Annotated in this window: 56 protein-coding genes, 1 pseudogene and 1 riboswitch (1 of these 58 cut by a window edge); of the genes and pseudogenes, 52 read left to right on the top strand and 5 right to left on the bottom strand. The window is 70.8% G+C overall.

Features of this window, described 5'->3' with window-relative positions; translation table 11 throughout:
* The first annotated feature begins 392 nt into the window (after nt 1–392).
* The 41 genes from AAH979_RS12995 (at nt 393) to truA (ending at nt 33,570) form a co-directional block, all read left to right on the top strand.
* Nucleotides 393–3,824 (top strand): DNA-directed RNA polymerase subunit beta, encoded by a 3,432-nt coding sequence (locus AAH979_RS12995; RefSeq protein ID WP_346258316.1) that lies wholly within the window; start codon nt 393–395, stop codon nt 3,822–3,824.
* A gap of 127 nt (nt 3,825–3,951) precedes the next feature.
* The gene (locus AAH979_RS12990) at nt 3,952–7,839 is read left to right on the top strand and encodes a DNA-directed RNA polymerase subunit beta' (protein WP_346258315.1); all 3,888 of its coding nucleotides are present in this window, start codon (nt 3,952–3,954) and stop codon (nt 7,837–7,839) included.
* Nucleotides 7,840–7,937: 98 nt separating this feature from the next.
* The gene (locus AAH979_RS12985; protein WP_346258363.1) at nt 7,938–8,285 is read left to right on the top strand and encodes a hypothetical protein; all 348 of its coding nucleotides are present in this window, start codon (nt 7,938–7,940) and stop codon (nt 8,283–8,285) included.
* 180 nt (nt 8,286–8,465) lie between these two features.
* Nucleotides 8,466–9,470 (top strand): hypothetical protein, encoded by a 1,005-nt coding sequence (locus AAH979_RS12980; RefSeq protein ID WP_346258314.1) that lies wholly within the window; start codon nt 8,466–8,468, stop codon nt 9,468–9,470.
* Nucleotides 9,471–9,960: 490 nt separating this feature from the next.
* Nucleotides 9,961–10,335, top strand: coding sequence for a 30S ribosomal protein S12 (rpsL, locus tag AAH979_RS12975; RefSeq protein WP_101368150.1), 375 nt, complete (start codon nt 9,961–9,963; stop codon nt 10,333–10,335).
* Between the two features lies 1 nt (nt 10,336).
* Entirely contained in the window at nt 10,337–10,807 is a 471-nt protein-coding gene (rpsG, locus tag AAH979_RS12970; protein ID WP_101368149.1) for a 30S ribosomal protein S7, read from the top strand.
* A gap of 96 nt (nt 10,808–10,903) precedes the next feature.
* Nucleotides 10,904–13,000, top strand: coding sequence for an elongation factor G (gene fusA, locus AAH979_RS12965; protein ID WP_346258313.1), 2,097 nt, complete (start codon nt 10,904–10,906; stop codon nt 12,998–13,000).
* A gap of 235 nt (nt 13,001–13,235) precedes the next feature.
* A complete protein-coding gene (gene tuf, locus AAH979_RS12960) occupies nt 13,236–14,429 on the top strand; it encodes an elongation factor Tu (protein ID WP_318395954.1) in 1,194 nt (397 codons plus the stop codon).
* 357 nt (nt 14,430–14,786) lie between these two features.
* Entirely contained in the window at nt 14,787–15,095 is a 309-nt protein-coding gene (rpsJ, locus tag AAH979_RS12955; protein WP_007073037.1) for a 30S ribosomal protein S10, read from the top strand.
* Between the two features lie 11 nt (nt 15,096–15,106).
* A complete protein-coding gene (gene rplC / locus AAH979_RS12950; protein WP_346258312.1) occupies nt 15,107–15,769 on the top strand; it encodes a 50S ribosomal protein L3 in 663 nt (220 codons plus the stop codon).
* A complete protein-coding gene (rplD, locus tag AAH979_RS12945; RefSeq protein ID WP_318395952.1) occupies nt 15,766–16,419 on the top strand; it encodes a 50S ribosomal protein L4 in 654 nt (217 codons plus the stop codon). Before rplC ends, rplD begins: the two co-directional genes overlap by 4 nt.
* Nucleotides 16,416–16,718, top strand: coding sequence for a 50S ribosomal protein L23 (gene rplW / locus AAH979_RS12940; RefSeq protein WP_101368144.1), 303 nt, complete (start codon nt 16,416–16,418; stop codon nt 16,716–16,718). Before rplD ends, rplW begins: the two co-directional genes overlap by 4 nt.
* Before the next feature lie 12 nt (nt 16,719–16,730).
* Nucleotides 16,731–17,570, top strand: coding sequence for a 50S ribosomal protein L2 (gene rplB, locus AAH979_RS12935; RefSeq protein ID WP_346258311.1), 840 nt, complete (start codon nt 16,731–16,733; stop codon nt 17,568–17,570).
* A gap of 15 nt (nt 17,571–17,585) precedes the next feature.
* Nucleotides 17,586–17,867 (top strand): 30S ribosomal protein S19, encoded by a 282-nt coding sequence (gene rpsS, locus AAH979_RS12930; protein WP_101368142.1) that lies wholly within the window; start codon nt 17,586–17,588, stop codon nt 17,865–17,867.
* 37 nt (nt 17,868–17,904) lie between these two features.
* Nucleotides 17,905–18,393 carry a 50S ribosomal protein L22 gene (gene rplV, locus AAH979_RS12925; RefSeq protein WP_318395951.1) on the top strand — a complete coding sequence of 163 codons (489 nt, stop codon included), beginning with the start codon at nt 17,905–17,907 and terminating at the stop codon, nt 18,391–18,393.
* Nucleotides 18,393–19,271: a 30S ribosomal protein S3 gene (gene rpsC / locus AAH979_RS12920; RefSeq protein WP_346258310.1), complete on the top strand. Its 879-nt coding sequence runs from the start codon at nt 18,393–18,395 to the stop codon at nt 19,269–19,271. Before rplV ends, rpsC begins: the two co-directional genes overlap by 1 nt.
* Before the next feature lie 3 nt (nt 19,272–19,274).
* Nucleotides 19,275–19,700: a 50S ribosomal protein L16 gene (gene rplP / locus AAH979_RS12915; RefSeq protein ID WP_346258309.1), complete on the top strand. Its 426-nt coding sequence runs from the start codon at nt 19,275–19,277 to the stop codon at nt 19,698–19,700.
* The gene (gene rpmC / locus AAH979_RS12910) at nt 19,700–19,936 is read left to right on the top strand and encodes a 50S ribosomal protein L29 (protein WP_107260894.1); all 237 of its coding nucleotides are present in this window, start codon (nt 19,700–19,702) and stop codon (nt 19,934–19,936) included. The genes rplP and rpmC overlap by 1 nt, the downstream gene beginning before the upstream one ends.
* Entirely contained in the window at nt 19,933–20,214 is a 282-nt protein-coding gene (gene rpsQ, locus AAH979_RS12905) for a 30S ribosomal protein S17 (protein ID WP_346258308.1), read from the top strand. The genes rpmC and rpsQ overlap by 4 nt, the downstream gene beginning before the upstream one ends.
* A 113-nt stretch (nt 20,215–20,327) precedes the next feature.
* Nucleotides 20,328–20,696, top strand: a complete 369-nt coding sequence (rplN, locus tag AAH979_RS12900) for a 50S ribosomal protein L14 (protein WP_007073026.1) — start codon at nt 20,328–20,330, stop codon at nt 20,694–20,696.
* A gap of 82 nt (nt 20,697–20,778) precedes the next feature.
* Nucleotides 20,779–21,093: a 50S ribosomal protein L24 gene (gene rplX, locus AAH979_RS12895; protein WP_278064264.1), complete on the top strand. Its 315-nt coding sequence runs from the start codon at nt 20,779–20,781 to the stop codon at nt 21,091–21,093.
* Entirely contained in the window at nt 21,093–21,659 is a 567-nt protein-coding gene (gene rplE, locus AAH979_RS12890; protein ID WP_318395948.1) for a 50S ribosomal protein L5, read from the top strand. The genes rplX and rplE overlap by 1 nt, the downstream gene beginning before the upstream one ends.
* A 1-nt stretch (nt 21,660) precedes the next feature.
* A complete protein-coding gene (locus AAH979_RS12885) occupies nt 21,661–21,846 on the top strand; it encodes a type Z 30S ribosomal protein S14 (protein WP_007073023.1) in 186 nt (61 codons plus the stop codon).
* A 154-nt stretch (nt 21,847–22,000) separates the two neighbouring features.
* Nucleotides 22,001–22,408, top strand: coding sequence for a 30S ribosomal protein S8 (gene rpsH / locus AAH979_RS12880; RefSeq protein ID WP_093403619.1), 408 nt, complete (start codon nt 22,001–22,003; stop codon nt 22,406–22,408).
* 16 nt (nt 22,409–22,424) lie between these two features.
* Nucleotides 22,425–22,967 carry a 50S ribosomal protein L6 gene (gene rplF / locus AAH979_RS12875; protein WP_346258307.1) on the top strand — a complete coding sequence of 181 codons (543 nt, stop codon included), beginning with the start codon at nt 22,425–22,427 and terminating at the stop codon, nt 22,965–22,967.
* A gap of 73 nt (nt 22,968–23,040) precedes the next feature.
* Entirely contained in the window at nt 23,041–23,418 is a 378-nt protein-coding gene (rplR, locus tag AAH979_RS12870; protein ID WP_346258362.1) for a 50S ribosomal protein L18, read from the top strand.
* A gap of 29 nt (nt 23,419–23,447) precedes the next feature.
* Nucleotides 23,448–24,062, top strand: a complete 615-nt coding sequence (gene rpsE / locus AAH979_RS12865; protein ID WP_101368132.1) for a 30S ribosomal protein S5 — start codon at nt 23,448–23,450, stop codon at nt 24,060–24,062.
* Nucleotides 24,062–24,244, top strand: coding sequence for a 50S ribosomal protein L30 (gene rpmD / locus AAH979_RS12860; RefSeq protein WP_013735939.1), 183 nt, complete (start codon nt 24,062–24,064; stop codon nt 24,242–24,244). Before rpsE ends, rpmD begins: the two co-directional genes overlap by 1 nt.
* On the top strand, nt 24,244–24,687 hold the full coding sequence (rplO, locus tag AAH979_RS12855; protein ID WP_101368131.1) for a 50S ribosomal protein L15: 444 nt from the start codon (nt 24,244–24,246) through the stop codon (nt 24,685–24,687). Before rpmD ends, rplO begins: the two co-directional genes overlap by 1 nt.
* A gap of 234 nt (nt 24,688–24,921) precedes the next feature.
* Nucleotides 24,922–26,253 (top strand): preprotein translocase subunit SecY, encoded by a 1,332-nt coding sequence (gene secY / locus AAH979_RS12850; protein ID WP_346258306.1) that lies wholly within the window; start codon nt 24,922–24,924, stop codon nt 26,251–26,253.
* A complete protein-coding gene (locus AAH979_RS12845) occupies nt 26,254–26,907 on the top strand; it encodes an adenylate kinase (RefSeq protein ID WP_318395945.1) in 654 nt (217 codons plus the stop codon).
* 10 nt (nt 26,908–26,917) lie between these two features.
* Nucleotides 26,918–27,769 (top strand): type I methionyl aminopeptidase, encoded by an 852-nt coding sequence (gene map, locus AAH979_RS12840; RefSeq protein ID WP_346258305.1) that lies wholly within the window; start codon nt 26,918–26,920, stop codon nt 27,767–27,769.
* 61 nt (nt 27,770–27,830) lie between these two features.
* A complete protein-coding gene (locus AAH979_RS12835) occupies nt 27,831–28,418 on the top strand; it encodes a DUF1707 domain-containing protein (RefSeq protein ID WP_346258304.1) in 588 nt (195 codons plus the stop codon).
* Between the two features lie 214 nt (nt 28,419–28,632).
* Nucleotides 28,633–28,854, top strand: coding sequence for a translation initiation factor IF-1 (infA, locus tag AAH979_RS12830; protein WP_007073013.1), 222 nt, complete (start codon nt 28,633–28,635; stop codon nt 28,852–28,854).
* A gap of 127 nt (nt 28,855–28,981) precedes the next feature.
* Complete coding sequence (gene rpmJ, locus AAH979_RS12825) at nt 28,982–29,095, top strand: 50S ribosomal protein L36 (RefSeq protein ID WP_012184307.1); 114 nt, start codon at nt 28,982–28,984, stop codon at nt 29,093–29,095.
* Between the two features lie 223 nt (nt 29,096–29,318).
* The gene (rpsM, locus tag AAH979_RS12820; RefSeq protein ID WP_130461971.1) at nt 29,319–29,699 is read left to right on the top strand and encodes a 30S ribosomal protein S13; all 381 of its coding nucleotides are present in this window, start codon (nt 29,319–29,321) and stop codon (nt 29,697–29,699) included.
* A gap of 141 nt (nt 29,700–29,840) precedes the next feature.
* The gene (gene rpsK, locus AAH979_RS12815; RefSeq protein WP_030329919.1) at nt 29,841–30,248 is read left to right on the top strand and encodes a 30S ribosomal protein S11; all 408 of its coding nucleotides are present in this window, start codon (nt 29,841–29,843) and stop codon (nt 30,246–30,248) included.
* A gap of 16 nt (nt 30,249–30,264) precedes the next feature.
* Nucleotides 30,265–30,891, top strand: coding sequence for a 30S ribosomal protein S4 (rpsD, locus tag AAH979_RS12810; protein ID WP_203868102.1), 627 nt, complete (start codon nt 30,265–30,267; stop codon nt 30,889–30,891).
* 115 nt (nt 30,892–31,006) lie between these two features.
* Entirely contained in the window at nt 31,007–32,029 is a 1,023-nt protein-coding gene (locus AAH979_RS12805) for a DNA-directed RNA polymerase subunit alpha (RefSeq protein WP_346258303.1), read from the top strand.
* Between the two features lie 68 nt (nt 32,030–32,097).
* Entirely contained in the window at nt 32,098–32,655 is a 558-nt protein-coding gene (gene rplQ / locus AAH979_RS12800) for a 50S ribosomal protein L17 (protein WP_346258302.1), read from the top strand.
* Nucleotides 32,656–32,736: 81 nt separating this feature from the next.
* Complete coding sequence (truA, locus tag AAH979_RS12795; protein WP_346258301.1) at nt 32,737–33,570, top strand: tRNA pseudouridine(38-40) synthase TruA; 834 nt, start codon at nt 32,737–32,739, stop codon at nt 33,568–33,570.
* Between the two features lie 61 nt (nt 33,571–33,631).
* Here truA and AAH979_RS12790 read toward each other — a convergent pair whose 3' ends face one another.
* Nucleotides 33,632–34,492 carry a hypothetical protein gene (locus AAH979_RS12790; protein WP_346258300.1) on the bottom strand — a complete coding sequence of 287 codons (861 nt, stop codon included), beginning with the start codon at nt 34,490–34,492 and terminating at the stop codon, nt 33,632–33,634.
* Between the two features lie 2,159 nt (nt 34,493–36,651).
* Here AAH979_RS12790 and AAH979_RS12785 point away from each other — a divergent pair.
* From AAH979_RS12785 to AAH979_RS12765, 5 genes are all read left to right on the top strand, one after another.
* The gene (locus AAH979_RS12785) at nt 36,652–37,257 is read left to right on the top strand and encodes a methyltransferase (protein WP_346258299.1); all 606 of its coding nucleotides are present in this window, start codon (nt 36,652–36,654) and stop codon (nt 37,255–37,257) included.
* 187 nt (nt 37,258–37,444) lie between these two features.
* Complete coding sequence (locus tag AAH979_RS12780) at nt 37,445–39,124, top strand: ATP-binding cassette domain-containing protein (protein WP_346258298.1); 1,680 nt, start codon at nt 37,445–37,447, stop codon at nt 39,122–39,124.
* 245 nt (nt 39,125–39,369) lie between these two features.
* Nucleotides 39,370–40,455: a lysylphosphatidylglycerol synthase domain-containing protein gene (locus tag AAH979_RS12775; protein ID WP_346258297.1), complete on the top strand. Its 1,086-nt coding sequence runs from the start codon at nt 39,370–39,372 to the stop codon at nt 40,453–40,455.
* 15 nt (nt 40,456–40,470) lie between these two features.
* Nucleotides 40,471–41,748 carry a glycosyltransferase gene (locus AAH979_RS12770; protein ID WP_346258296.1) on the top strand — a complete coding sequence of 426 codons (1,278 nt, stop codon included), beginning with the start codon at nt 40,471–40,473 and terminating at the stop codon, nt 41,746–41,748.
* The gene (locus AAH979_RS12765; protein ID WP_346258295.1) at nt 41,745–42,518 is read left to right on the top strand and encodes a class I SAM-dependent methyltransferase; all 774 of its coding nucleotides are present in this window, start codon (nt 41,745–41,747) and stop codon (nt 42,516–42,518) included. The genes AAH979_RS12770 and AAH979_RS12765 overlap by 4 nt, the downstream gene beginning before the upstream one ends.
* A gap of 81 nt (nt 42,519–42,599) precedes the next feature.
* Here AAH979_RS12765 and AAH979_RS12760 read toward each other — a convergent pair whose 3' ends face one another.
* On the bottom strand, nt 42,600–44,366 hold the full coding sequence (locus AAH979_RS12760; RefSeq protein WP_346258294.1) for a hypothetical protein: 1,767 nt from the start codon (nt 44,364–44,366) through the stop codon (nt 42,600–42,602).
* Entirely contained in the window at nt 44,363–45,310 is a 948-nt protein-coding gene (locus AAH979_RS12755) for a glycosyltransferase family 2 protein (RefSeq protein WP_346258293.1), read from the bottom strand. The genes AAH979_RS12760 and AAH979_RS12755 overlap by 4 nt, the downstream gene beginning before the upstream one ends.
* Nucleotides 45,311–45,603: 293 nt before the next feature.
* Between AAH979_RS12755 and AAH979_RS12750 the strand changes: the two genes are divergently transcribed.
* Complete coding sequence (locus AAH979_RS12750; protein WP_346258361.1) at nt 45,604–46,551, top strand: aldo/keto reductase; 948 nt, start codon at nt 45,604–45,606, stop codon at nt 46,549–46,551.
* Nucleotides 46,552–46,677: 126 nt separating this feature from the next.
* On the opposite strand, the gene AAH979_RS12745 is transcribed toward AAH979_RS12750, so the two are convergent.
* Together AAH979_RS12745 and AAH979_RS12740 are read right to left on the bottom strand one after the other, a co-directional pair.
* Nucleotides 46,678–47,220, bottom strand: a complete 543-nt coding sequence (locus AAH979_RS12745; RefSeq protein WP_346258292.1) for a hypothetical protein — start codon at nt 47,218–47,220, stop codon at nt 46,678–46,680.
* Nucleotides 47,221–47,322: 102 nt separating this feature from the next.
* The gene (locus AAH979_RS12740) at nt 47,323–53,199 is read right to left on the bottom strand and encodes a ThuA domain-containing protein (protein ID WP_346258291.1); all 5,877 of its coding nucleotides are present in this window, start codon (nt 53,197–53,199) and stop codon (nt 47,323–47,325) included.
* Between the two features lie 340 nt (nt 53,200–53,539).
* Nucleotides 53,540–53,650, top strand: a riboswitch (TPP riboswitch).
* On the opposite strand from AAH979_RS12740, the pseudogene thiE reads away from it, so the two are divergent.
* The 5 genes and pseudogenes from thiE to AAH979_RS12715 all read left to right on the top strand — a co-directional run.
* Nucleotides 53,645–54,262, top strand: a pseudogene (gene thiE / locus AAH979_RS12735) (thiamine phosphate synthase); the annotation flags it as partial. It overlaps the preceding riboswitch by 6 nt.
* 179 nt (nt 54,263–54,441) lie before the next feature.
* Nucleotides 54,442–55,725 carry a glycine oxidase ThiO gene (gene thiO / locus AAH979_RS12730; RefSeq protein WP_346258360.1) on the top strand — a complete coding sequence of 428 codons (1,284 nt, stop codon included), beginning with the start codon at nt 54,442–54,444 and terminating at the stop codon, nt 55,723–55,725.
* A gap of 10 nt (nt 55,726–55,735) precedes the next feature.
* On the top strand, nt 55,736–55,936 hold the full coding sequence (gene thiS / locus AAH979_RS12725; RefSeq protein WP_346258290.1) for a sulfur carrier protein ThiS: 201 nt from the start codon (nt 55,736–55,738) through the stop codon (nt 55,934–55,936).
* A 7-nt stretch (nt 55,937–55,943) separates the two neighbouring features.
* On the top strand, nt 55,944–56,759 hold the full coding sequence (locus tag AAH979_RS12720) for a thiazole synthase (protein ID WP_346258289.1): 816 nt from the start codon (nt 55,944–55,946) through the stop codon (nt 56,757–56,759).
* On the top strand, nt 56,756–57,201 hold the 5' portion of the coding sequence (locus tag AAH979_RS12715; RefSeq protein WP_346258288.1) for a thiamine phosphate synthase. It continues 268 nt past the right edge of the window; only the first 446 of its 714 coding nucleotides appear in the window; its start codon is at nt 56,756–56,758; the stop codon falls past the right edge of the window. The genes AAH979_RS12720 and AAH979_RS12715 overlap by 4 nt, the downstream gene beginning before the upstream one ends.

Genomic DNA, 57,201 nt, shown 5'->3' with positions numbered 1-57,201 from the left:
AAGACGTCGCCCGACCCGGGCATCAGCCCTTGACGCGGCAGGAACCGGCAGGCACGCTGACATCAGCAAGACCTTCCGCGCTTGCGACGGCCGACACCTGGGTAAGGGCCACGGAGCACCACGAGCCGCTGGTCCCTACGAGGCCTAGCGGGATGCGTGCGGGACGTGTGAGCGCGCTCGGCGCGCGCCAGCCGGCGGCTGGCGACACGTTCTGCAACGCCCTGCCGTGGTGGGCTGGACAGCGGTTAGCCGCTCGGCTACACTGCTAGTTTGCGCTGCCTTCCGACTTGACCCCTGCTCGGAATGTCCAGTTTTGGGCGTTTGGAGTGGGGCCATTGGAGTGCACGCGTGACAGCCGCATCTAGCAGCACCGGTCCTCGGAAGGACGCATCTTGGCAGCTTCCCGCCCTGCGAAGACCAGTCGTACGTCGAGCGCTTTCGCGCCCCGCCGAATCTCCTTCGGCAGGATTACCGAACACCTCGAGGTCCCCAACCTCCTCGCCATCCAGAACGAGTCGTTTGACTGGCTGGTCGGCAACGAGGCTTGGCAGGGCCGGTCGGCCGACGACCCGCACGCTCGATCGGGTCTCGCCGAGATCCTCGACGAGATCAGTCCCATTGAGGACTTTTCTGGCACTATGTCGCTTTCTTTCTCCGCGCCGCGCTTCGACGAGGTCAAGGCCTCGATCGAGGAGTGCAAGGAGAAGGACCTGACCTACTGCGCCCCGCTGTTCGTGACCGCGGAGTTCACCAACAACACCACCGGCGAGATCAAGAGCCAGACGGTGTTCATGGGTGACTTCCCGATGATGACGCCGAAGGGCACCTTCATCATCAACGGCACCGAGCGCGTGGTGGTCAGCCAGCTCGTCCGGTCCCCGGGCGTCTACTTCGACAAGCAGCCGGACAAGACCTCCGACCGCGATCTCTCCAGCGTCAAGGTCATCCCGAGTCGGGGTGCCTGGCTGGAGTTCGACATCGACAAGCGCGACACCGTGGGTGTCCGCATCGACCGTAAGCGCCGGCAGGCCGTCACCGTCCTGCTCAAGGCGATCGGCTGGACCAACGAGCAGATCCGCGAGCGGTTCGGCTGGTCCGAGCTGATGATGACCACCCTGGAGAAGGACCACATCGCCGGGGTGGACGAGGCGCTGCTCGACATCTACCGCAAGCTCCGGCCGGGCGAGCCTCCCACCCGGGAGAACGCCCAGACCCTGCTCGACAACCTCTTCTTCAACCCGAAGCGGTACGACGTCGCCAAGGTCGGCCGATACAAGTTCAACAAGAAGCTCGAGGTCGACGTCCCGATCAACAAGGGCACGCTGACCGAGGACGACATCGTCGCCACCGTGGAGTACCTCTGCCGGCTGCACGCCGGTGAGGAGGGCTACGAGGCCGACGACATCGACCACTTCGGCAACCGCCGGCTCCGTACCGTGGGCGAGCTGATCCAGAACCAGGTTCGGGTCGGCCTCTCCCGGATGGAGCGGGTGGTCCGCGAGCGGATGACCACCCAGGACGTCGAGGCGATCACCCCGCAGACCCTGATCAACATCCGCCCGGTGGTGGCGGCGATCAAGGAGTTCTTCGGTACGTCGCAGCTGTCCCAGTTCATGGACCAGACCAACCCGCTGGCGGGCCTGACCCACCGGCGCCGGCTGAGCGCGCTCGGCCCGGGTGGTCTGTCCCGGGAGCGGGCCGGCTTCGAGGTCCGGGACGTGCACCCGTCGCACTACGGCCGGATGTGCCCGATCGAGACGCCGGAAGGCCCGAACATCGGCCTGATCGGCGCCCTGTCGACCTTCGGCCGGGTCAACCCGTTCGGCTTCATCGAGACGCCGTACCGGAAGGTGGTCGAGGGTCGGGTCACCGACCAGATCGACTACCTGACCGCCGACGAGGAGGACCGGTTCGTCAAGGCGCAGGCCAACACCGCGCTGCGGGCGGACGGCACCTTCGCCGAGGACCGGGTCCTGGTCCGCCGGAAGGGCGGTGAGGTCGACTACGTCGCCCCCACCGCGGTCGACTACATGGACGTGTCGCCGCGCCAGATGGTGTCGGTCGCCACCGCCATGATCCCGTTCCTTGAGCACGACGACGCCAACCGGGCACTGATGGGCGCGAACATGCAGCGCCAGGCGGTGCCGCTGGTCAAGGCCGAGGCGCCGCTGGTCGGTACCGGTATGGAATACCGGGCCGCGGTGGACGCCGGTGACGTGGTCGTCGCCGAGGTCGGCGGCGTGGTCGAGGACCTGTGTGCCGACTACGTGACGGTGCACCAGGACGACGGCCACCGGCGTACCTACCTGCTGCACAAGTTCCGCCGTTCCAACGCGGGCTCCTGCGTCAACCAGAAGCCGATCGTCTTCGAGGGCGACCGGGTGGAGGCGGGCCAGGTCATCGCGGACGGTCCGTGCACCGACGACGGCGAGATGGCGCTCGGCCGCAACCTGCTGGTCGCGTTCATGCCGTGGGAGGGCCACAACTACGAGGACGCGATCATCCTGTCGCAGCGCCTCGTCCAGCAGGACGCCCTCACCTCGATCCACATCGAGGAGCACGAGGTCGACGCCCGGGACACCAAGCTCGGTCCGGAGGAGATCACCCGCGACATCCCGAACGTCAGCGAGGAGATGCTCGCCGACCTCGACGAGCGCGGAATCATCCGGATCGGCGCCGAGGTCGTCACCGGCGACATCCTGGTCGGCAAGGTCACGCCCAAGGGCGAGACCGAGCTGACCCCGGAGGAGCGGCTGCTCCGCGCGATCTTCGGCGAGAAGGCGCGCGAGGTCCGGGACACCTCGCTGAAGGTGCCGCACGGCGAGACCGGCACGGTCATCGGCGTACGGACCTTCTCCCGGGAGGACGGCGACGAGCTGCCGCCGGGCGTCAACGAGCTGGTCCGGGTCTACGTGGCGCAGAAGCGGAAGATCCAGGACGGTGACAAGCTCGCCGGCCGGCACGGCAACAAGGGCGTCATCTCCAAGATCCTGCCGGTCGAGGACATGCCGTTCCTGGAGGACGGCACCCCGGTCGACATCGTGCTCAACCCGCTCGGCGTGCCGAGCCGGATGAACATCGGCCAGGTGCTGGAGACCCACCTCGGGTGGGTCGCCAAGACCGGCTGGCAGGTACAGGGTGAGGACGCGGACTGGAAGCGTGCGCTGCGGTCGATCGACGCGCACGAGTCCGAGCCGGACACCAACGTGGCGACGCCGGTCTTCGACGGCGCCAAGGAGGAGGAGATCTCCGGTCTGCTCTCGTCGACCCTGCCCAACCGGGACGGCAAGCAGCTGATCGGCGCGAGCGGCAAGGCGCAGCTCTTCGACGGACGTTCCGGCGAGCCGCTGCCCGACCCGATCGCGGTCGGCTACATCTACATCCTCAAGCTGAACCACCTGGTCGACGACAAGATCCACGCTCGGTCGACCGGTCCGTACTCGATGATCACGCAGCAGCCGCTGGGTGGTAAGGCGCAGTTCGGTGGCCAGCGGTTCGGCGAGATGGAGTGCTGGGCGATGCAGGCGTACGGCGCCGCGTACGCCCTGCAGGAGCTGCTGACGATCAAGTCCGACGACGTCCTCGGCCGGGTCAAGGTGTACGAGGCGATCGTCAAGGGCGAGAACATTCCCGAACCGGGCATCCCGGAGTCCTTCAAGGTGCTGCTCAAGGAGCTGCAGTCGCTGTGCCTCAACGTAGAGGTGCTCTCCAGCGACGGTGTGGCCCTGGAGATGCGCGAGACCGACGACGAGGTCTTCCGGGCCGCGGAGGAACTCGGCATCGACCTGTCCCGGCGTGAGCCGAGCTCGGTCGAAGAGGTGTGAGGTTGTGTGGGGTCGGGGGCGGATGACCCGCTCCGGGCGGTCAGGCTTGATCCCTCCGCGGGTCACCCGCCCCCGACCCCCGCATGAGAGCTAGCGGTAAAACGACACGACACGAGGGACATATAACGTGCTCGACGTCAACTTCTTCGACGAGTTGCGGATTGGCCTGGCCACCGCTGACGACATCCGTCAGTGGTCGCACGGCGAGGTTAAGAAGCCTGAGACGATCAACTACCGCACCCTGAAGCCGGAAAAGGACGGGCTCTTCTGCGAGAAGATCTTCGGCCCGCAGCGGGACTGGGAGTGCTACTGCGGTAAGTACAAGCGGGTCCGGTTCAAGGGCATCATCTGTGAGCGCTGCGGTGTCGAGGTGACCCGTTCCAAGGTGCGGCGTGAGCGGATGGGCCACATCGAGCTGGCCGCGTCGGTCACGCACATCTGGTACTTCAAGGGTGTGCCGAGCCGGCTTGGCTACCTGCTCGACCTGGCGCCGAAGGACCTCGAAAAGATCATCTACTTCGCGTCGTACGTGGTGACCAGCGTCGACACGGAGGCGCGACACCGTGACCTCGCCACGGTGGAGAACGAGATCCTGGCCGAGAAGCGGCAGGCCGAGAACAGCCGTGACTCGGAGATCGAGAAGCGGGCCGCCAAGCTTGAGGCCGACCTGGCCGAGCTGGAGGCCGAGGGTGCCAAGGCCGACGTGCGGCGCAAGGTCAAGGAGGGCGGAGAGCGCGAGATGCGCCAGATCCGCGACCGGGCGCAGCGCGAGATCGACCGCCTCGACGAGGTGCTGGACACCTTCCGCAAGCTGGAGCCGAAGCAGCTGGTCACCGACGAGCTGCTCTACCGCGAGCTGCGGGACCGGTTCGGCGAGTACTTCACCGGTGGGATGGGTGCCGAGGCGATCAAGGCGCTGGTCCAGAACATGGACCTGGACGCCGAGGCGGAGAACCTCCGCGAGATCATCCGTACCGGTAAGGGCCAGCGGAAGATCCGGGCGCTCAAGCGGCTCAAGGTCGTGGCGGCGTTCCTGAACACCCGCAACTCGCCGCTCGGCATGGTGCTGGACTGCGTACCGGTGATCCCGCCGGACCTGCGCCCGATGGTGCAGCTCGACGGTGGCCGGTTCGCGACCTCGGACCTGAACGACCTCTACCGCCGCGTGATCAACCGGAACAACCGGCTCAAGCGACTGATCGACCTCGGCGCGCCCGAGATCATCGTCAACAACGAGAAGCGGATGCTCCAGGAGGCCGTGGACGCGCTGTTCGACAACGGACGGCGTGGTCGGCCGGTCACCGGCCCGGGTAACCGGCCGCTGAAGTCGCTGTCGGACATGCTCAAGGGCAAGCAGGGCCGGTTCCGGCAGAACCTGCTGGGCAAGCGGGTCGACTACTCCGGTCGTTCCGTGATCGTGGTCGGTCCGCAGCTCAAGCTGCACCAGTGCGGCCTGCCCAAGCAGATGGCGCTGGAGCTGTTCAAGCCGTTCGTGATGAAGCGGCTGGTCGACCTCAACCACGCACAGAACATCAAGTCCGCGAAGCGGATGGTCGAGCGGCAGCGGCCGGTCGTCTGGGACGTGCTGGAAGAGGTCATCGGCGAGCACCCGGTGCTGCTGAACCGGGCGCCGACCCTGCACCGGCTGGGCATCCAGGCGTTCGAGCCGCAGCTCGTCGAGGGCAAGGCGATCCAGATCCACCCGCTGGTCTGCACCGCGTTCAACGCGGACTTCGACGGCGACCAGATGGCGGTGCACGTACCGCTCTCCGCCGAGGCGCAGGCCGAGGCTCGGATCCTGATGCTCTCGTCCAACAACATCCTCAAGCCGGCGGACGGCAAGCCGGTCACCATGCCCACCCAGGACATGGTCATCGGCCTCTACCACCTGACCCACCTCACCCCGGGTGAGGTCGGCGAGGGCCGGGTGTTCAGCTCGGACGCCGAGGCGCGGATGGCCTTCGACAACGGTGAGCTGCACCTGCAGACCCCGGTGAAGATCCGGCTGCGCGGTGTGGTCGAGGTGGACAACGGCCCCGGTGCCTCCCGGTGGACCGCGCCGGAGGGCTGGGTCCCGGGTGAGCCGCTCACCGTGGAGACCACGCTGGGGCGGGTGCTCTTCAACGAGACCCTGCCGCAGGGCTACCGGTTCGTGAACTACGAGATCCGCAAGGGGCAGCTCTCCGCGATCGTCAACGATCTCGCCGAGCGGTTCCCGAAGGTGGCCCTGGCCGCGACGCTCGACGGGCTCAAGGAGGCCGGCTTCCACTGGGCCACCTGGTCCGGCGTGACGATCGGCATGGAGGACGTCATCGCGCCGCCGCGCAAGCGGGAGATCCTGGAGCGGTACGAGAAGGAAGCCGAGCGGATCGACAAGCAGTACCAGCGGGGTCTGATGACCGCCGAGGAACGTCGCGGCGAGCTCATCGAGATCTGGACCAAGGCGACCAACGAGGTCGCCAAGGAGATGGAGACCGCGCTGCCGCAGGAGAACCCGCTGTGGAAGATGATCAACTCGGGTGCCCGCGGTAACCTGCTCCAGCTCCGCCAGATCGCCGCGATCCGTGGTCTGGTGGCCAACCCGAAGGGCGAGATCATCCCGCGGCCGATCAAGGCCAGCTACCGGGAGGGTCTCTCCGTGCTGGAGTACTTCATCTCCACGCACGGTGCCCGGAAGGGTCTCGCCGACACGGCGCTGCGTACCGCCGACTCGGGTTACCTGACCCGTCGTCTGGTGGACGTCTCGCAGGACGTGATCATCCGCGAGGAGGACTGCGGCACCGACCGCGCCATCCCGATGCAGATCGCGACCCAGCTCGACGGCAGGCTGGTGGCGCACGAGCACGTGGAGACCAGCGTGCACGCCCGTACCCTGGCCGACGACATCAAGGGGCCCGACGGCAACCTGGTCGCCGAGCGGGGTGCGGACATCAACACCATCCTGGTCGACAGGATCGTGGCGGCCGGGGTGGACACCGTACGGGTCCGCAGCGTGCTCACCTGCGAGTCCAAGCTCGGCGTCTGCGGGGCGTGCTACGGCCGCTCGCTGCCGACGGGCAAGACCGTGGACGTCGGCGAGGCGGTCGGCATCATCGCCGCCCAGTCGATCGGTGAGCCGGGTACCCAGCTCACGATGCGTACCTTCCACACCGGTGGTGTCGCGGGTGAGGACATCACCCAGGGTCTGCCCCGGGTCCAGGAGATCTTCGAGGCCCGGGTCCCGAAGGGCAAGGCGCCGATCGCCGACACCCCGGGCCGGATCCGGATCGAGGACGGCGAGCGGTCGCGCAAGATCATCGTGGTGCCGGACGACGGCAGCGACGAGATCGTGTACGACAAGATCTCCAAGCGGGTGCCGCTCCAGGCGCACGACGGGGATCACGTCGACGTCGGCCAGAAGCTCACCAAGGGCACCATCGACCCGCACGAGCTGCTGCGGATCCTCGGCCCGCGGGCGGTCCAGGTCCACCTGACCCAGGAGGTCCAGGAGGTCTACCGGTCGCAGGGTGTGCTCATCCACGACAAGCACATCGAGATCATCATCCGCCAGATGCTCAAGCGGGTGACGGTGATCGACTCCGGCGCGACCGAGTTCCTGCCGGGTGTGCTGGTCGACCGGGCGCTGTTCGAGTCGGAGAACCGCCGGCTCGTCTCCGAGGGCGGCGAGCCCGCGGCGGGCCGGCCGGTGCTGATGGGTATCACCAAGGCGTCGCTGGCCACCGACTCGTGGCTGTCGGCGGCGTCCTTCCAGGAGACCACCCGGGTGCTCACGGACGCGGCGATCCACGCCCGGAGCGACTCGCTGATCGGTCTCAAGGAGAACGTCATCATCGGTAAGCTCATCCCGGCCGGTACGGGCATCAGCAAGTACCGCAATATCCGGGTCGAGCCGACCGAGGAGGCGAAGGCCAAGGTCTACTCGATGACCGGCTACCCCGAGACCGACTACGGGTTCGGGCCGGCCAGCGGCCAGGCGGTGCCGCTGGACGACTTCGACTTCGGGTCGTACCGCTAAGGCGACACCTGAGGCGCCCCGCTCGTCGGTTGACGGGCGGGGCGCCTCGCTTTTCCGGCCGTGCACGCCGGGTTGGGTAGGCTGGCGTGGTGACCACGATGCCGGCCGCCGGTCCGGCCACGCGCCATCCGCTCGACCCGGATCCGGTGCGCTCCACCAAGTCCCGGGCGGTCTTCGCCCTCGGCCTGGTGGCGCTGCTGACCGGCCCACTGGTCGGGGGCATCGTCCCGGCGACGCTGGCGATGCTGCTGGCCCGGCAGGCCCGCCGGGAGGCGTACGCGTCGGGGGGCTATCTGACGGGTGCCGCCTGGCTGCGTCGCGGTGAGCGGCTGGCCTGGGCCGGCGTCGCCCTCGCCGCGACCGCGCTGGTGGCGGCGACCGTGATCGGTGTGGTGAATCTGGCCGACGGCTCGGTCGGCCAGGACTTCGCGCCCGGGGTCGACTGACCAGGCCGCCAGCGGAGGGTGGTTCGGCGGCAGGGCTACCGGACGTAACCGGGCCGGTGGCGGCTGGCCGCACGGCGGTAACCTGACCTTGGCACGACGTGTCGGGCCCGGTCGACGGATTCTCCTCGGCCGGTCGGTTCCGCCGTGGTTGGCGGCTCGGTGGTGTGCAGGGGAGTTTTCGTGACGGAGGAGGCGCAGCCACCCGGGGTGGAGCGCGTGGCGGACGAGACGCCGGGGCAGCCCGCCGGGCACGAGCCTCGTTACCCCGAGCCCTCGTACACGCTGCCGCCGATTGCCGCGGCGTCGCCGACGAGCGCGCCGGGGGAGCCGGGCGGGCCGGCCAGCGAATGGTCCCGCCCCGCGCCGGCCGGGTCCGAGGCCGGGCCGGGGGTCTCCGGCGCGGGCTGGGCAGGCGCCTCCACCGCCCCGCTCCCGGCGAACCCGACCTGGGCGCCGAGCCCCGCCACACCGCCGGCCCCGGCGACCTCCGCCTGGGGACCCGGCCAGGGCTCCGGCCCTGTGCCGGCGGTTCCGACCTCCGGCCCGGCCTCGGCGGGCGCGCCGGGGGCGGCCGGCGTCGCCGGGTACCCGGTGGCGGAGCCGCTCCGGGCCGCGACGCCGGGCGGTGCGCCGACGGCGTACCCCGGCATGCCCGGGCTGGCCGGTGGAGCGGGCCCGGCCGGCGGTGCTGGACCGGCCGCGGTGCCGGCGCCGCCCCGTGAGTCGCTGCGGGCGCCCAGCCGGGTGGACGCGGTCCCGGGTACGCCGTTCGGCCTGGTGCATCTCGAGGTGGCTCCGGTCACCTCGGGGCCGGCGGTGGCCTCGCTGGTGACCGGGGTCGGATCCGTGCTGGTCGCCTTCACCGCCGGCTGCCTGGGCCTCGCCGGCAGCAGCCCGGAGGACTGGGGCGGCTGGGTCGCAGGCGCCTTCGCGGTGCTCGCCGGGCTGCTCGGCCTGGCCGGCGTGCTGCTGGGCGAGCTGGGCCGCCGGCAGACCTCGCCCACCGGTCGGGCGCGCTGGCCTGGTCGCCGCCGCATGACGCCCGCGGCCGCGCCGGGCTCCACGGCGCCGCCGGTCCGGTTCACCGGCCGGGGTCTGGCGATCGCCGGCATCAGCTGTGCCGGTGTGGGCCTCGCGCTGACGGTGCTCGCGCTGGCCGTGGCGGTGCTGCTGCAACTGGCCTGAGCGCCGTCGGCGGCCGGCCGGCCGGGGCGGGCGGCTGTCGGGTTACCGGGCCGACGGGCCGATCGCGGGATCAGCCGGTACACTTGAAAATCGGCAGTGCTTTTCGGGAGCGACGCGGAGATCCGGGCCTGGCCGGGGGTGCTCGACAACCTCCCGGAGTCCTGTTTTGACGTGCCCACTCACGGTAGGTACTCTTTCCTCTCGTGCCCGGGCATGCCCGGGCAACTCGTGCGTGTGCCCGAGTCCACGTGGTGGCAATCGAGCAACCCACGACAAAGTCGAAACGAGTCGGCTACGCCCCAGCGTGCCGACGAGCTGGAATCCGGCGTCGACAAACGACGGCGGAAACCGCGAGCGGGCGACACGCCCGACCGCGGGTGCCGGGACCGTCCCGAGACGGCCCTGGTTGGAAGGTAAGAGAGCCACCCGGACGGGTGGCTAAGACACACGGCGCGGTCGCAGAGGGCGGCCGAAGGGAGCGGAAAACCCGGTGCCCACGATCCAGCAGTTGGTCCGCAAGGGCCGCCAGGCGAAGACGAGTAAGACCAAGACGCCGGCGCTGAAGGGGAGTCCTCAGCGGCGCGGCGTGTGCACGCGCGTGTACACCACCACCCCCAAGAAGCCGAACTCCGCGCTGCGCAAGGTCGCTCGGGTGAAGCTCAGCAGCCAGATCGAGGTGACCGCCTACATTCCGGGCGTCGGGCACAACCTCCAGGAGCACTCCCTCGTGCTGGTCCGTGGCGGCCGTGTGAAGGACCTTCCGGGCGTGCGTTACAAGATCGTCCGCGGTTCGCTGGACACCCAGGGCGTCCGCAACCGCAAGCAGGCCCGTAGCCGCTACGGCGCGAAGAAGGAGAAGAGCTGACATGCCGCGTAAGGGCCCTGCTCCGCGCCGGCCGCTGGTCGCGGACCCGGTGTACAACTCCCCGCTGGTCACCCAGCTGGTGAACAAGATCCTGCTCCGTGGCAAGCGTCAGCTCGCCGAGCGCATCGTCTACGAGGCCCTGGAGGGCTGCCGGGAGAAGTCCGGCACCGACCCCGTGGTCACGCTCAAGCGGGCGATGGACAACGTGAAGCCGACCCTGGAGGTGCGCAGCCGCCGGGTCGGTGGCGCGACCTACCAGGTGCCGGTCGAGGTCAAGCCGCAGCGTGCCACCACGCTCGGCCTGCGCTGGCTGGTCACCTACTCCCGCGCCCGCCGGGAGAAGACGATGGTCGAGCGGCTGATGAACGAGCTGCTGGACGCGAGCAACGGTCTTGGCGCCGCCGTGAAGCGGCGTGAGGACACCCACAAGATGGCCGAGTCCAACAAGGCCTTCGCGCACTACCGCTGGTAACGGCCAGCCGGGTTCCGGCGCGGTCCGCCGCGCCGGAGCCCGGGCAACGGTCGCGATCACACCGACGAGACGACGAGACGATAAGTAGGGATTGAAGTGGCCGCCGCAGACGCGCTCGCCAACGTACGCAACATCGGCATCATGGCGCACATCGATGCCGGTAAGACCACTACCACCGAGCGGATCCTGTTCTACACCGGCATCACCTACAAGATCGGTGAGGTCCACGAAGGCGCCGCCGTCATGGACTGGATGGAGCAGGAGCAGGAGCGGGGGATCACCATCACCTCCGCCGCCACCAAGTGTGAGTGGAAGGGCCACACGATCCAGATCATCGACACGCCCGGCCACGTCGACTTCACGGTCGAGGTCGAGCGGTCGCTGCGGGTGCTCGACGGTGCGGTGGCCGTCTACGACGGTGTCGCGGGTGTGGAGCCGCAGACGGAGAACGTCTGGCGTCAGGCCGACAAGTACAACGTCCCCCGGATGTGCTTCGTCAACAAGCTCGACCGGACCGGGGCGGACTTCTTCCGCTGCGTGCAGATGATGATCGACCGGCTCAACGCCACCCCGCTGGTGCTGCAGGTGCCGATCGGCCTGGAGGGCGACCACATCGGCGTCGTCGACCTGATCGGGATGCGGGCGCTGACCTGGCGCGGTGAGACCCAGAAGGGCGAGGACTACGCGGTCGAGGAGATCCCGGCCGACCTCGCGGACCTGGCCGCCGAGTGGCGCGAGAAGCTCATCGAGACCCTCGCCGACGTCGACGACTCGGTGATGGAGAAGTACCTCGAGGGCGAGGAACTCTCCGTCGACGCGATCAAGGCCGCCATCCGGCGGGCCACCATCGGTGGTAAGGCGAATCCGGTGCTCTGCGGTTCGGCCTTCAAGAACAAGGGCGTCCAGCCGATGCTCGACGCGGTGGTCGACTACCTGCCGTCGCCGCTGGACGTCCCGGCGATCGAGGGCACCGCCCCCGACGGCGAGACCCCGATGCTGCGCAAGCCGGACAAGAACGAGCCGTTCTCCGGGCTGGCCTTCAAGATCCAGACCGACAAGCACCTGGGCAAGCTGACCTACGTCCGCGTCTACTCGGGCACGGTGGAGTCCGGATCGCAGGTGATCAACTCCACCAAGGACCGCAAGGAGCGGATCGGCAAGATCTACCAGATGCACGCCAACAAGCGGGAAGAGCGCAGCTCGGCCCAGGCTGGCGACATCATCGCGGTGCAGGGTCTGAAGCAGACCACCACCGGCGACACCCTCTGCGACCCGGCCAACCCGGTCATCCTGGAGTCGATGACCTTCCCGGAGCCGGTCATCGAGGTCGCGATCGAGCCGAAGACAAAGGCCGACCAGGAGAAGCTGAGCACCGCCATCCAGCGGCTCGCCGAGGAGGACCCGACGTTCCGGGTCAAGCTCGACGAGGAGACCGGCCAGACCGTCATCTCCGGCATGGGCGAACTGCACCTGGACATCCTGGTGGACCGGATGCGCCGCGAGTTCAACGTCGAGGCGAACATCGGCAAGCCGCAGGTGGCGTACCGGGAGACCATCCGCCGCAAGGTGGAGAAGGTCGAGTACACCCACAAGAAGCAGACCGGTGGTTCGGGGCAGTACGCCCGGGTCATCGTCAGCCTCGAACCGCTGCCGCTGGACAACGACTCGCCGACGTACGAGTTCGCGAACGCGGTCACCGGTGGGCGGATCCCGCGGGAGTTCATCCCCTCGGTGGACGCCGGTGCCCAGGACGCCATGCAGTACGGCATCCTCGCCGGCTTCCCGCTGGTCGGTCTGAAGCTGACCCTGCTCGACGGCCAGTACCACGAGGTCGACTCGTCGGAAATGGCCTTCAAGATCGCCGGTTCGATGGTGCTGAAGGAGGCGGCCCGCAAGGCCGACCCGGCACTGCTCGAACCGATGATGTCCGTCGAGGTCACCACGCCCGAGGAGAACATGGGCGACGTGATCGGCGACCTCAACTCCCGCCGAGGCATCATCCAGGCGATGGAGGAGCGCAGCGGCGCTCGCATCGTCCGGGCTCTGGTGCCGCTGTCGGAGATGTTCGGCTATGTCGGCGACCTGCGGTCGAAGACCCAGGGCCGGGCTAGCTACAGCATGCAGTTCGACTCCTACGCCGAGGTTCCCGCGAGCGTGGCGAAGGAGATCATCGCGAAGGCGACGGGTGAGTGAGCGGAAACGCGCACTGACCCGGTGCCGGGCCGGTGATACCGCGAGTGCGGCGGGCGAGTAATCTCGCCCGCGGCGCCCACGGGCCGGGCTGCTAGACCGGGCCTGAAGGTTTCACCGCCGCAAGACCCACATGACTTCCCGGCCGGGAACCTCGGTCGGAAAGGCTGTCGACAGAGTCCTGAGCGCCGAATGGCGTGCCGGGCGTACGAACCAAGAAGTCCACAGGAGGACACCAGTGGCGAAGGCGAAGTTCGAGCGGACTAAGCCGCACGTCAACATCGGCACCATTGGTCACATCGACCACGGTAAGACGACGCTGACGGCGGCCATCACGAAGGTCCTGCACGACAAGATGCCGGACCTGAACCCGTACACGCCGTTCGACGAGATCGACAAGGCGCCGGAGGAGAAGGCCCGGGGCATCACGATCTCGATCGCACACGTCGAGTACCAGACCGAGGCGCGGCACTACGCACACGTCGACTGCCCCGGTCACGCCGACTACATCAAGAACATGATCACCGGTGCCGCGCAGATGGACGGCGCGATCCTGGTGGTCGCGGCGACCGACGGCCCGATGCCGCAGACCCGCGAGCACGTGCTGCTGGCCCGCCAGGTCGGCGTTCCCTACATCGTCGTGGCGCTGAACAAGAGCGACATGGTCGACGACGAGGAGCTGCTCGAGCTGGTCGAGCTCGAGGTCCGCGAGCTGCTGTCGGCGCAGGAGTACCCGGGTGACGACCTGCCGGTCGTCCGGGTGTCGGCGCTGAAGGCGCTCGAGGGCGACCCGGAGTGGACCGACAAGCTCATGGACCTGATGAGCGCCGTCGACACCGCCATTCCGCAGCCCGAGCGGGAGACCGAGAAGCCGTTCCTGATGCCGATCGAGGACGTCTTCACGATCACCGGTCGGGGCACCGTGGTCACCGGTCGCGCCGAGCGCGGCATCCTCAAGCCGAACGAGGAGGTGGAGCTCGTCGGTATCCGCGAGAAGTCGCAGAAGACGGTCTGCACCGGTATCGAGATGTTCCGCAAGCTGCTCGACGAGGCCCGCGCGGGTGAGAACGTCGGTCTGCTGCTCCGGGGCATCAAGCGCGAGGACGTCGAGCGCGGCATGGTGGTCGTCAAGCCTGGCACCACCACCCCGCACACGGAGTTCGAGGCGACCGTCTACATCCTCTCCAAGGAGGAGGGTGGCCGGCACACCCCGTTCTTCCAGAACTACCGTCCGCAGTTCTACTTCCGGACCACGGACGTTACCGGCGTCGTCACGCTGCCCGAGGGCACCGAGATGGTCATGCCGGGTGACAACACCACGATGTCGGTCAAGCTGATCCAGCCGATCGCGATGGAGGAAAACCTCAAGTTCGCGATCCGCGAGGGCGGCCGGACCGTCGGCGCCGGGTTCGTCACGAAGATCGTTAAGTAATCAAAGTAATTCAGGTAACCCCGATTAGCGTTGCCGTGCGGTAGTACGGCATACTGGTCAGGTTGCGTACCGGCGGGGTGGCTGGCTGCCCAGCAGTCAGCCACCCTTGCTGGGCGTCCGGGGATAGTTGATCTATCTCCGGCGCCCCGATACTTCCCGCACGGGCGGGACCGTCTCGGACTTTCCGGGGTGGAGTCCGGCCCCGGGGTGCGACACGCCCGACCGCGGGGGTCGGACAGCACGGGAACTGGGCAGCGCCCGAGCCCGGCATGGAACATCCCGCTCCCCTCCGGGAGAGCGGCTCCGCTGGAGCGGGCGGGCGGGACGGACAAGGCGAGAGAAGGAACAGAGGCCACCATGGCGGGACAGAAGATCCGCATCCGGCTCAAGGCGTACGACCACGAGGTGGTCGACTCCTCGGCGCGCAAGATCGTTGAGACGGTGACGCGTACCGGGGCTCAGGTCGCGGGCCCGGTGCCGCTGCCCACGGAGATCAACCGTTTCTGCGTGATCCGTTCGCCGCACAAGTACAAGGACTCGCGTGAGCACTTCGAGATGCGCACGCACAAGCGTCTGATCGACATCATCGACCCGACCCCCAAGACGGTCGACTCGCTCATGCGCCTCGACCTGCCGGCTGGCGTCGACATCGAGATCAAGCTGTAGGGACCGGACTAATGGACAGGCAAGTGAAGGGCATCCTGGGCGCCAAGCTCGGCATGACCCAGGTCTGGGACAACAACAAGGTTGTCCCGGTGACCGTGGTGCAGGCCGGACCGTGTGTCGTGACCCAGGTCCGCACCGCTGAGAAGGACGGCTACTCCGCGGTCCAGCTGGCGTACGGCGCGGTCGACCCGCGGAAGGTCAAGAAGCCGATCACCGGCCACTACGCCAAGGCCAACGTGGCGCCGCGCCGGCACATCGTCGAGCTGCGCACCACCGACGCCGCGGACTACGAGCTGGGGCAGGAGGTCAGCGTCGAGGCGTTCGCCGTCGGCACGCCGATCGACGTGACCGGCCGGACCAAGGGCAAGGGCTTCGCCGGTCCCATGAAGCGGCACGGCTTCCACGGTCTGCGCGCCAGCCACGGTGTCGAGCGCAAGCACCGCTCGCCCGGTTCGATCGGCGCCTGCGCCACCCCGGGCCGGGTCTTCAAGGGCACCCGGATGGCCGGCCGGATGGGTGGGGCGCGCTACACCGTGCAGAACCTCACCATCCAGGCGGTGGACCCGGAGAACAACCTGCTGCTGGTCCGCGGCGCCATCCCCGGCCCCAAGGGCGCGCTGGTGCTGGTCCGGTCGGCCGCCAAGGCCGTCGCGAAGAAGGGCGGTGCGGCGTGACCACCGTTGACGTGCTGACCGCCGAGGGCACCGCGAGCGGCTCCGTCGAGCTGCCCGCCGAGGTCTTCGACGTGCAGGCGAACATCGCGCTGATGCACCAGGTCGTGGTCGCCCAGCTCGCCGCCGCGCGGCAGGGCACGCACAAGACCAAGACCCGTGGCGAGGTCGCCGGTGGCGGCAAGAAGCCGTACAAGCAGAAGGGCACCGGTCGGGCCCGGCAGGGTTCGATCCGCGCGCCGCAGTTCGCCGGCGGTGGCGTCGTGCACGGGCCGGTCCCGCGCGACTACAGCCAGCGGACCCCGAAGAAGATGAAGGCGGCCGCACTGCGGGGCGCCCTCTCGGACCGGGCCCGCGGCGGCCAGGTGCACGTGGTCGAGACCTTCGTCACCGGCGACAAGCCGTCGACCAAGGGTGCCCTCGCCACGCTGCGCAAGGCGACCGAGGCCAAGCGGGTGCTGGTGGTGCTCAGCAGCACCGACGAGCTGAACTGGCTCTCGCTGCGCAACGAGCCCCGGGTGCACCTGCTGGAGGCCGGCCAGCTCAACACGTACGACGTGCTGGTGGCCGACGACGTGGTCTTCACCAAGGAGGCCCTGGACGAGTTCCTGGGTGTCCGCGGTGGGGCGCAGGGTGAGGAGAGCGACAAGTGAGCACCATCGCCGACCCGCGGGACATCATCTTCGCGCCGGTCGTCTCGGAGAAGAGCTACAGCGAGCTGAACAAGAACTGGTACACCTTCCTGGTGCACCCGGACGCCAACAAGACCGCCATCAAGATCGCGATTCAGCAGATCTTCGACGTGCGCGTCCTGACGGTGAACACGCTCAACCGCGAGGGCAAGCGCAAGCGCACCCGCACCGGGTACGGCAAGCGCAAGAACACCAAGCGGGCGATGGTGAAGCTGGCTGACGGTGACCGTATCGAGGCCTTCGGCGGCCCGGTCAGCTGAGGGGTATAGACAATGGCTATCCGTAAGTACAAGCCGACGACGCCGGGCCGGCGTGGCTCCAGCGTCGCCGACTTCGCCGAGATCACCCGGTCGACCCCGGAGAAGTCGCTGTTGGTTCCGCTGCCGAAGAAGGGCGGGCGTAACGCCCACGGCCGGATCACCACGCGGCACCACGGTGGTGGGCACAAGCGGCAGTACCGTCTGATCGACTTCAAGCGGGTCGACAAGGACGGCGTGCCGGCGAAGGTCGCGCACATCGAGTACGACCCGAACCGCACCGCGCGGATCGCGCTGCTGCACTACGCCGACGGCGAGAAGCGGTACATCATCGCGCCGAAGGACCTGAAGCAGGGCGACCGGGTCGAGTCCGGTCCGGGCGCCGACATCAAGCCGGGCAACAACCTGCCGCTGCGCAACATTCCGGTCGGTTCCACGATCCACGCGGTGGAGCTGCGTCCCGGCGGCGGCGCCAAGCTGGCCCGCTCGGCCGGCGTCGGCATCCAGCTGCTGGGCCGGGAGGGCGCGTACGCCACGCTGCGGATGCCCTCCGGCGAGATCCGGCGGGTGGACGTGCGCTGCCGGGCCACCGTCGGCGAGATCGGCAACGCCGACCAGTCAAACATCAACTGGGGCAAGGCCGGCCGGATGCGCTGGAAGGGCCGCCGCCCGACCGTCCGTGGTGTGGCGATGAACCCGGTCGACCACCCGCACGGTGGTGGTGAGGGTAAGACCTCCGGTGGTCGTCACCCGGTGAACCCGCAGGGTAAGCCCGAGGGTCGTACCCGGCAGAAGGGCAAGGCGAGCGACCGCCTCATCGTCCGCCGCCGCTACGCCACCCGTAAGCGCGGCTAAGGGAGATAGGTAGACATGCCTCGCAGCCTGAAGAAGGGCCCGTTCATCGACGACCACCTGCTCAAGAAGGTGGAGACGCAGAACGAGAAGGGCTCGAAGAACGTCATCAAGACCTGGTCGCGCCGCTCGACGATCATCCCGGACATGCTCGGGCACACGATCGCCGTGCACGACGGGCGCAAGCACGTCCCGGTGTTCATCACCGAGGCGATGGTCGGGCACAAGCTCGGTGAGTTTGCGCTGACCCGCACGTTCAAGGGTCACGAGAAGGACGACCGGAAGAGCCGCCGGCGCTGAGCGCCGACCACGGATAAAGGATCAAGGGGTTTCAGCGATGCCAGTAAAGGGCGACGCTCCGGTGCTTCCGGGCGCGCGGGCGGTTGCGCGACACGTGCGCATCTCGCCGACCAAGGCGCGCCGGGTGGTCAACCTCGTCCGCGGTCTGCCCGCGAAGGAGGCGCTCACGGTGCTGCAGTTCGCGCCGCAGGCGGCGAGTGAGCAGGTTTACAAGGTGCTCGCGAGCGCGATCGCCAACGCGGAGAACAACGAGCGGCTGGACCCCGACGCGCTGCTCGTCAGCGAGGCGTTCGTGGACGAGGGCCCGACGATGAAGCGCTTCCAGCCGCGGGCGCAGGGCCGGGCGTACCGGATCCGCAAGCGGACCTGCCACATCACCATCGTGGTGGAGGCCGTCGCGCCGGCGGCGCCGGGCGGCCGGGGCGCGGCGAAGAAGGCCGCTCCGGCCAAGGCGACCGCGCCGGCCGAGGCCGAGCCGACGACCGAGGCAGCGGAGACGCAGAGCAAGACGGAGGGTGCCGAGTAATGGGTCAGAAGGTTCACCCGCACGGGTTCCGGCTCGGCATCTCGACCGACTGGAAGTCCCGCTGGTACGCGGACAAGCTCTACAAGGACTACATCGCCGAGGACGTCAAGATCCGGCGGATGATGTCCAAGGGCCTGGAGCGGGCCGGCATCTCCAAGGTCGACATCGAGCGGACCCGGGACCGGGTCCGGGTCGACATCCACACCGCCCGGCCGGGCATCGTCATCGGCCGTAAGGGTGCGGAGGCCGACCGGATCCGTGGCGAGCTGGAGAAGCTGACCGGCAAGCAGGTGCAGCTCAACATCCTCGAGGTGAAGAGCCCGGAGTCGGATGCGCAGCTCGTCGCCCAGGGTGTGGCCGAGCAGCTCTCCAGCCGGGTCAGCTTCCGGCGGGCGATGCGTAAGGCCATGCAGTCCGCGATGAAGAACCCGATCGTGCGGGGCATCCGGGTGCAGGTCTCCGGCCGGCTCGGCGGCGCCGAGATGAGCCGTACCGAGTTCTACCGCGAGGGTCGGGTGCCGCTGCACACGCTGCGGGCCAACATCGAGTACGGCTTCTTCGAGGCCCGGACCACCTTCGGCCGGATCGGCGTGAAGGTCTGGATCTACAAGGGCGACGCCGTACCCGGTCGGGAGGCTCCGGCCGAGGCGGGTCCGGCACGTCCGCGCCGTGAGCGGGGCGACCGTCCCGAGCGGCCGCGTCGTGGCCGCTCCGGCTCCTCCGGCACCACCGCCGGCGGCACCGAGGCGGGCCGGGCGGCGGCCGCGGAGATCTCCGGTACGCCCGCCGAGGCGACGAACGACACCGCCGCGCCGGCTACCGCCGCGGCGACTCCGGCGGGTTCCGCCGGAACGGACAGCTCAGCGCAGGAGGGCTGACAGATGCTGATGCCGCGCAAGCCCCCGAAGGGCTTCCGCAAGCCGCACCACCCCGACCGCCACGGCGCGGCGAAGGGTGGCACCCGGGTGGTGTTCGGCGAGTTCGGAATCCAGGCGCTCGAGCCCGCGTACGTGACCAACCGGCAGATCGAGTCGGCGCGTATCGCGATGACCCGGCACATCAAGCGTGGCGGCAAGGTCTGGATCACGGTCTTCCCGGACCAGGCCCTGACCAAGAAGCCGGCCGAGACCCGGATGGGTTCCGGTAAGGGTTCGCCCGAGTGGTGGGTGGCCAACATCAAGCCGGGGCGGGTGCTCTTCGAGATGTCCTTCCCCAACGAGCAGATCGCGCGAGAGGCGATGCGTCGCGCGATCCACAAGCTCCCGATGAAGTGCCGCATTGTGACGCGCGAAGTGGGTGAAAGCTGATGGCCGCGGGCGTGAAGGCCAGCGAGCTGCGTGAGCTCTCCGAGGAGGAGCTGGTGAGCCGGCTCCGGGAGGCCAAGGCGGAGCTGTTCAACCTCCGCGTCCAGTCGGCGACCGGTCAGCTGGACAACAACCGCCGGCTCCAGGTCATCCGCCGGGAGATCGCCCGGATCTACACGATCATGCGTGAGCGTGAGCTTGGGCTTTCGGCCGCGCCGACTGAGGTGACTGCATCATGAGTGACGAGACCACCACCACTGCGAAGGCGCGGGCCCAGCGCAAGGTCCGCGAGGGCCTCGTGGTCAGCGACAAGATGGAAAAGACCGTGGTCGTCGAGGTCGAGGACCGGGTCAAGCACGCGCTGTACGGCAAGGTCATGCGCCGCACCAGCAAGCTGAAGGCGCACGACGAGCAGAACGCGTGCGGCGTGGGCGACCGGGTGCTGCTCATGGAGACCCGTCCGCTGTCCGCCACCAAGCGGTGGCGGGTCGTGGAGATCCTCGAGAAGGCCAAGTAAGAGCCGTACCGCAGGCTCAGGGTTCCGCCAAGCTCAGCCGGCACGGGACTTCGGTCGACGAAGGCAGGCCGGATCCACCGCCGGCTGAGAACTGGCAGACATAGGAGATAGACGTGATTCAGCAGGAGTCGCGACTGCGCGTCGCCGACAACACGGGTGCTCGGGAGATCCTGTGCATCCGGGTGCTCGGTGGCTCCGGTCGGCGCTACGCGAGCATCGGCGACGTCATCGTGGCCACGGTCAAGGACGCCATCCCCGGTGCCGGTGTGAAGAAGGGCGACGTCGTCAAGGCGGTCGTCGTCCGCACCGCGAAGGAGAAGCGGCGGCCGGACGGCTCGTACATCCGATTCGACGAGAACGCAGCCGTGATCATCAAGGATGGTGGCGACCCGCGGGGTACCCGTATCTTTGGCCCGGTAGGCCGTGAGCTGCGGGACAAGCGGTTCATGAAGATCATCTCGCTCGCGCCGGAGGTGTTGTGACCGTGACCGAGCGCAGCGAGGGAACCAGCAAGCTCAGGCGGTGTGACCTTCAGGCACGCGCCGACCGGAGGGAGGTGCGGGCATGAAGGTCAAGAAGGGCGACACGGTCATCGTCATCGCCGGCAAGGACAAGGGTGCCAAGGGCAAGGTCATCGCGGCCTACCCGCGGCAGGACAAGGTCCTGGTCGAGGGCGTGAACCGGGTCAAGAAGCACACCCGCATCCGCACCACCCAGCGCGGTGCGAAGACCGGCGGCATCGTCACGCAGGAGGCCGCGATCCACGTCTCGAACGTGATGGTCCTGGACTCCGACGGCAACCCGACGCGGGTCGGGTACCGGATCGACGAGGGTGGCCAGAAGGTCCGCATCGCGCGTAGCACCGGTAAGGACCTGTGATGACGGCAACCGAGACCAAGACGCTGCCCCGGCTCAAGCAGCGGTACCGCGAAGAGATCGTGGGCCAGCTCCGCGAGCAGTTCCAGTACGGCAACCCGATGCAGGTGCCCGGCCTGGTCAAGATCGTCGTCAACATGGGCGTCGGCGAGGCTGCCCGGGACGCGAAGCTGATCGACGGCGCCGTACGCGACCTGGCCACCATCTCCGGCCAGAAGCCGCAGGTCCGCCGGGCCCGCAAGTCCATCGCGCAGTTCAAGCTTCGCGAGGGCATGCCGATCGGCGCCAAGGTGACCCTGCGCGGCGACCGGATGTGGGAGTTCCTGGACCGGCTGCTCTCGATCGCGCTGCCCCGGATCCGGGACTTCCGTGGTCTGGACGGGCGCAAGCTCGACGGGCACGGCAACTACACGTTCGGCCTGACCGAGCAGTCGGTGTTCCACGAGATCGACCAGGACCGGATCGACCGCGTACGGGGCATGGACATCACGGTGGTGACCACCGCCAAGACCGACGACGAGGGCCGGGCGCTGCTCAAGCTCCTGGGCTTCCCGTTCAAGGAGAACTGAGATGGCGAAGAAGGCGCTGATCCTCAAGGCCGCCGCGAAGCCGAAGTTCTCGGTTCGCGCGTACACCCGCTGCCAGCGTTGCGGGCGGCCGAAGGCGGTCTACCGCAAGTTCGGCCTCTGCCGGGTCTGCATCCGGGAGATGGCCCACCGCGGTGAGCTGCCCGGCGTGTCGAAGGCTTCCTGGTGACACTGCGCCCCATCCGTGGGTGGCGGAGCGAGCACCGCAACGCCACCCGCTTTGGGCCCAGCCACGTCCCGACCGATATCCGGGGCGAGGATCGCAACGCCGTAGGCCCGGGTCAATGCCCCGGGAACCCCGGCGAGAAAGGCTGACGAGATCCATGACGATGACCGACCCGATCGCAGACATGCTGACGCGTCTGCGTAACGCCAACCAGGCGTACCACGACCGGGTGACGATGCCCTACTCGAAGATCAAGGCGAACATCGCCGAGGTCCTCAAGTCCGAGGGCTACATCGCGACCTGGGCGGTCGAGGAGCCCGAGGAGGGCGCCGTCGGCAAGCGACTGGTCGTCGAGCTTAAGTACGGCCAGAACCGCGAGCGGAGCCTGGCCGGCATCAAGCGCGTGTCCAAGCCCGGCCTCCGGGTGTACGCCAAGTCGGACGGGCTCCCGCGGGTGCTCGGTGGACTGGGCGTGGCGATCATTTCGACGTCCCAGGGGCTGCTGACCGACCGGCAGGCCCGCAAGCGGAGCGTTGGCGGGGAAGTCCTCGCCTTCGTCTGGTAACGGGAGACAGAGAGAAATGTCGCGTATTGGACGTAAGTCGATCCCGGTGCCGTCCGGCGTCGAGGTGACCATCGACGGCTCGACCGTCAAGGTCAAGGGGCCGAAGGGCGAGCTGTCGCACACCCTGGCCGAGCCGATCACGGCCGAGCGGGGCGAGGACGGCCAGCTGCACGTCAGCCGGCCGAACGACGAGCGCAAGGCCAAGGAGTTGCACGGCCTGAGCCGTACGCTGGTGGCGAACATGATCACCGGGGTGACCGAGGGCTACCGCAAGACCCTGGAGATCGCCGGCACCGGTTACCGGGTCACCGCCAAGGGCAGCGACCTGGAGTTCGCGCTCGGGTTCTCGCACCCGGTGCAGGTGAAGGCCCCGGCCGGGATCACCTTCACGGTCGAGCGGCCCACCCTGTTCCACGTGGCCGGCATCGACAAGCAGCAGGTCGGCGAGGTCGCCGCCAACATCCGCAAGATCCGCCCGCCGGAGCCGTACAAGGGCAAGGGCGTGAAGTACCAGGGCGAGGTCATTCGGCGCAAGGCCGGAAAGGCGGGCAAGAAGTGACCGCCAACGGCAGGGCGAGGTCATCCGTCGGCCGCAAGGCTGAGAGAAAGGCAGGTAAGAAGTGACCGCCACACTGCTCAAGCGCCGCCGCGGGGTTGCCGCCAAGCGCGCCATCGGGCGGGCGCGTCGGCACTTCCGGGTCCGCAAGACCGTCGTCGGCACCGCCGAGCGGCCGCGTCTCGTGGTCACCCGCTCGCTGCGGCACATCACCGCGCAGATCGTGGACGACGGCAAGGGCCACACGCTGGTCTACGCCTCGACCATGGACGACTCGATCCGGGGCGCCGAGGGCGACAAGAGCGCCCTGGCCGGCAAGGTCGGCGCGCTCGTCGCCGAGCGGGCCAAGGCGGCCGGGATCTCCAAGGTCGTCTTCGACCGCGGTGGCAACCAGTACGCGGGGCGGATCGCCGCGCTGGCCGACGCGGCCCGCGAAGCCGGGCTCGAGTTCTAACCCCGTCACGAGAGAGAGGAAGGCTGCTGATGCCAGGTCAACAGCGCCGTGGCGGCGGGTCCGGTGGCAACGAGGGTGGTCGCCGCGACAACCGCCGTGAGGGCGGTCGCGGAAACGCGCCCGCCGAGAAGACGCCGCACCTTGAGCGGGTCGTCGCCATCAACCGGGTTGCCAAGGTCGTGAAGGGCGGTCGTCGCTTCAGCTTCACCGCCCTGGTGATCGTGGGCGACGGCGACGGCACGGTCGGTGTGGGCTACGGGAAGGCCAAGGAGGTGCCCGCGGCGATCGCCAAGGGCGTCGAGGAGGCCAAGAAGCACTTCTTCAAGGTGCCCCGGATCGGTGCCTCGATCCCGCACCCGGTGACGGGCGAGGACGCCGCTGGTGTGGTGCTGCTCAAGCCGGCCAGCGCCGGTACGGGCGTCATCGCCGGTGGTCCGGTCCGGGCCGTGCTGGAGTGCGCGGGCATCCACGATGTGCTCTCCAAGAGCCTCGGCTCGTCCAACCCGATCAACATCGTGCACGCCACGGTGGCGGCCCTGAAGGGGCTGGAGTCGCCGGAGGCGGTCGCGAAGCGTCGGGGCCTGCCGGTCGAGGACGTCGCCCCGGCCGCCATGCTGGCGGCCCAGGCGGGGGTGACGGCCTGATGGCACGCCTGAAGGTGACCCAGGTCCGGTCCGGCATCGGGACCAAGCACAACCAGCGCGAGTCGCTGCGGTCGCTCGGTCTCAAGCGGATCAACGACGTGGTGGTCAAGGAGGACCGTCCCGAGATTCGGGGCATGATCTTCACCGTGAGCCACCTCGTGAAGGTCGAGGAGGTCGAGTAATGACGATCAAGGTCCACCACCTGCGCCCGGCCCCCGGAGCCAAGACCGAGAAGACCCGGGTGGGTCGCGGTGAGGGTTCCAAGGGGAAGACCGCCGGTCGCGGTACCAAGGGTTCCAAGGCCCGGAAGAACATCTCGGCGGCCTTCGAGGGTGGGCAGATGCCCATCCACATGCGGCTGCCGAAGCTGAAGGGCTTCAAGAACAAGTTCAAGGTCGTGTTCCAGGTGGTCAACCTGGACCGGCTCGCCGAGTTGTTCCCGGAGGGCGGCCAGGTCGGTCCGCAGGAGCTGGTCCAGGCCGGCGCCGTCCGCAAGGGGCAGCCGGTGAAGGTTCTCGGTACCGGGGAGCTGGGCGGGGTCGCCCTCCAGGTGTCGGCGCACGCGTTCAGCGCGTCGGCCAAGGAGAAGATCACCGCTGCCGGCGGCTCGGTGACGGAGCTGTAGGACGTCGCGGTCGAGGCGCTCGCCCAGTTCACGGCAACTGGCGGGCGCCACGGCTACTAGCGGGCCAATCGTCCCGTTAATATCGGAAGCGGTGAATGCTCTCCGGGTGGATCTGCCCGGAAGCGCGCCGGACTGTTAGAGTCCGATCCCAGCTATGGGTATCGGGTCGATCGCCCGACAACCACCCCGTCCCGCCACGAACCACCGGCGGCCGCCTCGCGCAGGAGGAAGAAGTTGCTCTCCGCCTTTCTCAGTGCGTTCCGCACGCCTGACCTGCGCAAGAAGCTGCTGTTCACAGTAGGCATCATCGCGGTCTACCGGCTCGGTGCGACACTGCCCAGCCCCGGCGTCTCCTACGGCAACGTGCAGAAGTGCATCGAGACCATGGAGGACGGCGAGGGCAACGGCGTCTTCAACCTGCTCAACCTCTTCTCCGGCGGCGCGCTGCTCTCGCTGTCGGTCTTCGCGCTGGGCATCATGCCCTACATCACCGCCTCGATCATCCTGCAGCTGCTCACCGTGGTCATCCCGCGGTTGGAGCAGCTCCGCAAGGAGGGCCAGGCCGGTCAGGCGAAGATCACGCAGTACACCCGCTACCTCACCCTGGGCCTGGGCATCCTGCAGGCGTCGGCGTTCGTGGCGCTGGCCCGCTCCGGCCAGCTCTTCAACGGGATGTGCCAGGAGTTCCCGATCATCCCGGAGGGCACCGGCCTGCCGACCTGGCTGACCGTGACCGTTCTGGTGATCACGATGACCGCCGGTACCGGTGTGGTGATGTGGCTCGGCGAGCTGATCACCGACCGGGGCGTCGGCAACGGCATGTCGGTGCTGATCTTCACCTCGATCGCCGCCCGGCTGCCCAGCGAGGGCTGGACCATCAAGAACAACAAGGGCTGGGCGATGTTCGGCCTGGTGCTGGTGCTGGTCCTGGTGGTCATCACTGCGGTCGTCTTCATCGAGCAGGCGCAGCGCCGCATCCCGGTCCAGTACGCCAAGCGCATGATCGGCCGGCGGATGTACGGCGGCACCTCCACCTACATCCCGCTGAAGGTCAACCAGGCGGGTGTGATCCCGGTCATCTTCGGCTCGTCGCTGCTCTACCTGCCGTCGCTGCTGCTCCAGTTCTTCGACCAGAACAACCTCAACGGCTGGCAGACCTGGGTGCAGAACCACCTCGTGCAGCCGGACAGCCCCACCTACATCAGCGTGTACTTCCTGCTGATCATCTTCTTCACGTACTTCTACGTCTCGATCACGTTCAACCCGACCGAGGTCGCGGACAACATGAAGAAGTACGGCGGGTTCGTTCCGGGCATCCGGCCCGGCAAGCCGACCGCCGACTACCTCGACTTCATCCTGAGCCGGATCACCCTCCCCGGCGCGCTCTACCTGGGCCTGATCTCGATCCTGCCGAACTTCTTCTTCATCTGGCTGGACAACCAGCAGTTCCAGAACTTCCCGTTCGGTGGCACGGCCGTGCTGATCATGGTCGGCGTCGGGCTGGAGACGGTGAAGCAGATCGAGAGCCAGCTCATGCAGCGGAACTACGAAGGGTTCCTGCGGTAGATGCGACTCGTTCTGGTCGGTCCCCCCGGGGCGGGCAAGGGGACCCAGGCCGAGTTCATCGCCGCCCACCTCGCCGTGCCCAAGATCTCGACGGGGGACATCTTCCGGGCCAACGTGTCGCAGGGCACCCCCCTCGGTGTCGAGGCGAAGCGCTACATGGACGCCGGCAAGCTGGTGCCGGACGAGGTGACGATCAACATGGTCCGGGATCGGCTCGCCGAACCGGACGCGGCCGAGGGGTTCCTGCTCGACGGCTTCCCGCGGACCACTCCGCAGGCCGCCGCGCTGGACAAGCTGCTGGCCGATCTCGGCACCGCGCTCGACCTGGTGATGGAGCTGGTGGTCGACGACGACGAGGTCATCCGGCGGCTGTCCGGCCGGCGTACCTGCCGGGGCTGCGGCAAGGTCTGGCACATCGAGTTCGACCCCTCCTCGGTCGAGGGGCTCTGTGACCGCTGCGGCGGGGAGCTGTTCCAGCGCGACGACGACAAGGCCGAGACGATCGCCGAGCGGCTGCGCGAGTACGCCAGCAAGACCGCACCGTTGATCGACTACTACGGTGCGCAGGGCAAGCTCGTCGGCATCGACGCCACCGGGCCGGTGGAGGACGTCACCGTCCGGGCTATCGACGCCCTGCGGTCGTACGGCGGATAGGCTGGGCACCATGCGCCGTCCCCAGCTGGACATCCAGCTGAAGACCCCGGAGCAGATCGAGCTGATGCGCGCCGCCGGGCTCGTCGTCGCGGCGGCCCTGGAGCGGATGCGGGCGGCCGTGGCCCCCGGCGTCTCCACCGCCGACCTCGACGCGATCGCCGAGTCGGTGATCCGGGAGGCCGGCGGCACGCCCTCGTTCAAGGGCTACCACGGCTATCCGGCGTCGATCTGCTCCTCGGTCAACGAGCAGATCGTGCACGCCATCCCGGCACCGACCCAGGTGCTCCGGGACGGCGACCTGATCTCGATCGACTGCGGTGCCATCCTCGACGGCTGGCACGGCGACGCCGCGATCACGGTCGGGGTCGGCGAGGTCCGTCCCGAACTGCTCCGGATGGCCGAGGCCGCCGAGGACGCGATGTGGGCGGGGATCCGGGCCGCGGCGCGCGGCATGCTCAGCGGTCGCGGCCGGCTGACCGACATCTCGTACGCGGTCGAGCGCGCGGTCCGGGCCGCCGGCCGGTACGGCATCGTCGAGGGGTACGGCGGGCACGGCATCGGCACCGAGATGCACCAGGACCCGCACGTGTTGAACCACGGCCGGCCCGGGCGTGGCCCCCGGCTGGTGCCGGGGATGGCGCTGGCGATCGAGCCGATGGTGACGATGGGGTCCCCTCGCACGGTGGAGCTGGACGACGGCTGGACGGTGATCAGCCGCGACGGGTCGATCGCGGCCCACGTCGAGCACACGATGGCGCTGCTGGACGACGGTGTCTGGGTACTGACCGCGCCGGACGGCGGCCGGGCCCGGCTCGGCGACCTGGTCACCGCCCGGGAACCGGCCAGGTCCTCGGCCGGCTGACGGCCGCCGCCGGCCTGTGCGGGGTAGGCGGGGCTGGACCCGCAGTGGCATCCTCGTAGTCATGGACCGGCGGGACGAGATGCGTGCTGCGGACTCCGACCGAGCGGCCGTGGCCGACCAGCTCCTGCGGGCACTGAACGAGGGCCGCCTCGACCTGGGCGAGTACGACGACCGGCTGCAGCGGGCGTACGCCGCGAAGACGTACGGAGACCTCGACGGGCTCCTCACCGACCTGCCGGGGACGGTGCCGGTCGACCAGGCCCAGCTGGTGCCGACCGGCGACCCGAAGCGGCCGGTGCTCCGCCCCGGACCCGACGGCCGGTATCCGGGCGCCACCCGGGCCTGGCTGGCCGACACCTGGGACGGCTACTTCGGCCTGGTCGGCATCGTCGTCGCGATCTGGGCGGTAACCTCGGTGCTGGCGACCGACTTCCTCTACTTCTGGCCGGGCTGGGTAGCTGGGCCGCTCGGCGCGCTGCTGCTGGTCGGTACCGTCACGGGTCTGGCGAAGGGGGAGCCGCAGCGCTGGGCCGCCAAGCAGGCGGCGAAGCAGGCGGCTAAGGAACGGGCGAAGATCGAGAAGCGGGCCCGGGTGGAGGAGCGGAAACGCCGGCGGGACGAGCAGGCCGGCCAGGAGGAACCCGCCTGATATAGTCGCGTTCGTCCGATCCGGCGACCCCCGGGGTCCCGGGTTGGCGCTGGCGTGCGGGCGCGCGTACACTGGCTGATCGGCGCACAGCGTCCACTCCGGCATGCCCACCCGCGCTTCGGTGGGGCCGGAGCCGCGGCTGGCTCGGATGTTCTCCGTCCGGGAAAGGCGTTGTGAGCCGTCCGGAGTAACCGACGTCAGGACAGCGGAGGACATGCCGAAAAAAGACGGAGCCATCGAGATCGAGGGCCGAGTGATCGAGCCACTCCCGAACGCCATGTTCCGGGTGGAACTCGCCAACGGCCACAAGGTGCTGGCTCACATCAGCGGCAAGATGCGGCAGCACTACATCCGCATCCTGCCCGAGGACCGGGTCGTCGTCGAACTTTCGCCGTACGACCTGACCCGAGGGCGCATCGTCTACCGCTACAAGTGAACGTCGCCGGGCCGGCTGCCGGTCCGGGCTTCGTGAACTGCCTGACGACGGCCGGGTGTCCGTGTCCGTCCTCAAGACTCGACGGCGTCAGCGCGCTGCCGGGCACAGATGGGAAAGTAAGGCAACCGTGAAGGTCAAGCCGAGCGTCAAGAGGATCTGCAACAAGTGCCGGGTGATCCGCCGGCACGGCCGGGTCATGGTCATCTGCACCGACCCGCGCCACAAGCAGCGCCAGGGCTGATCCGCGACCGCCGGCCGGTGACGAGCCGGCGGCATCGACGGTGGGTCCGGGCCGCAGATCCCGTACAACAACACAAGCTCGTCCCAGCCGCGAGCCGCGAGATCGCCCAGCGAGAACGCAGTCGTGGCCGACCCCCGGTCGGAGGCCGGGGCCCGCAGGTTTGGGCAGGCGGGGTGGGGCGGGTACAGACCTCCGCGAAGAAATCCGAGGAGTACGCCCGCACATGGCACGGCTAGTCGGCGTCGATCTCCCCCGCGAGAAGCGGCTGGAGATCGCGCTCACCTACATTTTCGGGGTCGGTCGGACCCGCGCGGTCGAGACGCTCGCCGCCACCGGCATCTCCCCCGACAAGCGCGCCAAGGACCTCACGGACGAGGAGCTGGTCCAGCTCCGGAACCACATCGAGGCCAACTACAAGGTAGAAGGCGACCTGCGCCGCGAGGTCGCCGCTGACATCCGCCGCAAGGTCGAGATCGGCTGCTACGCGGGCATCCGGCACCGCCGGGGTCTGCCCGTCCGTGGTCAGCGGACCCGTACCAACGCCCGGACCCGGAAGGGCCCGAAGCGGACCGTCGCCGGCAAGAAGAAGCCCGGCAAGAAGTAGAACTGAACCGGAATCCGGGTCGGCATCCGCCGAGGTGGGCCGGACTCCAACCCGCACCGGAAAGTTCTCCGGTGACCGGCCGGCTCTCCCTCCGGAGAGCCGCGACCTGTTCCGGAAAGTCAACTAGGAGCGCACAGACTTATGCCACCGAAGGCTCGCGCCGGGGCCGCCGTCAAGAAGGTCCGGCGCAAGGAACGCAAGAACGTCGCCCACGGGCAGGCGCACATCAAGAGCACGTTCAACAACACCATCGTCTCCATCACGGACCCGACCGGTGCCGTCATCTCCTGGGCCTCCGCCGGCCAGGTGGGCTTCAAGGGTTCCCGCAAGTCGACTCCGTTCGCCGCGCAGCTTGCCGCCGAGGCCGCCGCGCGTCGGGCCATGGAGCACGGCATGCGCAAGGTCGACGTGTTCGTCAAGGGCCCCGGCTCCGGCCGGGAGACCGCCATCCGTTCGCTGCAGGCCGTCGGGCTGGAGGTCGGCCAGATCGCCGACGTCACCCCGCAGCCGCACAACGGGTGCCGTCCGCCGAAGCGTCGTCGGGTCTGAGAGGTAGACGAAGAACATGGCTCGTTACACCGGTGCCGACTGCCGCCGTTGCCGTCGGGAGAAGATGAAGCTGTTCCTCAAGGGCAGCAAGTGCGATGGCCCGAAGTGCCCGTTCGAGTCCCGGCCGTTCCCGCCCGGGCAGCACGGCCGGGGCCGTACCAAGGAGACGGAATACCTGCTCCAGCTTCGTGAGAAGCAGAAGGCCCGCCGGGTCTACGGCGTGCTGGAGAAGCAGTTCCGGGGGTACTACGAGGAGGCCGTCGCCAAGAAGGGCAAGACCGGCGAGATCCTCCTGCAGATCCTGGAGTCGCGTCTCGACAACGTGGTCTACCGGGCCGGTCTGGCGAAGTCGCGCGACCACGCGCGGCAGCTCGTCAAGCACGGACACCTGACGGTGAACGGCCGCAAGGTCGACATCCCGTCGTACCGGGTGAAGGAGCACGACATCGTCGAGGTCCGGGCCAAGTCCAAGGAGCTGACGCCGTTCATCGTGGCGCAGGCCGAGGCGGGCTCGAAGACGGTGCCGGCCTGGCTGGAGGCGATCCCCAGCCAGATGAAGGTGCTGATCCACTCGCTTCCGGCCCGGGGCGTCATCGACACCCAGGTCCAGGAGCAGCTGATCGTCGAGCTCTACTCGAAGTAGCGGTTCCTGGCGTCTCCGCGCCCGGCTCCCGGCCTCGCCGCCGGGAGCCGGCGCGGAGCGCCGGACATGAGTTTGGGCATCAAATAGCGGGTGCCCCGAACGAAAAGGAAACAACATGCTCATCACCCAGCGGCCGACCCTCACCGAGGAGTCGATCAGCGAGACCCGGTCCCGGTTCACCATCGAGCCGCTCGAGCCGGGTTTCGGGTACACCCTGGGCAACTCGCTCCGCCGGACCCTGCTCTCCTCCATCCCGGGCGCGGCGGTCACCTCGATCAAGGTCGACGGTGTGCTGCACGAGTTCACCACCATCCCGGGCGTCAAGGAGGACGTGGTCGAGCTCGTCATGAACGTGAAGGAGCTCTGCGTCAGCTCCGACCACGACGAGCCGGTCAGCATGTACCTGCGCAAGCAGGGCCCCGGCGACGTCACCGCCGGTGACATCCAGCCCCCGGCCGGTGTCTCCGTGCACAACGCCGACCTCAAGCTCGCCACCCTGAACGGCAAGGGCCGGCTCGACATGGAGCTGACCGTCGAGCGGGGTCGTGGCTACGTCACCGCCGCGCAGAACAAGCAGGCCGGCGCCGAGATCGGCCGGATCCCGGTCGACTCGATCTACTCGCCGGTGCTGAAGGTGACGTACCGCGTCGAGGCGACCCGAGTCGAGCAGCGTACCGACTTCGACCGCCTGATCATCGACGTCGAGACCAAGGCCTCGATCGGGCCGCGGACCGCGCTGGCCTCGGCCGGCTCCACCCTGGTCGAGCTCTTCGGGCTGGCCCGGGAGCTGGACGAGAGCGCCGAGGGCATCGACATCGGCCCGTCGCCGCAGGACGCACAGCTCGCCGCCGACCTGGCGCTGCCGATCGAGGAGCTGGACCTCACCGTCCGGTCCTACAACTGCCTCAAGCGCGAGGGCATCAACACGGTTGGCGAGCTGATCGGGCGTACCGAGGCCGATCTGCTCGACATCCGGAACTTCGGCCAGAAGTCGATCGACGAGGTCAAGATGAAGCTCGCCGGCATGGGGCTGGGGCTGAAGGACTCCGCGCCCAACTTCGACCCGGCGCACGTCGTCGACTCCTTCGGCGAGACCGACTACGACACCGACGACTACCGCGAGACCGAGCAGCTTTAGTCCGGGGCTAGCCGGAGATCCGGCCACCCACTGGAGATCCGGCCACCCACTATTGAGGAGCACCAAGAATGCCCACGCCCACCAAGGGCCCCCGCCTCGGCGGTAGCCCCGCGCACGAGCGGATGATCCTGGCCAACCTGGCCACCGCGCTGTTCCAGCACGGCCGCATCACGACCACCCAGACGAAGGCCAAGCGGCTCCGTCCGCTCGCGGAGCAGCTCATCACCAAGGCCAAGCGGGGGGACCTGGCGTCCCGCCGGCGGGTGCTGACCGTCGTACGGGACAAGGACGTGGTCTTCACCCTGTTCGACCAGATCGCTCCCCGGTTCGCCAACCGCAACGGTGGCTACACCCGGATCGTGAAGACCGTCCCGCGCAAGGGTGACAACGCGCCGATGGCGATCATCGAGCTGGTCGAGGAGCTGGTCGAGGCTCCGGCGGCACCGGCGAAGAAGACCGCCGCCCGCAAGGCGGCGCAGCAGGACAAGGTCGAGGCGCTCGCCCCGGACGAGGAGACCCCGCGCTCCTCGTCGCCGGAGACCGACCAGGACGCCGAGGCACCGGAGTCGCGCTCCGGTGACACCGGGGCGGCCCGGGAGGACACCGACGAGGCGGACACCAAGTAACACCGACGAACAACGCCGGGCCCGGCATCCCCGCGGGGGTGTCGGGCTGCGGCATATCTGGAGCTGGTCGTGGAGCACGAGGTGGATGAGGAGCGGACCCGGGTACGCCTGGACGTCGCCTACGACGGCGGCGACTTCTCCGGCTGGGCGGCGCAGCCCGGTCGGCGTACCGTCGCCGGGGTGCTGGTCGAGGCACTGACCAGGATTATCGGGCCGGATCGGGTCAGTGGGCTGACCGTGGCGGGGCGGACCGACGCCGGTGTGCACGCCAGCGGGCAGGTCTGCCATCTCGACCTGCCCAGCGCGGTGTGGCGGCAGTGGGCGGAGACGCTGCTGCGCCGGCTCGCCGGAGTACTGCCGCTGGACGTCCGGGTCCGGGGCGTGACCCAGGTACCGGCCGAGTTCGACGCCCGGTTCTCGGCCACCTTCCGGCGTTACGAGTACCGGGTCACCGACGCCCCGTACGGCGCCGAGCCGCTGCGCCGGCACGAGGTGCTCGCCTGGCCGCGCCCGCTCGATCTGGCGGCGCTGAACCGGGCCGCCGCCGGGCTGGTCGGCGAGCACGACTTCGCGGCGTACTGCCGGCGCAAGGAGAACGCCACGACGGTGCGGGAACTGACCCGACTGGACTGGCGGCGGGATCCGGACGGACTGCTGGTGGCCACCGTGCAGGCCGACGCGTTCTGCCAGTCGATGGTGCGCAGTCTGGTTGGGGCGATGCTGGTGGCCGGGGACGGGCGCCGCCCCGTCGACTGGCCGGGTGGCCTGCTCGGGCGGCGGGAGCGGGCCAGCGAGGTGAGCGTGGCGCCGCCGCACGGGCTGACCCTGGTCGCGGTCGGCTACCCCGAGGACCCCGCCGAGTACGCCAGCCGCGCGCTGCGTACCCGTCGGCTCCGGCTCACCGCCTCGGCCTGAACCCGACCGGCGGGCCCGGCGGTGTCACGCTGCCGGGCCGGTCGGTGCCGCCGGCCGCTGCTCAGTCGGACCCCGCCGGGCTCGCCGGCCCGGACGGGGCGAGGATCCGCTGGTCGAGCACCTTGCCGCGCAGGTACACCTCGATCATGTCGGAGAGGATCTGCCGGGCGAACAGGTCCTCCTCGCCGATGGTCTTGCCGTCGCTCTTGGCGACGACGCAGTAGATCAGGAAGTGGCCGCGGACGTGCCAGCCGGCCTGGGCCGAGGCGGCCGTGACGGCCTCGGTGCCGCGCCCGGCGGCGAGGCCCAGGAAGCGCCCCTTTCGGCCGTCCACGATCGGCTTTATCTTCTCGCGCGCCGAGGTCGCCCCCGCCTCGTCCGCCAGGTTGACGATGCCGGCGGTCGCGACGTACAGGCCGGTGGGAGAGCGTACGGTGCCGCGGACGAACTGGCTGCACCCGGCGTCGGCCAGCACGGTGGCGATCTGGCCGTCGGCGGCGAGTTCGCAGTCCTCCGCCGCCTGGGTCTTCAGCAGCTCGTACGGCGACTGTTCAGGGTCGACCAGCACCTCCTTGCCGCCCGGGAAGACCTCCTTGACGGTCAGCGGAGCCGGATCGGCGGCGCGGGAGCTGATGTCCCGGGGTGCGGCGCCGGCACCGGTGCCGTCAGCCGCCCGGGAGTCCCGGCCGACGGGGTCGTCGACCATGAAGAAGTAGGAGCTGAGCCCACAGATACCGAGCAGGAGCAGTACGCCGAGGGAGCCGATGATCAACTGCCAGGTCCGTTTGGAACTGCGCAGCGGTGCGCCCGTGTTGCCGGAGGTCGACGAAACGGTGGCGAGGGCGGAGCCGGCGGCGGGTTTGCCCGAGGCGGTTGCCGGGGTGGGCGCGGGCGGCGCGGCAACCGCCGACTTGGGCGCCACCTCGGGGCCCGGCGCGCGGGCCGGGGAGGCACCACCGGCCGGCCCGGTACGCGCACCCTGTGCCGGCGGCCCCGACCGCCCGCCACCGGGCGGCCCGGATCGCGGGCCGGCGGGTGAGCCCGGAGCGCGGTCGTGCGGCGGACCGGTGCGCGGCCCGGCGGGCGATCGTGGTACGCCGTCCGGGGCGGAGCCGGGGCGTACGCCTGGGCCCCGGTCCAGCGGTGCGGCGCCGGATGGCCGGTTGCGCGGCCCGGCGGGTGATCGTGGTACGCCGTCCGGTGCGGAGCGTGGTCCGGCGGGTGAGCCTGGGCCACGGTCCAGCGGTGCCGCTCCCGGTGGTCCGGAGCGGGGACCCGCTGGTGAGCCCGGGCCCGGGGTCCGGTCGCGCCGCGGCCCGGCGGGTGAGCCCGGGGCCTGGTCGTGTGGCGGGCTGGTGCGCGGGCCGGCAGGTGAGCCTGGGGCCCGGTCGTGCGGCGGGCCGGCGGGTGAGCCCGGCGGGTTTCCGGCGGTCCGGGACCGGCGCGGGGGCGGTGGACCGGCTGGCGCTGGCCTACCCGGCTCGGAGCCGGGCCGGATGACACCATCCGCCCCAGGATCTCCCGGTCGGGGTCGTGGCGTCGCCATCGGCGCACCACCGGACGACGGACCGGAGCGGGGGGAGCCGCGGGTGCCGGACCGGCCTGCGGGGGGAGGTTCGGCGGGAGCCGGCCCGCCCGGCCGTCGTACGCCCGGGTTCTCCGGGCCTGGCCGGGGTGGCATGGCGCGGTCCAGCGGAGGTCGGGCCGGCGCGCCCCGGTCACCGCGATGCTCGGCCGGGCCGTCGCCCGGCCGGTCGGCGGACCTGCGCCGTGCGGCGGGCGGCCCGGCGGGGTCCGGAAAGCCGGGCCGGAGCGGCTCCTGGTCGGCCGAGGGAGGGCGCCGCTGTCGTGGCACCGGAGCAGACCGTGGCGCGGCGGGCGGACCCTCCCCGGGGCCTGGTCGGTACGGGCCGTCCGGCCCGGAGGCGTGCTCGGGGTGGGCCCGACGTCGACCACCGGCGGCACGCTCCCGCGAATCGGTGCTCCCGGGCGCGGCGGGGCCGGAGGCGGTGCGGGGCGGCCCGAACGACTCGGCGCCGGACGGAACCGGTCCGACGGGTACGCCGCGTCCACCCGCCCGCGGCGCTCGGCCGCCCGGACCCGGCCCACTCCCGGCGGCGGGCAACTCGTCGGCGGGCATCCGGGCGCCGGGAACCGGCCGGCCGCCGGGGGCCATCCGGTCACGAGGGCCGGGGCGGTCACCGGTGGCCGACCGCCCGCCTGGGACCGGCCGGCCACCACCGGGAGGTCCGTCGTCGGGGGCGGTCAGATGGCGTCCGCCACCGGCGCCGCGGATCGGGCTGCCCGGGGGCAGACGATCCTGGCCGGGACGATTCGAGGGCAACCGGTCGCGAGTCTGGCCGCCGGGGGGGCCGAGTGGGCCGGGGACCGGCTTGCCCGGCGGCGGATAGCCGGCACCCGGCCCGATGCCGTCGGGCTCGGGAGCGCCGTGCCGGGCACGGCGGGACCGACCGGGGGGCTCCACGGAGCGCCCCAAGGCGTCCGGCGCACGCCCGGGCGACGCCTCCGGGTACCGGCCGCCCGGCCCGTCGGCGTATCGGCTGGTTGATCCGTCCGCGTGCCGGCTGGTTGATCCATCCGCGTGCCGGCCCGGCCCTTCGGGGAATCGGCCGGAGGTGTCGATGGGGCGGCCCGGAGCCGTCACCGGCCGACCTGGACGGTCCGCCGGTCGACCCGGTCCGTCGCCCGGCCAGCCTTGGGCGGAGTCCGGTGCAGGAGGCTCCGGAGTGGACGGACCGAAGCGGGCCGCCGCCGGTAACCCGTCGGACCGCTCGGCTCCGGGCCGGCGCCGGCCGGCCCGGCCTGGGGGTGGACCGGCCGCCGAATCCGGATCGTCCGAAGGCTGATCGGCGGGATCTCGTCGAGACCGTGGCGGTCCACCGCCCGGTCGAGGTCCACGCCCATAAACCATGTCGCACAGGGTAACGGAAATGCGGATCGGCGCGCCGCCGTGGATGAGTCGCAGTTGGTGAGAGGGTGGTCATTTGCCCGGAAGCCGGGCAGGGCCCGGAGGAACGGCCACTGGCGAGAGCGCCCGCGCGGTAGGCGAGAATGCGTGGCGTGACCGGCGACCACTATTTCAGCACCGATCCCGCGACCAGCGCCGACCGGCGTACGGTGGCGTTCTCCGTCGAGGGGTACGACTACGAGCTGACGTCCTCGGCCGGGGTCTTCTCCGCCGACCGGCTGGATCCCGGCACCGCCGTACTGCTGCGCAAGGCTGAGCTGCCCGGGCCGGAGGCCGGCGGAGCGCTGCTCGACCTGGGCTGCGGTTACGGGCCGATCACCTGCGTACTCGCCACCCGGGCGAGCGCGGCCACCGTCTGGGCGGTCGACGTCAACGCCCGGGCCCGCGAACTCACCGGCGAGAACGCCGAGCGGCTCGGCCTGGCCGACCGGGTACGCGTCGCCGCGCCGGACGAGGTGCCGGAGGACCTCACCTTCGCGCAACTGTGGTCGAATCCGCCGATCCGGATCGGCAAGGAGGAGCTGCACGGCATGCTGCGGCACTGGCTGCCCAGGTTGGCGCCGGGCGGCGTGGCATGGCTGGTGGTGGCCCGGCATCTCGGCGGTGACTCCCTCCAGCGCTGGCTCGTCGAGGCCGGCTGGCAGGTCGAGCGTCATGCCAGCCAGAAGGGTTACCGGGTGCTCCGCGTCACCCGCTGACCGCCCCGCTCCGGGCAGGCCGGTTCGGCCCCGGCACCGTCCCAGCCCTGGTGTCGAGTGGCCGCCGGAATCCGGCCTCCCGCCCTCTGTCCGGCTGGCCCCGGAATCCGGCATCCCGCCCGGGACCCGGTGTCACGCCGCTGAAACCCGGTGTCGTCGGGAGGGGTGGTTGGGGCAGGATGCCGACGTGGGTTACGTGGACGTTGCCGGAGTCGGGCACATCCTGCCGGATGGCCGGCAGTTGTTCGCCGACGTCTCGTTCCGGGTCGGCGAGGGCGCCAAGGTCGCCCTGGTCGGGCCGAACGGCGCCGGCAAGACCACCCTGCTGAAGATGGTGGCCGGCGACCTGCCCACCCGGACCGGAGCCATCGCCCGCTCCGGCGGGCTGGGCGTGATGCGCCAGTTCATCGGCATGATCGGCGACGAGTCGACGCTACACGATCTCGTACTCTCGCTCTCGCCGCCGCGGCTGCGCGCGGCGGGGGAGCGGCTGGCGGCGGCCGAGGTGGCGTTACACGACGCCGAGGTGCGCGGCAAGTTCAGCAGCGCCGCCGGGAAGGCCCAACTGGCGTACGCGGAGGCGCTGACCGCCTGGGGCGAGGCCGGGGGCTACGACGCCGAGGTGCTCTTCGACACCGTCTCCACCATCGTGCTGGAGCTGCCCTGGGAGAAGACGCGCAGCCGACCGGTACGCACCCTCTCCGGCGGGCAGCAGAAGCGGTTCGCCCTGGAGTTGCTGCTGCGCGGCATCGACGAGGTGCTGCTGCTCGACGAGCCGGACAACTTCCTCGACGTGCCGGGCAAGCGCTGGCTGGAGGGGCGGCTGCGGGAGTCGGCGAAGTCGGTGCTCTACGTGTCGCACGACCGGGAGCTGCTGGCCCGCACCGCCGACCGGGTGGTCGCGGTGGAGGGCGGCAGCGCCTGGGTACACCCGGGCGGCTTCGGTAGCTGGCACGAGGCCCGCCTCGCCCGGCACGACCGGCTGGAGGAGCAGCGCCGCCGCTGGGACGAGGAGCATCAGAAGCTGCGCGAGCTGATGTTGATGTACAAGCAGAAGGCGGCGTACAACGACGGGATGGCCTCCCGCTACCAGGCGGCGCAGACCCGGCTGCGCAAGTTCGAGGAGGCCGGGCCACCACCCGTACCGCCGAAGGACCAGGACATCCGGATGCGGCTGACCGGCGGACGCACCGGCAAGCGGGCGATCGTATGCGAGCAGGTCGAGCTGGACGACCTCACGTTCCCGTTCGACCTGGAGGTCTGGTACGGCGACCGGGTGGCGGTGCTCGGCGCCAACGGTACGGGGAAGTCGCACTTCCTCCGCCTGCTCGCCCGGGGCGGCACCGATCCGGACCCGGCCAACGGCCCGGTCGACGGTGGCCTGGCGCTGGCCCCGGTCCGGCACGGCGGGGTGGCCCGGTTGGGTGCCCGGGTCCGGCCCGGCCACTTCTCCCAGACCCACGACCGTCCGGAGCTGCTCGACAAGACCCTGGTCGAGGTGCTGTGGCGGGGCGACGACCACCGGGCCGGGATGGACCGGCACACCGCGATGAAGGCGCTGAACCGGTACGAGCTGGCTGGCCAGGGCGACCAGCGGTTCGGCACGCTCTCCGGTGGACAGCAGGCCCGGTTCCTGGTGCTGCTGCTGGAACTCTCCGGCGCCACCCTGCTGCTGCTGGACGAGCCGACCGACAACCTGGATCTGGCCTCGGCCGAGGCGTTGGAGACCGGGTTGCGGGCGTTCGAGGGGACGGTGCTGGCGGTCACCCACGACCGCTGGTTCACCCGGTCGTTCGACCGGTTCCTGCTCTTCCGGGGCGACGGTGAGGTGGTCGAGACCCCGGAACCGGTCTGGGACGTGGGCTGAGCCGAGCCGGCCATGTCCGCCGGCCATCTCCGCCCGTGTCCATCGGCGGCGCTGCGCCGGAGGCGGTGAGGAGATCGGGCCGGCGGCGGAGGTGGTGACGAGCCCGGGCCGGTGACGAGGTCAGGCCGCCGGCAGAGCTGGTGGACAGGCCAGGTTGCGGCAGCCGCGTGGCTCTCCGGGTTGGTGGTGTCACGCGGAGTATCGTCCTCGTCGTGGTGCCGTGCGGAACCGGCAGGTGGCGCCTGGTGCGGAGAACCGCCCAGGTCGCGGTGACCGGGGCATTCCTCGGCCTTGTCGGCTGGTCTGTCGCGAGCCGGTGGGACGAGGTGCCGGCCGTGCTCGACGAACTTTCCGTGCCGGGCCTGCTGCTGGCCGGACTGGCCGCCGTCGCCGGGGGGCTCTGCGGCTGCCTGGCCTGGCGAGCCATCCTGGCGGACTTCGGCGCCGAACTTCCGCTGGGCGGCGCGGCGCGGATCTTCTTCGTCGGGCAGTTGGCGAAGTACCTGCCCGGCAAGGTCTGGCCGATCCTGGTGCAGGCCCGGCTCGGACGGGCGTACGGGGTGCCGGGGCGGGCGTCGGCGGTGGCGGCGCTACTGGCGATGATCGTCACGCTCGGCACCGGCCTGCTGCTCGCCGCCGTCGCCCTGCCGGTGTTGAGTGATCGGGCCGTGGCGGACTACTGGTGGATCCTGCTGGCCGTCCCGCCCGCGTTGCTGGTGCTCTGGCCGCCGCTGGTCAACCGGATCCTCGCCGCGCTGCTCCGGCTGGCCCGCCGCGAACCGATGCCCCGGCCGCTGTCCCTGCGCGGGATTCGCCGGGCCGTCGGGTGGTCGCTGGCGACCTGGCTCGGCTACGGTACGCACCTCTGGCTGCTCCTGGCCGACGTCGGTGCGGGCGGTCCGGACCTGCTGCTCCGCTCGATCGGCGCCTTTGCCGGTTCCTGGTCGGTCGGGTTTCTGCTGGCCGTGGCGCCGGCCGGGGTCGGCCCCCGGGAGGTGGCGCTGCCCCTGCTGCTCGGTCCGACCGTCGCCGGGCCGACCGCGCTGGTCGCCACCGTGCTGTCCCGGCTGCTGCTGACCCTGGTGGACCTGCTCCTGCCCGCCGTCGCGATCTCGGTCCAGTGGTCAGGGCGTCGACTCTCCGGCCGGCTATCCCGGCAGTCGCCACCTTCCGAATCCTCCTCGCCCGATCGGGTGCCGCCGGGCGAGGTGCCGTCGGCCGGGGTGCCACCGGGCGAGGTGCCGTCGGCCGGGGTGGCGTCGGCCGGGGCGGCGGGGATCCCGGAGGGGCGGCGGGCCGGGTCGACGGATTCCGCGACGCGCCAGCGGTGACGACGGAACGTGCTGGTGGGTGTACGGCACGTTACGCTGCTGCTCGTGCGCTGGCAGGTGTTCGGCAGCTACGACGTACGGCGGCATCCCCGGGTCGGCGTACTCCTCGAAGGGCTCCGGGCAGCCGGTGACGAGGTGACCGAGCTGAACGAGCCACTGACCCTGGACACCGCCGGCCGGATAGCCGTGCTCCGGCAGCCGTGGCGGCTCCCGCTGCTCGCCGGCAAGCTGGCCCGGTGCTGGGCCCTGCTGACACTGCGGACCCTGCGGCAGCGGCGCGCCACCGCCACCGGCCCGGTCGACGCCGTACTGGTCGGCTATCTCGGGCACTTCGACGTGCACCTGGCCCGGCTGCTGTTCCGGGGTACGCCGATCGTGCTCGACCATCTCGTCTCCGCCGCCGGCACGGCCCGGGACCGGGGACTCGCCGCCGCCGGGGGTGTGCGGGGACGGCTGATGCGGGCGATCGACGACGCCGCGCTGCGCCGGGCCGACGTCGTACTGGTGGACACCGCCGAGCACCTCGACGCGCTGCCGGCAGCGGCCCGGGACCGGGGGATCGTGGTACCCGTCGGAGCCGGCGCGGAGTGGTTCGCGGCCGGCGCCCGTACCGCCCGGCACCGCTGGCCCGGCGACCCGGCCGGCGGCGGCCGGCGGCGGCTGCGGGTGGTCTTCGTCGGGCTGTTCACCCCGTTGCACGGCACCCGGACCGTGGGCGCCGCGCTGGCCGCGCTGGCCGCCGAAGACTCGATCGAGGTGACCGTGGTCGGCACCGGGCAGGACCACCCGGCCTGCCGCCGGGCCGCCGCCGGCAACCCGCGAGTGACCTGGCACGACTGGATACCGGCGGGTGACCTGCCCGCGTTCGTCGCCGGGCACCACGTGTCGCTGGGCATCTTCGGCGAGACGGCGAAGGCCGGCCGGGTGGTGCCGACGAAGGTGTTCCAGGGCGCCGCCGCCGGCTGCGCCATCGTCACCTCCGACACCGTGCCGCAACGCCGTGCGCTCGGCGATGCGGCCGTCTTCGTGCCGGCCGGCGACCCGTCCGCGCTGGCCACCGCGCTCCGCGAACTGGCCGGGGACCCGGACCGGCTCGCCCGGCTGCGGCGGGCCGCACGGCGACGGGCAGTCGAACACTTCTGGCCGGCGTCCGTCGTGACACCGGTCCGGCACCGGATCGACCCCACCGTCCACCGGGACGATGCCACGCCGGTGTCGTCGGCGGGCGTGTCCGGCGCGCCGGCGGCGGCCGGCGGTGACCTGACCGCCGCTCCGGTCTGGTGGGTCGGATGACCGCGCTGGCGGCCGACCCGCCGCTGCCACCCCGGGCGGCGCTGCGCTGGAACGTGGTACGCCGGATCGTGGCGGAGTGCGGGCCGCGGACCATCCTGGAACTCGGCTGCGGGCTGGGCTCGGTCGGCACCCGGCTGGCCCGGCTGGCCAGTTACACCGCGGCCGAACCCGACCCACGCAGCTTCGCGACCGCGTACGCCCGGATCGCGCCGCTGGGCGGGACGGTGCTGAACGGGGATCACCGGCAGGTGCCGTCGGCCGCCGGCTACGACCTGGTCTGCGCGTTCGAGGTGCTGGAACACATCGCCGACGACCTACCGGTGCTGACGGAGTGGCTGACCCTGGTCAGGCCCGGCGGCCACCTGCTGCTGTCGGTACCCGCCGATCCGGAGCGGTTCGGCGCCTGGGACACCCTGGTCGGACACTATCGGCGGTACTCCGCCGGGCAGCTCCGGCAGCGGCTGCTCGACGCCGGTGCCACCGACGTACGGGTGGTGCACTACGGCTGGCCGCTCGGCTATCTGCTCGACTCCGTACGGGACCGCTGGGCGGGACGCCGCGCCGACCGCCCCAGCGGAGCCGGCGACCCCGATGCGGGGCCGACGGGCGGGACGGCGCAGGAGCGCACCTCGACCTCGGGGCGGATCCTGCAACCGCACGGGGCGCTGGCCGGCGAGGCGATCCGGCTGGCCGTCTCGCCGTTCGTCGTCCTCCAGCGGATGCGCCCGGACCGCGGGCCGGGCCTCGTGGCGCTGGCGACCCGACCGTAGCTCCCCTGCCTGGGACCACCGCCCGGCCCGGCCCGGGATCGGGAACGGGTGACGCGCGATCGGGAGCCCGGTGGTGCGGGATCAGGAATTGGCGGCGCTGGCGAGCACGGCGACCGGGAAGAGCGCGTACGGCCCGTCCCGCGCCACGGCCCGCGCCTCGGCCGACTCGGGCAACCAGTCCGGGCGGTTGCGGAGGTTGACCAGGACCAGGTCCTCGGGGCGGGTCGGTTCGGTGTGCAGCGTCGCGGCGGTGAGCAGCCGGGGCTTCAGCCGCCAGTAGTAGGCGAGCCACCGTGGACTGGTCGCGCCCGTGCCGGCGACCCAGGCGTACCGCTGCCCGGCCGGTGGTGGATGCCGGGCCACGAGCCGGCCGGCCTGGGCCGGTTCGTCCAGCAGCCGCTGTCGGTCCGGGCCGAGGACCAGCATCCCGAGGTACGCCCCGAGCGCCGTCCCGACCAGCGCCGCTGCGGTCACCCGGACCCGCCGCCCCGCCAGCCGCCGCCTGGTCCGGACGAACCGACGCACCGCCGCCGGCATCCCGGCGATCCGCTCATCCGCCGGCCGGAGGTCGCCACCGTCCTCCGGGCGGCCCCCGAACTCGTCCTTCCGGGTGTACCCGTCGAGTCCGTCCGCCCGGCCGGAGACGTCGAGCCCGTCTCCGGCCGTCCGGCCGGTGAGCCGGGCCGCGAGCCGGTCCAGCAGCACGCCCATCCCGACGAGCCCGACCACCAGCATCGGATAGGACCAGTACGAGTGCACGAAGGCACCGTTGCTCAGCCCGAGGATCCAGGCGCCGGTGAACGCGACCGCCATCGCCAGGTAGACCCGGGTACGCCGGTCCAGCAGCCCGACGACCGCACCGATCGGCAGCGCGCCGAGGTACCAGAGCGGCAGCAGGTCGTACGCGTACCGCCACTGCCGGCGGAGGAACTGCCGCACGGTGTAGCCGCCACCGGTACTGCGCAGCTCGGCCTGCCCGCCGAGCATGTGCATCCCGGTCACCCCGACCACGAAGGCGAGGCTGATCGCCACCCCGGCCAGCATGCTCGCGCCGACCAGGACCGTCACCCGGTCGACCCGGCGGGCCGCCAGCAGCCACAGCCCGAGTACGGCGGCGAACCCGACGCCGGGCCAGGAGACCAGGGTGGTGAGCAGTGCGGCGACGCAGGCCCCGGCGACGAGCCGGCGGGCCGGATCGGGGCGGGCGCGCAGCCGTACCACCAGGGCGGAGAGGGCCAGGATCGGCCCCAGGTCGAACATCAGCGGGCCGTAGATCCAGTAGAAGGGGGTGGCCACCATCAGGCCGAGCGCCAGCAGGGTTGCCGACCAGTGCAGGCCGAGCCCGCGCAGCAGTGCGGCGCCGGCCGGGATGATCAGCAGGGCCAGCAGGTACGCCGGCAGCCACACCTGGTATTCGCCGTCGCCCGGCAGCAGGCCGGTCAGCGCGGTGAGCAGGTTGAACAGCGGCGGGTGGTGCGCGTACGGCGTCGAGGCGTACGGGAGCCAGTCGGCACCGAAGTGCGAGCCGAGGATGCCCTGTTCGTGGAGGTTCCGTAGCTGCAGCGCGTACCGGCCGATGATCCGACCCGGGTGGTTGTCGCCGAACGGCATGCCGAGCAGCGGGATCCAGGTCACCGCGACGAGGCAGGTGATCGCGGCGACGCCGGCCCAGCCCCACCGCTCGACCCGGCGGAGGTCCGACCCGGACGGGTCGTCGGCCGGCACCTCCGGTTCCCCGACCAGCGCCGCCGGCCTGCTCTCGCGTACCCGGGCGACCGTGTCCCGGACCCGCAGGCCGATGCCCCGGACCCGGAGCAGCGCGGCGGCGGCCCCCACCGCCTCGTTCACGAGCGGTTTCCGGGCGGCCAGTCGATTCTGGACCGCACGATCAGGTCGGCGAGCAGCGCCACCGCGCCGACGATCAGGCCGGCACAGAGCAGCAGTACGGTGTTGGTCGCGATCCGCACCGGATGCGCCACCAGGTCGTAGACGACCTTCCCGGAGCCGACGGCGAGCAGCAGCAGCGACGGCGGCATCAGCACCTTGAGCGGGTTGAAGTACATCACCATCCGGAGCACCTGGAGGAAGTAGCGGTAGGCGTCCCGGACGAAGTGGAACTTCGACGAGCCCGACCGGCGGGCGTAGGAGATCGGCACGTAGTGCACGTCGTGCTGGTTGTGCAGGAAGGCCATCGTGATGGTGGTGACGCAGGAGAAGCCGGGCGGGAGCAGTCGGAGGTAGGGCAGCGACACGTCCCGGCGGAACGCCCGCAGCCCGGAGTTGAGGTCCGGGATGCGGGTGCCGGCCAGCCGCTCGGCGATCTTGCGGATGAACCACTTCGCCGGTACCCGGAGGAACTTGTGGCTGCCCTGCTCGCTCGTGCGGGCGCCGACGACCTGGTCGACGTGCGGGTCCCGGAGCAGCAGCCGGACGAACTCGGGGATCCGCTCGTTGGGATAGGTCATGTCCGCGTCGGTCCAGACCACGATGGCACCCCGGGCCTGTTCCGTGCCGATCCGGCGCGCGGTACCGGAACCGCCGTTGCGATGGAACGCCAGCAGCCGGAGCCGGGGGAATCGGCCGGTCGCCTCGCGCAGGATCTCCAACGTGTCGTCGGTGGAGGCGTCGTCGATCGCCAGCAATTCGTAATGCAGGCCGCTGGCGTCCATTGCCGCGCAGATGCGCTCGATTTCCGCCAGCACGTGCGCCTGCTCGTTGTAGCAGGGCAGCACGACGGTAACCTCGATCGGTGCGTTGCTCTCCCTGCTGACCTGGGCAGGGACGACGGACATCTCCGTGCCGGGCCGGTCGAATCGGCCGTTCACCGCCATGTGAACCCGCCTTTCGACGCCTCGCGCGGCGACCGTGAACGGCATGGGGTTATCGCAGAGGTCGCCGTATCCGTGCCCACGATATAGCAATTTCCGGCGTACGCACGCGACGCGCCAGTGCGCCAGTCGACTTCACGGATGTGAATCAACGCCGAATCATTTTCTAAAATGGTCGTCCTCTGCTCGGGGTGAGCGGAGTCCGGTGCGGATTCTCGGGCCGGCGCCGGCGGCATAGGGTTGATCTCGTGACTGAGATGACCTACCGCCGGTTGGGCGACTCCGGGCTCGTGGTGTCCGTCGTCGGGATCGGGTGCAACAACTTCGGCCGCAAGCTCGATGCCGCCGGCACCCGCTCCGTGGTCGACGCGGCCCTCGACGCCGGCATCAACTTCTTCGACACCGCCGACATCTACGGCCAGCCGCACGGTGGGTCGGAGGAGCAACTCGGTGCCGCGCTGCGCGGCCGGCGGGACGACGTCGTACTGGCGACCAAGTTCGGCATGAGCATGTCGGGGATGAATGGGCCGGACCACGGCGCCCGGGGCGCCCGGCGCTATGTCGCGCGGGCGGTCGAGGCGTCCCTGCGCCGGCTGGGCACCGACTACATAGATCTCTACCAGATGCACGAGCCGGACCCGGGTACGCCGATCGAGGAAACGTTGACCGCGCTCGACGACCTGGTCCGAGCCGGCAAGGTCCGCTACCTCGGCAACTCCAACTTCGCCGGCTGGCAGATCGCCGACGCGGCCTGGACGGCCCGTACCCGGGGCCGCACGCCCTTCATCAGCGCGCAGAACGAGTACAGCCTGCTGAACCGGGCCGTGGAGACCGAGGTCGTGCCGGCCGCCCAGCACTTCGGACTCGGCCTGCTGCCGTTCTTCCCGCTCGCCGACGGGCTGCTCACCGGCAAGTACAAGCGGGGCGCGCAGCCGCCGCCGGAGAGCAGGCTCGCCGGCCCGAACCCGAGGTACGCCGCCCGGCTCGCCTCCGCACCGTGGGACACCATCGAGGCGCTGGAGAAGTACGCGGCCGAGCGCGGCCGTTCCCTGCTGGACGTGGCGATCGGCGGCCTGGCCGCCCAGCCGGCGGTGACCTCGGTGATCGCCGGGGCCACCACCCCCGACCAGGTACGCGCCAACGCCAACGCCGGCTGTTGGCAGCCCACCCCCGACGACCTCACCGCGCTGCGCGCCCTCCTCTGACTCCGGACCCGGCCTGCCGGAGTTGACGCCGCCGACCTGGACACCAGAGGCGTTACCCCGAACGGTTAGCGCAGCTGGCGTCCAGGTGGGTGAGGCGGCGATCGAGTGCGGTCGACGCGCGCGGGGTCAGGGGCGGCGGCGGGCGCGTACCACAAGGGCGGTGAGGGTGGCGAGGGCGGCGAGCGCCACCGCGGCCCCGGCCACCCACCACAGCCAGGTGGTGGGGTCGGCCGGGTCCGGTGCGCCGGCCGCCCCCGGCGCGGGCGCCGGTGGAGCGGCCTGCGCGGCGCGGGCCTGCACGACCACGCGTACCTCGGCGGGGTTCGGCTTCGGCGCGCTGACCGTGACCTGCCAGGAGCCGGGGGTGAGGACCGGCCCGGTGCTGTAGAAGCCCTCGCCCTCGCCGGCCGGGTTGAGCTGGAGCGGGCCGACCGTCCGGCCGCCCTCGGCGGTGGCGGTCAACACCAGCCGTACGCCGTTGTCCACCGGATGGCCGTCCTGGTAGCTGGCCTGCACGGTCACCCCGGTCGCGCCGTCGCCGGCGACGGCAAGCTTGATCTTGCCGCCGTGCGCGGCGGCCGGTGCCGCCGGGAGCAGCCCGACGGCGAGGAAGAGGGCGCAGAGCAGTGGTACGAGTTGCCGGGGTGCTGTCGGGGGCCGACGTCGCATTCGGGGTACTCCTTCCCGGCGGATCGTCCGCCGGACGGGTACGGGGGCGGCCGCCGAATGGTGACCGCCCCCGCGCTTACCTGACGTGCCGAACTTCCCGGGTCAGAGCTTTCCGCCCCGCTTCACCCGGGTCGGGTCCTCGACCAGCCGGCCGGTGCCCTGCACCGACTTGCCGTCGTTGGCCCTGACTCCGGAGGCGCTCGGGCTGCCGCCCAGCCGGACGATCATCGCGTCGGCGTCCCGGATCAGCACGTCCCGGATCTCCGCCTCGGTGACCAGCCCGGCGTCCGCGGCGAGCGCCTTGAACTGACCGAGCTGCGTGATCGCCCGGTTGTCGTTGCCGTTCGCCTCCGCCTGGCGGACCGCGTCGAGCTTGCCCGACAACTGCTTGTGCGCCTTGGCTGACAGCCGACTCGTCGCCTTGAACCGGTCCAGCAGCATCTGCATGTCCCGGAACGAGGTGGTGACGAAGAACCGTACGGTCGAGGTCGTCACGTTCCCGGCCTTGTCCGTCGCGGTCACGGTCAGCTCGTGCAGGCCGAGCGGCAGCTCGTACATCGCCTGCAGGGTGTTCGGCTGGTACGGGCGGCCGTCCAGCGTGCCGACCGTCGCCTTGATGCCGGAGGTCGGGTCGACCGCCGACCAGTTCACCCGGACGTCCTGGCTGTCGCCGTAGAGCTGGCCGTCGGCCAGCCCGGAGACCAGCACGGTCGGCTTCGCGCCGTCGATCTTCAGGATCGCCGACTTGAGCGTCTCGGCGTTCCCGGCACCGTCGGTGGCCCGGTAGAGCAGCTCGTGCTGCCCGTCCCCGGCCACGTTCACCGGCTCGGTGTACGCCGCCCACGCACCGCCGTCGAGCGACCACTCCAGTTTGGCCACCCCGGCACCGGCGTCGGTCGAGGCCAGCGTCACCGGGATGGTGCCGCTGTGCCAGCCGTCGTCGGTCGGCGGGGCGAACGCGGCGGTGCTGACCGGCGCGGTGGCGTCGATCCTCACCTCGACCGACTTCGCCTCCTCGACGTTGCCCGCCTCGTCCACCGAACGGAACCGCACGGTGTGCGGGCCGTCCCCGGCGACCAGCACCGGCTCGGCGTACGCGCTCCAGGTCGTCGCGGTGTCGAGCTGGTATTCGGTGCGGGCCACCCCGCTGCCCCCGGCGTTGTCGGTGGCGGCGAGGGTCACCGTCACCGGGCCGGTGTGCCAGCCGCCGGTCGGGGTCCCCGACACGGTGGCGGTGGTCACCGGGGCGGCCTCGTCGACGGCTTCCGTGCTGAGCCGGAAGTAGTCGAACGAGACGGTCTTCGACGCGGTCTGCGCTCCACCGAGGCTGAACAGACCGATCCGCGGCGTGGCACCCACCGCGGCGTTGGTCAGCGGCTCGAACTCCGTCCAGGTCGTCCCGTCCGCCGAGTACGCCGCCGTGTAGGCGTTACCCGACCTTGCCAGTCGCAGGTGCCACACCGACTCGGTGAGGTTCGTCGCCTGCGGCTGCGGGTCCTGCACGGTACCGGCGATCTCGCTGCGGAACTCGATCCGCCGCGTCACCGGCTGGCCCACCTGGTTGTCGGCGATGAAGTCGAACTTCAGGTAGTTGTCGTCGTCGCCGTAGACCATCAGGCCGGCCTGCTGGTACTGCTCGTTCAGCCTGCTGCCGTCGACCTTCGTCTGGATCGTCCAGTCGCCCTCGGGGGCGGTCTGGAGCACGAAGTTCGTCGGCCCGGTGTTGTTGCCGGTGTAGATGTCGCCGTTCGGCACGTCGATGTGCAGCGCGCCGTCGGCGACCCGGTACTTCGCCGGGTCCTCCCGGACGATCCCGTCCCACCGGCACTTGTCCAGGGTGGTACCGGTGAACTCGTCGTTCGGGGTCACCTCGCCGGCCGGCTCGTCCGGGCTGATCTGGAACCAGTCGAAGCTGGCGTCCACCACCGGTGCGGTGCTGCCGCCGTTCAACGCGAACAGCCCGACCTTCGGGTTGTCGATGCCGGCCAGCGCCGCCGACCGGCCGACCGGGGTGAAGGTCTGCCCGTCGGCCGAGTACGCCGCGGTCAGGTTCACTCCGTCGCTGGTCAGCCGCAGGTAGATCGAGTCACCGGCCGGTGCGGCCGCCGAGTCGCCGCTCTCGTTGCGCGGGGTGCCGGCGGTCTCCCGGATGAACTCGATCCGCCGGCTGCCGCCGTACAGCAGGTCCAGCTTGGCGTAGTTGTCGTCGTCGCCGTACACGATCAGGCCGGCCTGCTGGTAGTCGGCGACCGCCGCCAGGCTCAGCTTGGTGGTGGCCTGCCAGCTACCGCTCGGCGCCGGTTGCAACACGACGTTGGTGGCGTCGTTGCGGGTGCCGTAGAGGTCGCCGACCGAGGTGGGCAGGACGAGCGCGCCGCCCCGCACACCGTAGAGCTGGTTCTCCCGGACCACCGTGGACCAGCGGGACTTGTCCAGCTCGCCGCCGTCGAAGTCGTCCGAGCGGGCCCCGAAGCACGAGGTGTTCGGCGCCTCCACCCGCACCGTCACCGTGGCGTACGCGGCCGCGCCGCGCGCGTCGGTCACGGTCAGGGTCGCGGTGAACGTCCCCGGGCCGGTGTACGTGTGCGTGGCGTCCAGGGTGGTCGCCGTGCCCCCGTCCCCGAAGTCCCAGGCGTACCTCAGCGGGTCGTCGCCCTCGGCGTCGCTGGCGGTGCCGTCGAAGCTCACCGCGACCGGCGCGGTGCCGGTGGTCGGGGTGGCGGTGGCGGTCACCGTCGGCGGCGCGTTGTCGGTGACGCCGCGACCGAGGAAGTCGACCCAGTTGACGTTGACGATCGCTCCCGTGCCGGTGGCTCCGACCGGGTTGCGCGCTACGAAGAACAGGGGGCCACTCGCCGTGCTCGGGGTGGCCAGCTCGGCCGTGGCGTTGGTGAAGGTCTGCCAGCCGCCGGTGTCCGGCACGGTGGCGGTGGCCAGCACCGGCCCGTCGGCCGCACCGGACCGTACCTCGATCCGGGCGCCGCCGCCGGCCGAGGAGGCCCGGAACCGGAACCCGGTGATGCCGGTCAGGTTGGTCGGGTCGAAGGTCCAGTAGTCGCCGTCCTCGACCCAGCCGATGTTCTCGAAGCCGCCCTCGACGTCGGTGGTGGCCTGGGTCTGCACGCCCGGGTCACCGCCGCCGACCGCGCCCGGTGCCCGGCCGGTCGCCGAGTAGTACTCGGCCTGCTTCCGCTTCGGCTGCAACTGCTCGATCGCCCGGCCGGTCAGCGGGTTGGAGTTGCCGGCCCCGCCGCCGTCGGTGTAGGTGGCCTCGAAGACCGCGAACACGTTGGCGTCGGCGCCGTGGCTGGCGGCGAGCGCGGTCTGCACCGAGCCCTCGCAGCCGAACTGCTCGCCCATCGGGTGGGCGTGCTCGTCGTGGCCGAGGAACGACTGGAGCTTCACCTTGGTGCAGTCGATCTCCCCGTCCTCCGGGTCGGTCACCTTGACCGTGTACTTCACCTGGTCGCCCCAGTCGAAGAAGCCGCCGTCCGGCGGGAACTCGATGGTCACCGTCGGGGCGGTGTTGCCGACCGTCACCGGTACGTTCGCCACCGCCGTCCGGCCGGTGTCGTTGGTGACGGTGAGCTGGGCGGTGTAGTTGCCGGCCGCGGCGTAGCTGTGCGTCGGGTTCGGCTCGGTCGAGGTGCCGCCGTCCCCGAACGTCCAGGCGTAGGTGATCGGGCCGCCGTCCGGGTCCCGGGAGCCCTCGCTGGAGAAGGCCACGGTCAGCGGGGCCGGCCCGGAGGTGGGTTCGGCGGTGGCGACCGCGATCGGCGCCCGGTCACCGGCGATGTACTCGATCCGGTACACCCCGGAGTTGTCGTTGTTGCCGCCGAAGCCGCTGCCCCATTCGATCAGGTACAGCGCGCCGTCCGGGCCGAACTCGAAGTCCATCGGCCGGATGAAGGTCATCCCGGTGAGCAACTGGTTGATGTCCACCAGGGACTTTCCGTCCTCGGCGACCTGGAAGGCGTACATCTTGTTCTGGTTCCACTCGCCGAACATCGCCTTGCCGTCGTAGTACGCCGGCCACTTGCGCTCGGACGGGTTCTCCGGGTCGTACCGGTAGACCGGCCCACCCATCGGGGCACCGCCGCCGCCGATCTCCGGGAAGAGCGGGTTGCCGCTGTAGTCGTAGTCGACGGTGGCCGGGATCGCCGGGGGCAGGTTGGTCAGCCCGGTGTTGTTCGGCGAGTTGTTCACCGGCGCGGCGCAGTCGAACTTCGCCCCGCTCGGCCCGGACGGGAACTGGTAGTCGTTGTATGCGTAGTTCGCCCCGTGGCAGTACGGCCAGCCGTAGTTGCCGGCCTGCCCGACCGCGTTCCACTCGACCGTCCCCTCCGGACCGCGGTCCGGGTTCGCCGCTCCGGCGTCCGGGCCGTAGTCGGCCACGTAGAGGGTGTTGGTCAACGGGTCGATGCCGATCCGGAACGGGTTCCGGAAGCCCATCGCGTAGATCTCCGGCCGGGTCTTCTCCGTGCCCGGCGCGAAGAGGTTGCCCTGCGGGACGGTGTACGTCCCGTCGTCCTCCGGGTGGATCCGCAGCACCTTGCCGCGCAGGTCGTTGGTGTTGCCGGAGCTGCGCTGCGCGTCGAAGTCCTGCCGGCCCGGCCGCTCGTCGATCGGGGTGAACGAGTTCGACTCGAACGGGTTGGTGTTGTCCCCGGTGGCCAGATAGAGGTTGCCGGCGCTGTCGAACGTCATGCTGCCGCCCGCGTGGCAGCAGGTGTTCCGCTGCGTCGTCACCTGGAGCACGACCTTCTCGCTGGCCAGGTCGAGGGTGTCACCGACGACGGTGAACCGGGACAGGTAGTTGCGGGCCGCGCCGCCGTTCGGGGCGTAGTAGAGGTACACCCACTTGTTGGTGGCGAAGTCCGGGTCGAGCCGGATGCCGATCAGCCCGTCCTCGTTGCCGGTGAAGACGTCGAGGTCGGCGGCGGTGACCGTGGTGCCGGTGTCCGGCTTGATGATCTGGACCCGGCCGTCCCGCTCGATGTAGAAGACCCGCCCGTCGGCGGCGACGTCCAACTCCATCGGGTTGTTGGTGTTGCTGTCCAGGGTGATCTTCTCGAAGCTGCTGGTCAGCGAGGCGGAGCAGTCGGCCTCCACGGCACCGGCCGCGGTCTGGATGCCGCCGAGCAGGTGGTCCAGGAACTCCGGCTCGGCGTACGACTGCTGGGTGTGGCCGCCGGCCGTGTACCAGGCCCGGCCACCGTCGTAGTCCTGGCACCAGGCGAACGGGTGGTCGGCCCCCATCGCCCCGGCGCCGGGGGCGTAGCTGGTCTCGTCCAGCGAGGCGAGTACGTGCACGTCGCCGCGCGGGTTGTCGCGGAAGTTGTACCACTCGTCGTACCGGGACCACTGTGCCGGCAGGTCGTTCGTGGACTCGTGCGCGTGGTCCTCGACCTTGATGGTGGCCTGCTGGTTGGCCGGGTGCGAGGCGAAGTACGCCCCGACCAGCTCGCCGTACCAGGGCCAGTCGTACTCGGTGTCCGAGGCGGCGTGCACCCCGACGTATCCGCCACCGGCCTGGACGTAGCGCTCGAAGGCGGCCTGCTGCTCCGCGTTCAGCACGTCGCCGGTGGTGGAGAGCCAGATCACCGCCTGGTACCTGCCGAGGTTGGCGTCGGTGAACGCCGCCCCGTCCTCGGTCGCGTCGACGGTGAACCCGTGCTCCGCGCCGAGTTGCTGGATGGCGGCGATGCCGGCCGGAATGGAGTCGTGCCGGAAGCCGGCCGTCTTCGAGAAGACCAGCACGCTGAACGGCTCGGCCTGGGGGGCCAGGTTGAGTGCCGGTGCCTCCTTGACCGGTGCCAGGGCCTGTGGCAGGACCGCCGGGGCGGCCGAGGCCGGGGTGGCGGTCAGCGCGGTCGTGCCGAGGAGCACGGCCGTGGCGGCGCCGACCAGCCCGCGAACGAGTCTGCGACGGGGTTGCGGGGGGTGCGATGTGCCGCCGGAGCGGCCGGGACTGGACACGGAGGATCTCCTTGGTCCGGTGAGGACAGGGGGATCCCGGGTCGGTACGCCGAAGACCGCCACGGGGGGTGGAGGTACGCCCGGAGCTCGCCGAAGCACCGGCCGTCGAATTTTGCCTTGTGATTGAACAAATTAGGGCCGCCTGCTGGCCGCTCGGAATACGGCGGTGAGGTTAATTCGGGTAACGGTTGTGTAACGAGCGCGAATGATCCGGATAGGACAGACATATCCACCGGGCCCCGGTCGCGGCTCTGGAACGGCAGTACGTGGTCGAGTGCTGACACTGTGCGATTTGTCACGGCCCTTTACGGATCCGTGACCAGGCGCGTACGCTCGCCGACAAGTAACCCACGGGAGCCCGGTGGACCGGGCTGAGAGGGGGGCTGTCGAGCCCCCGACCGTCGAACCTGATCCGGGTAATGCCGGCGCAGGGAGGAGCGTTGCCGTGCTACACATCGGACGACTTCACCTCATCACCGACACCCGGCCGGGGCGGGATCCGCTCGCGGTGGTCGACGCGGCACTCTCGGTCGCCGGCCCCGAACTGGTCGTACAGGTCCGGGTCGAGGACGACATCGACGACCGGACGGCGTACGAGCTGGCCGCCGAGGTCGCCCGCCGGTGTGCCGCCGCCGGGGCATCTTGCCTGGTCAACGACCGGCTGCACCTCGCACTGGCGATCGGGGCGGCGGGCGGGCACGTCGGTGCGCGGGACCTGCCGGTCGACGCCGCCCGCCGGGTGCTCGGCCCGACCGCCGTGCTCGGCGCGACCGCCCGGGACCCGCGCACGGGTGCGGCGGCGGTCGCGGCCGGCGCCAGCTACCTCGGCGTCGGCCCCTGTCACGCCACCTCCACCAAGGACGGACTGCCCGCGCCGATCGGCCCGGAGGGAATCCGCCGGGTCGCCTCGGCGGTGCCGGTACCGGTGATCGCGATCGGCGGGATCACCGCCGAGCGGGTACCCGCACTGCGGGCCGCCGGGGCGTACGGGGTGGCCGTGGTGGGGGCCGTCTCCGGCGCCGCCGACCCGGCCCGGGCCACCGCCGCCCTCCTCACCGCCCTGCACACCGACCCGCCCCCACCCGATCCGGAACGGGGAGCATCGCCGGGGTGGAACCCCCGGCGCGGTTCCCCGCTCTCGGCTCGGGGTGCGGGGGCCCAGGAATGAACCTTTTTCCACCTGGACCGCGCGGCGCCCACGCACCGCGTCCGACCTTGCGGTCCGCCGGACCGCAAGGGGAGCTGGAAAAAGGTTCAACGGTAGGGGGCGGCCGGGCGGACGTGGCGGTGGTGGGCGGCGGCCCGATCGGGCTCGCCGTCGCCTGGCGCTGCGCCGCCCGGGGCATGCGGGTCAGCGTGTACGACGCCACGCCCGGCTCGGGCGCCTCCGACGTGGCGGCCGGAATGCTCGCCCCGGTCGCCGAGACCTACTTCGGCGAGCGGGTGCTGACCGGACTGCTCGTCGAGTCCGCGGCCCGCTGGCCGGGCTTCGCCGCCGAACTCGCCGAGTACACCGGGCTGGACCTGGGCTACCGGACCGAGGGGACGCTGACCGTAGCGCTCACCTCCGACGACCTGGCCGAGGCGGAACGGCTCTGGACGTACCAGCGGGAGTCGGGGCTGCCGGTGACCCCGTTGCGGCCGGCGGAGCTGCGGGGCCGCGAACCGCTGCTGGCCACCCGGCTGCGCGGCGGCGCGCTCGCCCCCGGCGACCACCAGGTCGACCCGCGCCGGCTGGTCACCGCGCTGCGGGTCGCCGTCGAACGCGCCGGGGTGACCCTGCTGCCCCGGCCGGTCCGGGACCTCACGGAGCTGGACGCGGCGGCGACAGTCGTCGCGGCCGGCTGCGGCACGGCGGCGCTGACCGGCCTGCCGATCCGGCCGGTGAAGGGACAGATCCTGCGGCTGCGCGCGCCCGGCGGTGCGGCGCCCGGCTTCCGGCACGTGATCCGGGGCCACGCCGACGGCCGGCACGTCTATCTGGTGCCCCGGACCGACGGCGAGGTGGTGGTCGGGGCCACCGTCGAGGAGCGCGCCGACCTCGACGTCACCGCCGGAGCGGTACTCGACCTGCTCCGGGCCGCCACCGACGTGATCCCGGAACTGACCGAGTACGAGCTGGTCGAGGCGCGCTCCGGGCTGCGCCCCGGTACGCCGGACAACGCACCGCTGCTCGGTCCGCTGCCGGATCGGCCCGAGGTGCTGGTGGCGGCCGGGCACTTCCGGCACGGCATCGTGCTCACCCCGCTCACCGCCGACCTGATCGCCGATCTGCTCGCCACCGGAGTGCCGGATCCGGCGCTCGCGCCGCTGTCGCCGGCCCGGTTCGGCACTCCGGCGGCGCTCGGTGGCCGGGCCGGCACCGGCGGCGCCAGCGGTGTCGGCGGCCCGGCGCGTACCGGTAGTGCCGGCCGGCCGGACGGCGCTGGCGGTGTCGGCGGGCTGGGCGGTGGCAGTGGGCTGGGCGGTGGCAGTGGGCCGGCGGTCGGCGGGAGGCCGGGACCGGACGACGGAACGACCAGGTAGGGAGGGCGCGGTGGAGCTGACCGTGAACGGAGTCGAACAGCGGCTGCCCGGCGAGTTGACCGTGGCGGACCTGGTGGAGCGGATCACCAGCGCACACCGGGGCGTGGCGGTCGCGGTGAACGGCGAGGTGGTGCCGCGCGGCGGCTGGCCGGCCCGGCTGCTCCGGGACGGCGACCGGGTCGAGGTGCTGACCGCGGCCCAGGGCGGGTGACCCCAGCATGTCGTCCGTACTTCCCGATCCCGAACCACTTTCCGATCCCGAACCGGGGTTCGTGCTCGCGGGTGAGAAGTTCAGCTCCCGGCTGATCCTCGGCACCGGCGGGGCGACCAGCCCGTACGTACTGGAACAGGCGATCCGGGCCAGCGGTACCGAGCTGGTCACCGTCGCGCTGCGCCGGATCGACAGCGGCGCCACCATGGGCGGCGGCCTGCTGGAGGTACTCGGCCGATGCGGCGTACGGCTGCTGCCGAACACCGCCGGATGCCGTACCGCCGCCGAGGCGGTCACCGTGGCGCAGCTCGCCCGGGAGGCGTTCGAGACGTCGTGGGTCAAGCTGGAGGTGATCGGCGACGAGCGGACCCTGCTGCCCGACGCGGTCGAGCTGGCCACCGCCGCCGAGCGGCTGGTCGCCGACGGGTTCACGGTGCTGCCGTACGTCACCGACGACCCGGTGCTGGCCCGCCGGATGCAGGACCTCGGCTGTGCCGCGGTGATGCCGGCGGGTGCGCCGATCGGCTCCGGGCTGGGCATCACCAACCCGCACAACCTGCGGCTGCTGCGGCAGAACGTGGACGTACCGGTGATCCTGGACGCGGGCGTCGGCACCGCCTCGGACGCGGCCCTGGCGATGGAGCTCGGCTGCGATGCGGTGATGCTGGCCAGCGCGGTGACCCGGGCGGCCGATCCGGTACGGATGGCCACCGCCATGCGGTTCGCCGTCGAGGCGGGCCGGCTGGCCGCCGGTGCGGGACGGATTCCCCGGCGCTTCCACGCGCTGGCATCCACTCCGGACGAGGGGCGGCCCGAGCTGTGACCGGGCCACGGGGAATCGTGCTGGTCACCGACCGGTGGCAGCCGCACCGGCCGCTCGACGAGGTGGTGCGGGCCGCGGTCGACGGCGGGGCCCGGTGGGTGTTGCTGCGGGAGCGGGACCTGCCCCGGCCGGAGCGGCTCGAACTGGCCCGGCGGCTGCGGGCGATCCTCGCCCCGGTGCAGGGCACCCTGCTGGTCGCCGGGCCGGACCCGCTCGACGGCGACGCGGTGCACCTGGCGGCCGCCGGCCCGTACCCGCCGCCGGCGCTGCCGCTGGTCGGCCGTTCCTGCCACGACCTGGTCGAGCTGGGCCGGGTCTCCACCGAGGACTATGTGACACTCTCGCCGGTCTATCCGAGCCCGTCCAAGCCTGGATACGGCCCACCGCTCGGTCCGGACGGCCTGGCCGGGTTGGTCGCGCGCAGTCCGGTGCCGGTGGTCGC

This window comes from Plantactinospora sp. ZYX-F-223 (genome assembly GCF_039649625.1).
In the GTDB taxonomy this organism is placed as follows: domain Bacteria; phylum Actinomycetota; class Actinomycetes; order Mycobacteriales; family Micromonosporaceae; genus Plantactinospora.
Note: the sequence above shows the minus strand (reverse complement) of the source record. Positions and strands in the feature narration are given on the sequence as shown.

What these genes read in the sequence shown, in the direction of transcription:
- AAH979_RS12985 (WP_346258363.1), top strand. Translation starts at nt 7,938, where the DNA reads ATGCCGGCCGCCGGTCCGGCCACGCGCCATCCGCTCGACCCGGATCCG.
- rpsG (WP_101368149.1), top strand. Translation starts at nt 10,337, where the DNA reads ATGCCGCGTAAGGGCCCTGCTCCGCGCCGGCCGCTGGTCGCGGACCCG.
- rpsJ (WP_007073037.1), top strand. Translation starts at nt 14,787, where the DNA reads ATGGCGGGACAGAAGATCCGCATCCGGCTCAAGGCGTACGACCACGAG.
- rplC (WP_346258312.1), top strand. Translation starts at nt 15,107, where the DNA reads ATGGACAGGCAAGTGAAGGGCATCCTGGGCGCCAAGCTCGGCATGACC.
- rplB (WP_346258311.1), top strand. Translation starts at nt 16,731, where the DNA reads ATGGCTATCCGTAAGTACAAGCCGACGACGCCGGGCCGGCGTGGCTCC.
- rpsS (WP_101368142.1), top strand. Translation starts at nt 17,586, where the DNA reads ATGCCTCGCAGCCTGAAGAAGGGCCCGTTCATCGACGACCACCTGCTC.
- rplV (WP_318395951.1), top strand. Translation starts at nt 17,905, where the DNA reads ATGCCAGTAAAGGGCGACGCTCCGGTGCTTCCGGGCGCGCGGGCGGTT.
- rpsC (WP_346258310.1), top strand. Translation starts at nt 18,393, where the DNA reads ATGGGTCAGAAGGTTCACCCGCACGGGTTCCGGCTCGGCATCTCGACC.
- rplP (WP_346258309.1), top strand. Translation starts at nt 19,275, where the DNA reads ATGCTGATGCCGCGCAAGCCCCCGAAGGGCTTCCGCAAGCCGCACCAC.
- rpmC (WP_107260894.1), top strand. Translation starts at nt 19,700, where the DNA reads ATGGCCGCGGGCGTGAAGGCCAGCGAGCTGCGTGAGCTCTCCGAGGAG.
- rpsQ (WP_346258308.1), top strand. Translation starts at nt 19,933, where the DNA reads ATGAGTGACGAGACCACCACCACTGCGAAGGCGCGGGCCCAGCGCAAG.
- rplX (WP_278064264.1), top strand. Translation starts at nt 20,779, where the DNA reads ATGAAGGTCAAGAAGGGCGACACGGTCATCGTCATCGCCGGCAAGGAC.
- rplE (WP_318395948.1), top strand. Translation starts at nt 21,093, where the DNA reads ATGACGGCAACCGAGACCAAGACGCTGCCCCGGCTCAAGCAGCGGTAC.
- AAH979_RS12885 (WP_007073023.1), top strand. Translation starts at nt 21,661, where the DNA reads ATGGCGAAGAAGGCGCTGATCCTCAAGGCCGCCGCGAAGCCGAAGTTC.
- rpsH (WP_093403619.1), top strand. Translation starts at nt 22,001, where the DNA reads ATGACGATGACCGACCCGATCGCAGACATGCTGACGCGTCTGCGTAAC.
- rplF (WP_346258307.1), top strand. Translation starts at nt 22,425, where the DNA reads ATGTCGCGTATTGGACGTAAGTCGATCCCGGTGCCGTCCGGCGTCGAG.
- rpsE (WP_101368132.1), top strand. Translation starts at nt 23,448, where the DNA reads ATGCCAGGTCAACAGCGCCGTGGCGGCGGGTCCGGTGGCAACGAGGGT.
- rpmD (WP_013735939.1), top strand. Translation starts at nt 24,062, where the DNA reads ATGGCACGCCTGAAGGTGACCCAGGTCCGGTCCGGCATCGGGACCAAG.
- rplO (WP_101368131.1), top strand. Translation starts at nt 24,244, where the DNA reads ATGACGATCAAGGTCCACCACCTGCGCCCGGCCCCCGGAGCCAAGACC.
- AAH979_RS12845 (WP_318395945.1), top strand. Translation starts at nt 26,254, where the DNA reads ATGCGACTCGTTCTGGTCGGTCCCCCCGGGGCGGGCAAGGGGACCCAG.
- map (WP_346258305.1), top strand. Translation starts at nt 26,918, where the DNA reads ATGCGCCGTCCCCAGCTGGACATCCAGCTGAAGACCCCGGAGCAGATC.
- AAH979_RS12835 (WP_346258304.1), top strand. Translation starts at nt 27,831, where the DNA reads ATGGACCGGCGGGACGAGATGCGTGCTGCGGACTCCGACCGAGCGGCC.
- infA (WP_007073013.1), top strand. Translation starts at nt 28,633, where the DNA reads ATGCCGAAAAAAGACGGAGCCATCGAGATCGAGGGCCGAGTGATCGAG.
- rpsM (WP_130461971.1), top strand. Translation starts at nt 29,319, where the DNA reads ATGGCACGGCTAGTCGGCGTCGATCTCCCCCGCGAGAAGCGGCTGGAG.
- rpsK (WP_030329919.1), top strand. Translation starts at nt 29,841, where the DNA reads ATGCCACCGAAGGCTCGCGCCGGGGCCGCCGTCAAGAAGGTCCGGCGC.
- rpsD (WP_203868102.1), top strand. Translation starts at nt 30,265, where the DNA reads ATGGCTCGTTACACCGGTGCCGACTGCCGCCGTTGCCGTCGGGAGAAG.
- AAH979_RS12805 (WP_346258303.1), top strand. Translation starts at nt 31,007, where the DNA reads ATGCTCATCACCCAGCGGCCGACCCTCACCGAGGAGTCGATCAGCGAG.
- rplQ (WP_346258302.1), top strand. Translation starts at nt 32,098, where the DNA reads ATGCCCACGCCCACCAAGGGCCCCCGCCTCGGCGGTAGCCCCGCGCAC.
- AAH979_RS12765 (WP_346258295.1), top strand. Translation starts at nt 41,745, where the DNA reads ATGACCGCGCTGGCGGCCGACCCGCCGCTGCCACCCCGGGCGGCGCTG.
- AAH979_RS12755 (WP_346258293.1), bottom strand. Translation starts at nt 45,310, where the DNA reads ATGTCCGTCGTCCCTGCCCAGGTCAGCAGGGAGAGCAACGCACCGATC.
- AAH979_RS12750 (WP_346258361.1), top strand. Translation starts at nt 45,604, where the DNA reads ATGACCTACCGCCGGTTGGGCGACTCCGGGCTCGTGGTGTCCGTCGTC.
- AAH979_RS12745 (WP_346258292.1), bottom strand. Translation starts at nt 47,220, where the DNA reads ATGCGACGTCGGCCCCCGACAGCACCCCGGCAACTCGTACCACTGCTC.
- AAH979_RS12720 (WP_346258289.1), top strand. Translation starts at nt 55,944, where the DNA reads ATGTCGTCCGTACTTCCCGATCCCGAACCACTTTCCGATCCCGAACCG.